The sequence below is a fragment of the Komagataeibacter sp. FXV3 genome, assembly GCF_015155755.1.
GTDB lineage: Bacteria > Pseudomonadota > Alphaproteobacteria > Acetobacterales > Acetobacteraceae > Komagataeibacter.
On sequence record NZ_VWPI01000039.1, the window covers coordinates 1 to 52,247 of the forward strand.

General features: G+C 64.3%; 60 protein-coding genes. 46 read left to right on the forward strand and 14 right to left on the reverse strand.

The window, feature by feature from the left end; all coding sequences use genetic code 11:
- The first annotated feature begins 256 nt into the window (after positions 1–256).
- The 9 genes from F1542_RS03415 (at position 257) to F1542_RS03455 (ending at position 9,139) form a co-directional block, all read left to right on the forward strand.
- A complete protein-coding gene (locus F1542_RS03415) occupies positions 257–1,669 on the forward strand; it encodes a portal protein (protein ID WP_193731821.1) in 1,413 nt (470 codons plus the stop codon).
- Positions 1,670–1,696: 27 nt separating this feature from the next.
- On the forward strand, positions 1,697–2,197 hold the full coding sequence (locus F1542_RS03420) for a phage scaffolding protein (RefSeq protein ID WP_227672447.1): 501 nt from the start codon (positions 1,697–1,699) through the stop codon (positions 2,195–2,197).
- Between the two features lie 195 nt (positions 2,198–2,392).
- Entirely contained in the window at positions 2,393–3,088 is a 696-nt protein-coding gene (locus F1542_RS03425) for a cupin domain-containing protein (protein ID WP_193731822.1), read from the forward strand.
- 485 nt (positions 3,089–3,573) lie between these two features.
- Positions 3,574–4,926: a DUF4043 domain-containing protein gene (locus tag F1542_RS03430; RefSeq protein ID WP_193731874.1), complete on the forward strand. Its 1,353-nt coding sequence runs from the start codon at positions 3,574–3,576 to the stop codon at positions 4,924–4,926.
- 194 nt (positions 4,927–5,120) lie between these two features.
- A complete protein-coding gene (locus F1542_RS03435) occupies positions 5,121–5,552 on the forward strand; it encodes a hypothetical protein (RefSeq protein WP_193731823.1) in 432 nt (143 codons plus the stop codon).
- The gene (locus F1542_RS03440) at positions 5,552–6,202 is read left to right on the forward strand and encodes a hypothetical protein (RefSeq protein ID WP_193731824.1); all 651 of its coding nucleotides are present in this window, start codon (positions 5,552–5,554) and stop codon (positions 6,200–6,202) included. The genes F1542_RS03435 and F1542_RS03440 overlap by 1 nt, the downstream gene beginning before the upstream one ends.
- A 213-nt stretch (positions 6,203–6,415) precedes the next feature.
- Positions 6,416–7,285: a hypothetical protein gene (locus F1542_RS03445; RefSeq protein WP_193731825.1), complete on the forward strand. Its 870-nt coding sequence runs from the start codon at positions 6,416–6,418 to the stop codon at positions 7,283–7,285.
- The gene (locus tag F1542_RS03450; RefSeq protein ID WP_193731826.1) at positions 7,242–7,655 is read left to right on the forward strand and encodes a hypothetical protein; all 414 of its coding nucleotides are present in this window, start codon (positions 7,242–7,244) and stop codon (positions 7,653–7,655) included. The genes F1542_RS03445 and F1542_RS03450 overlap by 44 nt, the downstream gene beginning before the upstream one ends.
- Positions 7,652–9,139 carry a phage tail protein gene (locus tag F1542_RS03455; RefSeq protein ID WP_193731827.1) on the forward strand — a complete coding sequence of 496 codons (1,488 nt, stop codon included), beginning with the start codon at positions 7,652–7,654 and terminating at the stop codon, positions 9,137–9,139. The genes F1542_RS03450 and F1542_RS03455 overlap by 4 nt, the downstream gene beginning before the upstream one ends.
- Here the strand turns inward: F1542_RS03455 and F1542_RS03460 are convergent, their stop codons facing one another.
- Positions 9,140–9,292: a hypothetical protein gene (locus F1542_RS03460; protein WP_193731828.1), complete on the reverse strand. Its 153-nt coding sequence runs from the start codon at positions 9,290–9,292 to the stop codon at positions 9,140–9,142.
- Between the two features lie 135 nt (positions 9,293–9,427).
- Here F1542_RS03460 and F1542_RS03465 point away from each other — a divergent pair, with 135 nt between their 5' ends.
- The 18 genes from F1542_RS03465 (at position 9,428) to F1542_RS03545 (ending at position 21,624) form a co-directional block, all read left to right on the forward strand.
- On the forward strand, positions 9,428–9,859 hold the full coding sequence (locus tag F1542_RS03465) for a hypothetical protein (protein ID WP_193731829.1): 432 nt from the start codon (positions 9,428–9,430) through the stop codon (positions 9,857–9,859).
- Between the two features lie 110 nt (positions 9,860–9,969).
- Positions 9,970–10,281, forward strand: coding sequence for a hypothetical protein (locus tag F1542_RS03470; protein WP_193731830.1), 312 nt, complete (start codon positions 9,970–9,972; stop codon positions 10,279–10,281).
- Positions 10,282–10,328: 47 nt separating this feature from the next.
- The gene (locus F1542_RS17335; RefSeq protein WP_256431413.1) at positions 10,329–10,454 is read left to right on the forward strand and encodes a hypothetical protein; all 126 of its coding nucleotides are present in this window, start codon (positions 10,329–10,331) and stop codon (positions 10,452–10,454) included.
- Entirely contained in the window at positions 10,447–11,586 is a 1,140-nt protein-coding gene (locus F1542_RS03475) for a hypothetical protein (protein WP_193731831.1), read from the forward strand. Before F1542_RS17335 ends, F1542_RS03475 begins: the two co-directional genes overlap by 8 nt.
- Positions 11,587–11,771: 185 nt before the next feature.
- Complete coding sequence (locus F1542_RS03480; RefSeq protein ID WP_227672448.1) at positions 11,772–12,674, forward strand: hypothetical protein; 903 nt, start codon at positions 11,772–11,774, stop codon at positions 12,672–12,674.
- A gap of 13 nt (positions 12,675–12,687) precedes the next feature.
- Positions 12,688–12,897: a hypothetical protein gene (locus F1542_RS03485; protein WP_193731833.1), complete on the forward strand. Its 210-nt coding sequence runs from the start codon at positions 12,688–12,690 to the stop codon at positions 12,895–12,897.
- Positions 12,894–14,045 carry a hypothetical protein gene (locus F1542_RS03490; RefSeq protein WP_193731834.1) on the forward strand — a complete coding sequence of 384 codons (1,152 nt, stop codon included), beginning with the start codon at positions 12,894–12,896 and terminating at the stop codon, positions 14,043–14,045. Before F1542_RS03485 ends, F1542_RS03490 begins: the two co-directional genes overlap by 4 nt.
- A complete protein-coding gene (locus F1542_RS03495) occupies positions 14,038–14,718 on the forward strand; it encodes a phage baseplate assembly protein V (protein ID WP_193731835.1) in 681 nt (226 codons plus the stop codon). Before F1542_RS03490 ends, F1542_RS03495 begins: the two co-directional genes overlap by 8 nt.
- Positions 14,715–15,077: a phage tail protein gene (locus F1542_RS03500; protein WP_193731836.1), complete on the forward strand. Its 363-nt coding sequence runs from the start codon at positions 14,715–14,717 to the stop codon at positions 15,075–15,077. The genes F1542_RS03495 and F1542_RS03500 overlap by 4 nt, the downstream gene beginning before the upstream one ends.
- A gap of 42 nt (positions 15,078–15,119) precedes the next feature.
- Complete coding sequence (locus F1542_RS03505) at positions 15,120–16,244, forward strand: baseplate J/gp47 family protein (protein WP_193731837.1); 1,125 nt, start codon at positions 15,120–15,122, stop codon at positions 16,242–16,244.
- Positions 16,237–16,863 carry a hypothetical protein gene (locus F1542_RS03510; RefSeq protein WP_193731838.1) on the forward strand — a complete coding sequence of 209 codons (627 nt, stop codon included), beginning with the start codon at positions 16,237–16,239 and terminating at the stop codon, positions 16,861–16,863. The genes F1542_RS03505 and F1542_RS03510 overlap by 8 nt, the downstream gene beginning before the upstream one ends.
- The gene (locus F1542_RS03515; protein WP_193731839.1) at positions 16,863–18,539 is read left to right on the forward strand and encodes a hypothetical protein; all 1,677 of its coding nucleotides are present in this window, start codon (positions 16,863–16,865) and stop codon (positions 18,537–18,539) included. The genes F1542_RS03510 and F1542_RS03515 overlap by 1 nt, the downstream gene beginning before the upstream one ends.
- 21 nt (positions 18,540–18,560) lie before the next feature.
- Entirely contained in the window at positions 18,561–19,133 is a 573-nt protein-coding gene (locus F1542_RS03520) for a hypothetical protein (RefSeq protein WP_193731840.1), read from the forward strand.
- Positions 19,134–19,208: 75 nt separating this feature from the next.
- The gene (locus tag F1542_RS03525; protein WP_227672449.1) at positions 19,209–19,628 is read left to right on the forward strand and encodes a hypothetical protein; all 420 of its coding nucleotides are present in this window, start codon (positions 19,209–19,211) and stop codon (positions 19,626–19,628) included.
- A complete protein-coding gene (locus tag F1542_RS03530; protein WP_193731842.1) occupies positions 19,625–20,050 on the forward strand; it encodes a structural protein in 426 nt (141 codons plus the stop codon). Before F1542_RS03525 ends, F1542_RS03530 begins: the two co-directional genes overlap by 4 nt.
- A 153-nt stretch (positions 20,051–20,203) precedes the next feature.
- Positions 20,204–20,599, forward strand: coding sequence for a hypothetical protein (locus tag F1542_RS03535; RefSeq protein WP_227672450.1), 396 nt, complete (start codon positions 20,204–20,206; stop codon positions 20,597–20,599).
- A 273-nt stretch (positions 20,600–20,872) separates the two neighbouring features.
- Positions 20,873–21,451, forward strand: coding sequence for a hypothetical protein (locus tag F1542_RS03540; RefSeq protein WP_193731843.1), 579 nt, complete (start codon positions 20,873–20,875; stop codon positions 21,449–21,451).
- Positions 21,448–21,624 carry a hypothetical protein gene (locus F1542_RS03545; RefSeq protein ID WP_193731844.1) on the forward strand — a complete coding sequence of 59 codons (177 nt, stop codon included), beginning with the start codon at positions 21,448–21,450 and terminating at the stop codon, positions 21,622–21,624. The genes F1542_RS03540 and F1542_RS03545 overlap by 4 nt, the downstream gene beginning before the upstream one ends.
- Positions 21,625–21,719: 95 nt before the next feature.
- On the opposite strand, the gene F1542_RS03550 is transcribed toward F1542_RS03545, so the two are convergent.
- Entirely contained in the window at positions 21,720–22,610 is an 891-nt protein-coding gene (locus F1542_RS03550; RefSeq protein ID WP_193731845.1) for a DMT family transporter, read from the reverse strand.
- Positions 22,611–22,670: 60 nt separating this feature from the next.
- Between F1542_RS03550 and F1542_RS03555 the strand changes: the two genes are divergently transcribed.
- Positions 22,671–23,633: an MgtC/SapB family protein gene (locus F1542_RS03555; protein ID WP_193731876.1), complete on the forward strand. Its 963-nt coding sequence runs from the start codon at positions 22,671–22,673 to the stop codon at positions 23,631–23,633.
- A 24-nt stretch (positions 23,634–23,657) separates the two neighbouring features.
- Here the strand turns inward: F1542_RS03555 and F1542_RS03560 are convergent, their stop codons facing one another.
- Together F1542_RS03560 and F1542_RS03565 are read right to left on the reverse strand one after the other, a co-directional pair.
- Entirely contained in the window at positions 23,658–24,002 is a 345-nt protein-coding gene (locus F1542_RS03560) for a DUF952 domain-containing protein (RefSeq protein WP_193731846.1), read from the reverse strand.
- Positions 24,003–24,062: 60 nt separating this feature from the next.
- A complete protein-coding gene (locus F1542_RS03565) occupies positions 24,063–25,199 on the reverse strand; it encodes an MFS transporter (RefSeq protein ID WP_227672451.1) in 1,137 nt (378 codons plus the stop codon).
- 235 nt (positions 25,200–25,434) lie between these two features.
- Between F1542_RS03565 and F1542_RS03570 the strand changes: the two genes are divergently transcribed.
- Both F1542_RS03570 and F1542_RS03575 read left to right on the forward strand, forming a co-directional pair.
- Complete coding sequence (locus F1542_RS03570) at positions 25,435–25,866, forward strand: hypothetical protein (RefSeq protein ID WP_193731877.1); 432 nt, start codon at positions 25,435–25,437, stop codon at positions 25,864–25,866.
- Positions 25,867–25,932: 66 nt separating this feature from the next.
- Positions 25,933–26,265 carry a hypothetical protein gene (locus tag F1542_RS03575; RefSeq protein WP_227672452.1) on the forward strand — a complete coding sequence of 111 codons (333 nt, stop codon included), beginning with the start codon at positions 25,933–25,935 and terminating at the stop codon, positions 26,263–26,265.
- A gap of 132 nt (positions 26,266–26,397) precedes the next feature.
- Here F1542_RS03575 and F1542_RS03580 read toward each other — a convergent pair whose 3' ends face one another.
- A complete protein-coding gene (locus tag F1542_RS03580; protein WP_193731848.1) occupies positions 26,398–26,559 on the reverse strand; it encodes a hypothetical protein in 162 nt (53 codons plus the stop codon).
- Between the two features lie 348 nt (positions 26,560–26,907).
- On the opposite strand from F1542_RS03580, the gene F1542_RS03585 reads away from it, so the two are divergent.
- Genes F1542_RS03585 through F1542_RS03595 form a run of 3 tightly spaced genes read left to right on the forward strand, consistent with a single transcriptional unit; the run spans position 26,908 to position 27,824 of the window.
- Entirely contained in the window at positions 26,908–27,162 is a 255-nt protein-coding gene (locus F1542_RS03585; protein WP_193731849.1) for a hypothetical protein, read from the forward strand.
- A gap of 41 nt (positions 27,163–27,203) precedes the next feature.
- Positions 27,204–27,467 (forward strand): hypothetical protein, encoded by a 264-nt coding sequence (locus F1542_RS03590; RefSeq protein ID WP_193731850.1) that lies wholly within the window; start codon positions 27,204–27,206, stop codon positions 27,465–27,467.
- Between the two features lie 39 nt (positions 27,468–27,506).
- Positions 27,507–27,824, forward strand: a complete 318-nt coding sequence (locus F1542_RS03595) for a multidrug efflux SMR transporter (RefSeq protein ID WP_193731851.1) — start codon at positions 27,507–27,509, stop codon at positions 27,822–27,824.
- A gap of 2 nt (positions 27,825–27,826) precedes the next feature.
- Here F1542_RS03595 and F1542_RS03600 read toward each other — a convergent pair whose 3' ends face one another.
- On the reverse strand, positions 27,827–28,138 hold the full coding sequence (locus F1542_RS03600) for a hypothetical protein (RefSeq protein ID WP_193731852.1): 312 nt from the start codon (positions 28,136–28,138) through the stop codon (positions 27,827–27,829).
- 185 nt (positions 28,139–28,323) lie between these two features.
- Here F1542_RS03600 and F1542_RS03605 point away from each other — a divergent pair, with 185 nt between their 5' ends.
- On the forward strand, positions 28,324–29,445 hold the full coding sequence (locus F1542_RS03605; protein ID WP_193731853.1) for a Gfo/Idh/MocA family protein: 1,122 nt from the start codon (positions 28,324–28,326) through the stop codon (positions 29,443–29,445).
- A gap of 124 nt (positions 29,446–29,569) precedes the next feature.
- Here the strand turns inward: F1542_RS03605 and F1542_RS03610 are convergent, their stop codons facing one another.
- Together F1542_RS03610 and F1542_RS03615 are read right to left on the reverse strand one after the other, a co-directional pair.
- Positions 29,570–29,974, reverse strand: a complete 405-nt coding sequence (locus F1542_RS03610; protein ID WP_193731879.1) for a PRC-barrel domain-containing protein — start codon at positions 29,972–29,974, stop codon at positions 29,570–29,572.
- Between the two features lie 141 nt (positions 29,975–30,115).
- Positions 30,116–30,514 (reverse strand): general stress protein, encoded by a 399-nt coding sequence (locus tag F1542_RS03615; protein WP_193731854.1) that lies wholly within the window; start codon positions 30,512–30,514, stop codon positions 30,116–30,118.
- Positions 30,515–30,962: 448 nt separating this feature from the next.
- On the opposite strand from F1542_RS03615, the gene F1542_RS03620 reads away from it, so the two are divergent.
- A complete protein-coding gene (locus F1542_RS03620) occupies positions 30,963–31,487 on the forward strand; it encodes an HD domain-containing protein (protein ID WP_193731855.1) in 525 nt (174 codons plus the stop codon).
- A gap of 98 nt (positions 31,488–31,585) precedes the next feature.
- On the opposite strand, the gene F1542_RS03625 is transcribed toward F1542_RS03620, so the two are convergent.
- The 3 genes from F1542_RS03625 to F1542_RS03635 all read right to left on the reverse strand — a co-directional run bounded on the left by F1542_RS03625 (position 31,586) and on the right by F1542_RS03635 (position 35,806).
- Positions 31,586–33,778, reverse strand: coding sequence for a DUF262 domain-containing protein (locus F1542_RS03625; protein ID WP_193731856.1), 2,193 nt, complete (start codon positions 33,776–33,778; stop codon positions 31,586–31,588).
- A 1-nt stretch (position 33,779) separates the two neighbouring features.
- Positions 33,780–35,219: a DUF262 domain-containing protein gene (locus F1542_RS03630; protein WP_193731857.1), complete on the reverse strand. Its 1,440-nt coding sequence runs from the start codon at positions 35,217–35,219 to the stop codon at positions 33,780–33,782.
- Positions 35,220–35,473: 254 nt separating this feature from the next.
- The gene (locus tag F1542_RS03635; RefSeq protein ID WP_193731858.1) at positions 35,474–35,806 is read right to left on the reverse strand and encodes a DUF2934 domain-containing protein; all 333 of its coding nucleotides are present in this window, start codon (positions 35,804–35,806) and stop codon (positions 35,474–35,476) included.
- Positions 35,807–36,221: 415 nt separating this feature from the next.
- On the opposite strand from F1542_RS03635, the gene F1542_RS03640 reads away from it, so the two are divergent.
- The 3 genes from F1542_RS03640 to F1542_RS03650 are packed head-to-tail and all read left to right on the forward strand — an operon-like array spanning position 36,222 to position 38,814.
- Positions 36,222–37,655: a cytochrome ubiquinol oxidase subunit I gene (locus tag F1542_RS03640; protein WP_193731859.1), complete on the forward strand. Its 1,434-nt coding sequence runs from the start codon at positions 36,222–36,224 to the stop codon at positions 37,653–37,655.
- Between the two features lie 3 nt (positions 37,656–37,658).
- Positions 37,659–38,678, forward strand: a complete 1,020-nt coding sequence (gene cydB, locus F1542_RS03645) for a cytochrome d ubiquinol oxidase subunit II (protein ID WP_193731860.1) — start codon at positions 37,659–37,661, stop codon at positions 38,676–38,678.
- On the forward strand, positions 38,665–38,814 hold the full coding sequence (locus F1542_RS03650) for a DUF2474 domain-containing protein (RefSeq protein ID WP_193731861.1): 150 nt from the start codon (positions 38,665–38,667) through the stop codon (positions 38,812–38,814). Before cydB ends, F1542_RS03650 begins: the two co-directional genes overlap by 14 nt.
- Positions 38,815–38,954: 140 nt before the next feature.
- On the opposite strand, the gene F1542_RS03655 is transcribed toward F1542_RS03650, so the two are convergent.
- Entirely contained in the window at positions 38,955–39,260 is a 306-nt protein-coding gene (locus F1542_RS03655) for a hypothetical protein (RefSeq protein WP_193731862.1), read from the reverse strand.
- A gap of 332 nt (positions 39,261–39,592) precedes the next feature.
- Between F1542_RS03655 and F1542_RS03660 the strand changes: the two genes are divergently transcribed.
- A complete protein-coding gene (locus F1542_RS03660) occupies positions 39,593–40,060 on the forward strand; it encodes an Hsp20/alpha crystallin family protein (RefSeq protein WP_227672454.1) in 468 nt (155 codons plus the stop codon).
- Between the two features lie 68 nt (positions 40,061–40,128).
- Here F1542_RS03660 and F1542_RS03665 read toward each other — a convergent pair whose 3' ends face one another.
- Positions 40,129–40,737, reverse strand: a complete 609-nt coding sequence (locus tag F1542_RS03665) for a glutathione binding-like protein (RefSeq protein WP_193731864.1) — start codon at positions 40,735–40,737, stop codon at positions 40,129–40,131.
- A gap of 393 nt (positions 40,738–41,130) precedes the next feature.
- Here F1542_RS03665 and F1542_RS03670 point away from each other — a divergent pair, with 393 nt between their 5' ends.
- The 3 genes from F1542_RS03670 to F1542_RS03680 are packed head-to-tail and all read left to right on the forward strand — an operon-like array spanning position 41,131 to position 43,594.
- Entirely contained in the window at positions 41,131–42,240 is a 1,110-nt protein-coding gene (locus F1542_RS03670) for an acyl-CoA dehydrogenase family protein (RefSeq protein ID WP_193731865.1), read from the forward strand.
- A complete protein-coding gene (locus F1542_RS03675) occupies positions 42,237–42,965 on the forward strand; it encodes a PIG-L deacetylase family protein (RefSeq protein ID WP_193731866.1) in 729 nt (242 codons plus the stop codon). Before F1542_RS03670 ends, F1542_RS03675 begins: the two co-directional genes overlap by 4 nt.
- Positions 42,962–43,594, forward strand: a complete 633-nt coding sequence (locus F1542_RS03680; RefSeq protein ID WP_193731867.1) for a class I SAM-dependent methyltransferase — start codon at positions 42,962–42,964, stop codon at positions 43,592–43,594. The genes F1542_RS03675 and F1542_RS03680 overlap by 4 nt, the downstream gene beginning before the upstream one ends.
- Positions 43,595–43,711: 117 nt before the next feature.
- On the opposite strand, the gene F1542_RS03685 is transcribed toward F1542_RS03680, so the two are convergent.
- Positions 43,712–44,839, reverse strand: a complete 1,128-nt coding sequence (locus tag F1542_RS03685) for a glycosyltransferase family 2 protein (RefSeq protein ID WP_193731868.1) — start codon at positions 44,837–44,839, stop codon at positions 43,712–43,714.
- Between the two features lie 651 nt (positions 44,840–45,490).
- On the opposite strand from F1542_RS03685, the gene F1542_RS03690 reads away from it, so the two are divergent.
- The 4 genes from F1542_RS03690 to F1542_RS03705 form a co-directional block, all read left to right on the forward strand.
- Positions 45,491–48,682 carry an efflux RND transporter permease subunit gene (locus tag F1542_RS03690; RefSeq protein ID WP_193731869.1) on the forward strand — a complete coding sequence of 1,064 codons (3,192 nt, stop codon included), beginning with the start codon at positions 45,491–45,493 and terminating at the stop codon, positions 48,680–48,682.
- A complete protein-coding gene (locus tag F1542_RS03695; protein ID WP_193731870.1) occupies positions 48,682–49,869 on the forward strand; it encodes an efflux RND transporter periplasmic adaptor subunit in 1,188 nt (395 codons plus the stop codon). The genes F1542_RS03690 and F1542_RS03695 overlap by 1 nt, the downstream gene beginning before the upstream one ends.
- Positions 49,866–51,452 (forward strand): efflux transporter outer membrane subunit, encoded by a 1,587-nt coding sequence (locus tag F1542_RS03700; protein ID WP_193731871.1) that lies wholly within the window; start codon positions 49,866–49,868, stop codon positions 51,450–51,452. The genes F1542_RS03695 and F1542_RS03700 overlap by 4 nt, the downstream gene beginning before the upstream one ends.
- A 293-nt stretch (positions 51,453–51,745) precedes the next feature.
- Positions 51,746–52,247: alcohol dehydrogenase catalytic domain-containing protein (locus F1542_RS03705; RefSeq protein WP_193731872.1), on the forward strand; the 502-nt coding region annotated here is incomplete at its 3' end.

Sequence of the window (52,247 nt, forward strand, 5' to 3'; positions counted from 1 at the left end):
AGAGACAGGCAACGGGTGTGCCGCGGGCGGGTGGCCATGCCGCCTGCGCCACGCGCCCGCCACCACCGCGATCGCAACACCCACAACGCCAATTTCCACCGCCAGGCGGACCGGGGTCAGCAACAGGTGACTGATATCCATTTTCTTTTCTACTCCTCCACGCGGCCAGGTGCCCCACGGTGGCCTGTCTATCGCGGTTTTGCCGCCGCATCACCACCAAATCCACCCCCATCGCCCACCATACCGGAGAGACAGCATGGACTGGCAGGAACTGAGGAAAACATACCCCCGCGACCCGGACCTGCCCGCGCGCGCCCACAGGCTTGCAGCCCTGGGCCGCGTGCTGGGGGGCACGCAGTACGACGCCATCCCCAACCCGTTTGGCACCGAATATAACGGGGCGGGGGAATATATCCCCCTGTCGCAGCGCCGGCCATCGGTGCGCACCAATATGTGCCGCGCGGTGGTGGATGATGCGGTGTCGCTGCTGTTCGGTGCCTCGCACTGGCCCACCACGGCAGCCACCGACCCCGCATTGCCGGGCATACTGGCACAGGTCGCGGCAGGCACGGCGCTGCCCGCGCTGATGATGGACGCAGCCACCCGCGGGTCGGTCGGATCGGTCGCGGTGCTGGTGGAAGCGGTGGACCGCCGCCTGCGCCTTGCGGTGCATGACACGCTGTACCTGACCCCGCAATGGGACGGCACGGGCGAGCTGTCGGGCATGACCGAATGCTACAAGGTCACGGGCGCGACACTGGCGGGGCAGGGGTGGCCGGTCGGGCCTGATGACGCGACGACCGTGTTCTGGTGGCGGCGGGTATGGGACCGCGCGGACTGCCACGTCTATGTGCCACAGCGGGTCGATGCGGGCCTGCCCGCGCGGGTGGACCCCACGCGCAGCACGCATCACGGCCTGGGCTTCGTGCCATGGGTATGGATGGCCAACCTGGCCGCCCCCGGCGTGGTGGACGGGCCATGCACGTTCGAAGCCGCCATCGATACGGTGATCGAGTGCGATTACCTGCTGTCCCAGTCCGGGCGTGGCCTGAAATACAGCGCCGACCCGCGGCTGGTGATCCGCGCGGGGCCGGACCCGTATGCCGATGGCACGCCCGCATCATCCGGGGGGGCTGCATCCGCGCTGACGCTGCCGCTGGATGGGGATGCCAAGCTGCTGGAAATCAACGGTGACGCGGCGGGGGCCATGCGCGACCATTACCGTGAACTGCGCGCCAGCGTGATGGAGCAGATCCACGGCAACCGCGCGCAGGCCGACCGGCTGAGCGCCCCCACGTCGGGCCGCGCGATGGAAATGCTGTACCAGCCCCTGCTGTGGCTGGCGGACCGGATGCGCCTGTCATACGGCGAATACGGGCTGCTGGCGCTGTATCGCATGGTCTGCGCGTTTTCCCACGCCATTGCCGGTGGCCTGCGCATTGGCGGGCGCGATTACGCGGGGCTGGATGCGGATGGCCTGGCGTTGCAGTGGCCGCCCTATTTCGCGGGGACGGAAGCCGACCTGGCGCAACTGGCGCAGGGGCTGGATACGGCGGTGCGCGGCGGTTTCCTGTCGCGGCAGACGGCGTGCGTGATCCTGGCCGCGCGCGCGGGCACGCCCAGCCCCCATGGCGAATGGGCGCGTATCGGCACCGAAAGCCCGAACTGATCCTTTATTCCCGAACGGAGGCATGACATGACCCGATCAAGCGTTCCCGAAACCCCCGACATGGACACGATGCGCCGCGAACTGGCCGCCCTGCGCGCCGAACGTGACGAAGCCATGCAGGCCCGCACCACGCTGGAAGCCGACCTGACCCGCGCCACCGAACAGGCCGCAAGCGCCCGCACCCGCGCCAGCCGCGCCGTGATCCGCGCCGAAGCCCGCGCCATGGCCGCCCGCATGGGGGCGGTCGAACCCGCCGATGTCGTGCGCCTGGTGGACCTGTCGGCCGTGACATTGGCCGAGGACGGCACGCCGCAGGGACTGGACGCGATCATGCAGGCCGCGCGTGACAGCCGCGCCTACCTGTTCACCACGCCGCAGCCCGCATCAGGGGCCGCCAGCGGCACCACCGCATCCGGCCCCGCGCCACGCGCGGGCGATCCCGCCCCGTTCGATGCCCGCACGGCAGGCGCGCGCGATGTAAAGGCCGCCGCCAGTGCCGCGGGCCTGCGCTGGCCGGTCGCGCATTAGGGCTGTTGCGGCCCGTCGCGCCCGTCCCGCATCGCCGGGGGCAGGCGCAGGGACACGATCCATGGCTACAGGTGACGTGCAGGCCGCCTGATGTTACGATATCGGTCTGAAATCCGCCCGGTGCGAACGGGCGGACATATACTGCTTGCAACAGGGTGGACGTGATATGCCACCTGCCTGAAGGACCGTGACCTGATGAACCAGACCGACGTGACCGTGCGCAGCTTTGTTGACCTGCGCGCCTTTGCCGACACCTCCATGCCCGCGCCGGGTGATTTCCTGCTCGCCCGCACGAAGCTTGCGGGGCAGGGGGACGGGCTGTCGGTCATGGCCTGCGCACCGCAGGGCGCGGGACTGGTTACGGCCATGCCGGCGGATGAATTCGTGATCGTGCTGACGGGTGAGCTGAACATCGGCGCGAATGTCCTTGGCCCGGATGCCAGCATTGTCATCCCCAGGGGCAGCGCCTTCAGCTGGGCCGCCGCGCCGGGCACGCAGGCCATCGCCATGCGCTGCGACACCAGCACGCCGGGGGCGCAGACGCCGGTGGTGATCGACCCCAACCCGGTCATGGCGCCGTCGGCGTCGCCTTCGGCGGCGGTGCTGGTTGGTCCGGCGCCCACCTGCCACAGCTTCAATGACTATAAATCCGCCAATGGCGAACTGCGCTGCGGCACATGGTCCGCCACCCCCTATGCCCGCCGCGCCGTGCGGTATGACCATGCCGAACTGATGTACCTGACCGAAGGCAGCGTGACGCTGGTGGATGGCGCGGGACGGGAAAAGACGTTTGTGAAGGGCGACATCTTCTTTGTCGAACGCGGCGCCGAATGCGCATGGGACAACCGCGAGACGGTCAGGAAAGTCTATGTGATCTTCCGCCCCGCCTGATGCATGGCGCGGCATGCGGGCCAGCGGGCGCCATGTCCCGGCCCGCATGCCATCGCATGGGACACGCAACAGTGGCCAGCGGGTCAGGGCCGCGCTGGTCCTGAATACTATTTCAAAAGTAAAGGTATCACAGCCCTTAAGGTTAAAATAAGTTTTTTTGGTAAAGCGTTATGAAAAAGCGCCACCGGAAACGTCCCCGTAATTGCAGGGTATTTATTTCCTGCCCTTACGATTTCTGGAACTGAAACCCACCCGTAATGTGAAAGAGATGCGTGGGGCCACCATGCCCCGGTATCACCCCTTGCCCGTTCCGCGCCCCATCATGCCGCGCGGAACCGGCAAGGGGCCTGCAACCGGCCAGACGCGCCGCACCCCTGATCCATCCACCCGGCCCATCCATGGCGCAGCCCGTCATGGCCACCCCTGCCGCCGCCAGTGCATCCCTGCATGGCGGCTTTTTTCGTTTTTTCAAGGAAATGAAATTCATGGCCATTGCCAATTTCCCCGCCGCCCTGCAGCCGGTCATCCAGCAGGGTTTCCTGTCGCGTGCGTTCCAGGATGCGCTGCAGTCACGGCTGGGCTTCCGTTCGATCGCGGACCAGATGGAATTCCCCGCCCGCATCGGCCAGACCATTACCGACACCCGCGCGGGCCTGCTGCCACCGGCGACAACCCCGCTCAACCCCACCGCCAACACCAGCTTTGACAACGGCATGACCCCCGCCGAATGGTCGGTCGAGCAGTACACGCTGACCATCAACCAGTACGGCAACACCATGGACCTGAACCAGGTGACCGAAGGTGTCGGCATCGCCAACCAGTTCCTGGCCAATGCATCGCGCCTTGGCATCAATGCACGGCAGACGCTTGACCGCCTGGCGCGCAACGCGCTGTTTGGCGGGGCGCAGAACGGGGTGGGCGGCTATCTGGGTGGCAATACCCGCGTCACCACCACGCTGGGGGCGGCTGGCGGCACGGTGGCGGTGGATGACATCCGCGGGTTCCAGACCATCCTGTCCGACGAGGGGCAGGTGATATCCGTTGGCGCGTCGGCTGGCATGACCGTCACCATCGGGGCCGGGTCGTACACGCTGGTGGGGACAACGGCGGACGCCACCAATACCTCCACGGCACCCGACGGGGTTTCGGGCACGCTGACGCTTTCGGCATCCGTCAAGGTTGCGGACGGCACGGCGGGCAACGCGGTCATTGCCGCAACCGCACCGCTGGTGCTGCGGCCCAATGCACGCGCCACCACGGCGGCGCTGGCGGCGGGCGACCTGCTGGGCGTGCAGTCCATCCTTGGCGCGCTGGCCACCCTGCGTGACAACAACGTGCCGACGCCCGATGGCGGGGTGTACCACTGCTATCTGGACAATGCGCAGCTTCTGGGCCTGTTCCGGGACGAGGATTTCAAGCTGCTGTATCGCGGGCAGTACGGGTCCGATACGTACCAGAACGGCCAGATCTTTGACCTGCTGGGCGTGCGCTTCATTCCCACGACCGAGGCCCCGCAGCAGGCATCGCTTGGCGCGGGCAACATCCACCGCGCCATCATCTGCGGGCAGGGCGCGCTGGTCGAAGGCGACTATGCCAATATCGGCACCCATTACGCGCCCCTGCTGGATGGTGGCGAACTGACGGATGTGGAGGGCGTGTGCATGATTACCCGCCCCGCGCTGGACCGTCTGGCGCAGATCATCGCGCAGTCATGGTCGTGGATTGGCGGCTTTGCCCTGCCGACCGACCTTACGGCCGATACATCGGTCATTCCCACCGCGACCAACAGCTATCTCAAGCGCGGGGTGGTGATCGAAAGCCTGGGTGCCGGGGCGTAATTCCCAATGCGGGTGGCGGGATCGTGCCGTCACCCGCATCGTACAGGACATAAGGAAGTTTTTGGTGAAGCTTTTTCCAAAAAGCTTCGGAAGACGCCGCCTTTTTGAAAAAAGGCGGCACCCGGAAACTTTTATTTTTCCAACGGCCTGTTTCCGGGACGGCCGCATTATGCACGGAGGCGACAGCAACAGGCATGACCGACACGGATACGACCACGGCAGCCAGCGGGTCCGCCACGGATACCGGGGATACGCCGCTGGCGGATAGCGAACTGGCGCAGGCGCGGCGTTACATGGGCTATCCCGCCATGGGCAGCCAGGACAGCGGCATGCAGTCATGGCGGTTTTTCCGGGTTTACGGCTTCAACGAATGGCGGCTGCGCAACCTTGCCCCCGCCGAATGCGCGCAGGCGCGGGCCTTCATCATGCAGTGCCAGGTGCTGGAGGGCGCGATCATGGCGGCCACCGCCAACCTGGACACCGACCGCGCGGCGGTGTGGACCCGCAACCGCACCGAGGTCACGGACCGCTTTACCCTGTACACGCGCTGGCGGGTGCAGCTGTGCAATTTCCTGGGCATTCCGCCGGGGCCGGGCCTGCGCGGGGTGGGGGAGATCGTGATCTGATGGACCAGACAGCCCTGTGCCGCCTTGCCGCGCGCGGGTTTGCCCTGGCGGCGGGCCACGTGGGGGCGGCCACCGTGCAGTACCGCCCCGCAACCGCTGCCAGCCCGTGCGCCACGCCGTATGCCCGGACCATGGCGGCGTTCAGCAATGACCGGGCCTTCGGCTTTGCCGGGCCGGCGCTGTGGGACGTGCCCTTTGTCTATGCGCTGATGGATACGACGGATGTGCGGACAGGGGATATCCTGACCTGTGGGCATGATACGTATTTCATCGCCCGCGTCGAACCCTTCCGTCCACCCCTGTGCGTGCTGTGCAACGCAGTGGTGGACATTACCGCAACCATGGCGCAGGCGGCGGACGTGGCGGATCCCGGCGGCTACGCCACATCAGGCGACGTGACAACACAGGTCCCGTGCGCCACCGGCTGGCCCGCCATGATCCGTCCCGGCAGCGGGGCGGGCATTCCCGGCCCGGCACAGCCCGGCGCAATCCATTCGGGCGGGTTCGAGATGTTCCTGCCCGCCATTCCCGGCGTCACCATCCAGCCCGCCATGTGGGCACGGGACGGGGGCGGCACGCGCTACACCATCGGCGGCGCCCGCGCCGGGCCGTGGGGCACGCGCTGCCAGCTGGGCCAGCAGCAGGTCTGATCCCCCACGACGGCCCGTTGCCCCATGCGGACACGCAACACGCACCGCCCGGACGATACGACACCGGCATCACCCCGCGCGGCCACCGCCATGACAGGCCCGCCAGCCATCCGGTCCCGCGCCACGGGCGCGCGCCCCGCATGCAGGGCAGGGGCCGGACGCCAATCCATGACATCATTCCCCCGGCACGGGGGGAGCAGGAGCCGATATGACATGGCCGACATCTCCACCATCTCCACCACGATCGCGGCGGCCCTTGCCGCGGCCCTGTGCCCCGATGGCACGGCGTCGGGGGCCGTTACCGGGCGGCCGCTCGTCATCCGCCGGGGCGCGCTGACGCAGGCCGATCTGGGGGATGCGGCCCGTACGCTGCAGCAGGGCTGTGACTTCATCACCATTGCCGACCTGGCCGAAAGCTGGGCGCGGGTGGATGAACCGCTGGGCCGCCCATGGCGCATGGATGCAACAGCGCCCGCCACCGTACACATGGCGGTCAGCGGCACCACGGCCACCGTAACGGTGGATGCCGGGGCCACGCCGTCAGGCACGGTGGGGCTGCGCGCCCGTGGCCTGCCGGGGGTTCCGGGCAATGCATGCAGCCTGCATGTGGCGACCGCGACGGACACGGCGGCCACCATTGCCGCCACCATCGCAACCGCCATGCCCGGTGCCGCCGCCAGCGGGGCCAGCATCACGCTGCCCGCCACGGCCGTGGCGCAGGCCATCAACGCGGGCACGCTGTCGGCGCGCTGTGTCGCGCGCAGGCAGCAGCAGGTCTTTGTCATCACCGCATGGTCGGCTACCCCCGCCGGGCGGGACGCGCTGGGCCGCGCCATGGCCGATGCGCTGGCGCTGACCGACTGGCTGACGGATGCAGGCGGCTCCACCTTCCGTATCGAAGCGCGCGCCACCACCAACGACGACACCGCCATGAACCGGGGCATCTTTGCCCGACCCGCGCGCTTCCTTGTCACCTATGACACCGACCTGACCCGCGTGGTCCCGGCCATGCTGGCCGGTGGCACGGGCATCGGCCCCGATGTCACGCGCGGGGACGTGCTGCTGGACACCGGCGGCGGCTGAACCGCTGTCCACCACCATTCAGGCAGCCCGCCGGATGCCCACCCGCCTGACCATGCCCCCGGCCATGCCGGCCCGTGGGAACACCGGCCCGACGCATCATCGCGCAGGGAACCGGACATGGCACGCGGGCACCACGGGCCGGGCGGTGATGGCTGGCTGCCGCATCGTGTCCGGGGGATGCGCCATTATGTGCGTCCCCGTTCATGACACGCGCCCGACCTGCATGACGGGGCCATGCGGCCCGGCGTCATGGGGATACGGCGTGACAGGCGCGGGCGGCCCGGCATCCGGCCCGGCGGTCCTGCGCGCCACACCACACCCGACTTTTCACGCGGCCATGCCGCGCAACAGGGAAATACAGATACAATGACCATTTACCAGTCCGGGCAGCTCAACACCAACAGCCTGAACGTGCCTGACCTGTATGTGCAGGTCCTGCGCCCGCAGACGCTGGCGCTGAACGGCGTGCCGTCGGGGCGGATCGGCCTGGTCGGCACCGCTGCGTGGGGGCCGGTGGGCACGCCGGTCATCGTCGGTGCGATGGGGGACTGCCTGTCCGCCTTTGGCCCCAAGCAGGCGCTGTCCAGCGATATCGGCACGGCGGTCAACATCGCGCTGTTGCAGGGGGCGGCGGATTTCCGCTGCGTGCGCGTGACCGATGGCACGGACGCAGCCGCCACCGGCACGCTGGATGGCGTGACCCTGACCGCCCTTCATACCGGCAGCGCGGGCAACGCCATTGCCGCCACCGTGACGCAGGACGGCATCATCACCACCAATTACACCCTGACCATTGCCCATGCGGTGCTGGGCAGCCGGACCTATCGCGGTACCACGTGGGCCATGCTGGCGGCGGCGGTGGCGGCTGACGGCACGGCGCTGGTGCGCATAACGGTGCCCGGCACGGTCCCGGCGCTGGCGGCGGGCACGGTCACGCTGGCGGGGGGCGCGGATGGCGGCGCGCCGGGCACGGCGGCGTTCGTGGGCACGGATGGCGTGGCGCGGACCGGCCTGTATGCCCTGCGCGGGCAGGGTTGCGCGCTGGGGCTGCTGCACGGCGTCAGCGACAGCACGTCATGGACCACGCAGGCCGCCTTTGGCCTGTCCGAGGGGATGTACATGATCGCCTGCGGCCCGGCGGGCGACACCATTGCCAACGCGGCGGCCATGAAGGCGGCGGCAGGCGTGGACAGCTACGCCATCAAGCTGATGCTTGGCGACTGGCTGTGGTGGGATGATGACACCAATGGCGACATGCTGGTGCCGCCACAGGCCTTTGTCGCCGGGATGCTGGGTGGCCTGTCGCCCGAGCAGTCCAGCCTGAATAAAGAACTGTCGGGCGTGATCGGCAGCCAGAAGGCGGGGCTGGTATCCAGCGGGCAGGCCGCGACCTATTCCACGGCCGAGCTTTCGGCGCTGTTCGGCGCGGGTATCGACGTGATCTGCAACCCTGCCCCCGGTGGCAGCTACTGGGCGGTGCGCGGCGGGATCAACACCAGTTCCGATGCGGATACGGATGATGACAGCTATACCCGCCTGACCAACTACATTGCCGAAACCATCAATTCCGGCATGGGCGCGTTTGTCGGTGCCGTCATCGGCACCACGCTGCTTGGCGATATCCGCGCCGTGCTGCTGGGCACGCTGTCCAACATGGTGGGCAGCGGCATACTGGGGGCAACCACGGATTACGCGGTGGTGTGCGACACGTCCAACAATCCGCAATCGGCCACGGCGCTGGGTTACGTGCGGGCCGATGTGCAGGTGCGTTACCAGGGCATCAACCGCTTCTTTGTCGTCAACCTGCAGGGCGGGGCGAGTGTCACGGTCAGCACCGCCACACCCGCCACCTGATCAGCCTGCTTTCGCGCGGCGGTTTTCTTCCGACAGAACGCGGCCGCACAGTTCCTTTATTTCCTCATGCGTCAGCTTTTCCGGGTGGCTCAGCCCCCGTGCGGCAATGGCGGCGAGGTCTTTCGTGGGTGGTTTTTCGGGTGTGGTGCCCATCGGGGTGCTCCATGCGGGGTAAGGCCCCATGTTCACGCCCGCGTGACCCGCGCCGCCACATAAAAATACGCATGACATCCATGCGCAACAATGATGGGCCACCCGCGCTGTGGCCCTTTTTTCATGGAGCGACGAATGTCCGCCAAACCCTTCAATATCGGACGCGACTGCCGCGTGGTGCTGGTTTATGACGGCAGCCGCGTGGACCTGCCCACCGTCACCGGCTTTACCGCGCAGCAGCGCACGCACCAGCTGACATCCAACCCGCTGAACGACATGCCCCTGTTCTATGACGTGCCGGGCGGCTGGGGTGGTCAGTTCACCTTCCAGCGTGACGGGGCGGGGGCAGATGACCTGTTTGCCGCCATCGAAAGCGGCTTCTGGTCAGCGGGCACGGTGGTGCTGGGCAGCATTTACCAGTACGTGACGGAATGCAACGGCTCGCTCAGCACGTATGAATTCGTCGGCGCGTCGCTGCAGCTGTCCGATGCGGGGCGGTACCAGTCCGAAACGCTGGTCAGCCAGACCATCACGTTTGCCGCCCGCGCGCGCAACCGTATTTCCTGAACGTTTCGGGGGTGCCGTCTTTTTTCAACAGGACGGCACCCAGAAACTTTTACTGTCTTTTATCAACAGGTTGTTTTCAAACACGCCCTGACAGCCAGAAGGCCCGCAGCATGAGCGAACACACCGTAAAAACCAGCGATGGCCGCACCATAACCTACCGCGAGCGCGGGCCGGGGGATGTGCTGGCGCTGCTGGAATTCGGCCCGGACAGCCCGTCGCCCGCATGGGTGGAATACGCGCTGATGGTGGCATCGGTCGAGGCAATCGACGGCGTGCCCGCCATTCGCCCCGCCAGCCGCGTGCAGCTGGAACAGCTGGCCAACCAGATTGGCAATACCGGCATTACCGCCCTGTCGGATGCGCTGTATGGCGCGGATGGGGACGACGTGGCGGCAGCGGAAAGCCTTGCCGCAAAAAACTGAGCCGGCACCCCGCCCTGATCGAGGTCGCGGCCCTGGTCAGGAACGGGGTGCCGTGGGACGTGGCCATGACCATGCCGCGCGTGCGGCGCATGGCCTTTCTTGTAGCGTTTGGCGAGCTGGCGGGCGGACGATATGACTGGACTGCGCAAAGATGGGACGACCCCGATGGCTGAAATCTCCCGCGTCATCGCGCGCCTGCCACGTGACGGGCAACCGGGCATGCCGGGACGGCTGGCGATGGTTGTCGGGCGCATTACCCGTCATGCCCGCGCGGGACAGCGCAGCGTGGTGTTTGTTCCCCATCCCGGCGCACCGGGGGCAAAGGCGGCTTCCATCCCCACGCCCGCCATGCCCGCGCGCAGGCCCATATCCAGGCCTGTATCCGCGCCCGGCTGGCCTGTCCGCATCCCGGCGCGGCATGGTCCGCCCGCATCCGCTCCCGGCGGCCGGAACGGGGGCGGATACGCCATGCCCCGCCCCATGCCATGCCGGAACGACGGGCAGGGGACGACACGCGCCCCGGCCATGACCCGTCCCGTGATCCCGGCACTGCCATCATTGCCTGATCCCGCGCGGGGGAAGGCGGCCGTGCCATGCCCGCCCGCGCGCGCTGCCGCCATGCCATGGGCCGGGCGGGTTGCATCCCGCGCCCGGCCTGTCGGGGCGGCAGTCCCGGCATCATGGAAGCGGGCGGACGCCGTGGCGGCAGCCATCATGCCACAGCGGCGCACCGCATCTGCGGCCGTCACGTCCCTCATGCCCCGGGATCATGCCCCCATTGCCGCTGCGCCGTACCGGATGCGCGGTACCACGGTGGCCCCTGTCATGCCGTCCGGTCGGGCCATATCCGTCGCAGCACCCCCATTGCCCCGCCAGCAGACGGGCAGGGCGCGCGCTGGCGTGGCGTCCCCCGCCATCCGCGCCATGGCGGCAACACGAACCCGCGCCAGTGCGGGGCCAGCCATGCCACGCACCGTGGCCATGTTTCCCACGCCACCACGCGGCATGGCCCCGTTCCCGGCATTCGTCCCCCCGCAGGACAGGGCGCGGGGCAGACCGCCCTTCATCAGCCCCGGTCCCGTTGAACGGACAGGTGCCCGCGCGTCATCCCCGCACACTGGCCAGCCCGGCGACCGCCCGCCGGTCCTGCAGGTCACCATTCCCGTCACCCTGGACCATCAGGCGGTGGGACAGGCCATGGCCCGGATCGACACCGCCGCCGCCCGGCACGAACTGCGCGCCACCGGCACCGCGCCCGACGTCATCCGCTATCCACAGATGCCGGGACGCGCGGTGGGGATATAGGCATCCGGCAATCATCCTTCCAGCCTGCACGGTCTGGCGTTAGACAGGGGCAATGATGGCATGGCTGCGTCATACCGTACGCGCCGTGGCCTTTCCCCCCATTTTCCTGTTTTTCATCCCGCCCACGCGCCGCCTGTGGGCGGCGGCGGGCCAGCGTGGGGAGCGCGCCTTTGTCCCTGACCCTCATGAACGCACAGACGGCGATCGGATCGATCGGGCGGCTGTGGGCGTCGGCCCCCGTGACCATTGGCGGGCTGACCCTGACCGGCATGGAGGTGCCGCACCTGATCCGCGATGGCGGCACCCAGCAGGTTGCCGTCCACCGCCTGCCCGGTGGTAACAAAATCATCGACGCGGTGGGCAACGACCCCGACCGGCTGGAACTGGCGGGCACGTTTGTCGGCCCCACCGCCATTGAACGGGCGTGGATGCTCAAGCAGATGCGTATTGCGGGACAGCCCGTGGCCTTCAGCGGGGCGGGGCTGTCGCTACTGGTGCGCATCGTGCAGTATTCATACGATTACACGCACAAAGGTATCGTCATTCCCTACCGGCTGGTGCTGGAACAGCCGCCGCAGGTGGCGGCCACGGCGGGCGTTGCCTCCGGCCTGTCGGCGCTGGTGGGGGATGACGCGGGGGCCGCCCTGTCGGGCATGGCCAGCGCCGTGGATGATGTCGCAACCATTGCAGGCAACATTACCGGCCAGCTTGGAACCGTCATGGCGCAGGTTACCCCCATTGCCGACATGACCGGCGCGGGCGGGGTGTTTGCGGGCGTGCAGGACCAGCTTGGCATGGTGGGTGGCCTGTCGGGGGCGGGGGTCAACCTGGCATCCGCCCCCGACAGCGCCGCCAGCGTGGTGTCGGGGCTGGAGGCATCGGGTGCGGGCCTGACCACCGCCATCGGCCAGACGGGGGCGAACCTGGACGCGATGTCCCCCGCCAGTGCCGCCAGCCTGTCCACCCTGACCCAGAACGCGCAGCTGCACAGTGCCGCCGTCACGTCCGGCGCGCTGGTCAACCGTGCCTATGCCAACACGCTGTCGGCCACCGGCGCCACGCAGAATGGCCCGCTGGTCACCGCGTAACAGGAGCGCAGACATGCCAACCACGATCAGGGTCACGGGCAGTGACACCTCGCTTTACCACGTCGCGGCCCGGCAGCTGGGGGACGCCACGCAGTGGTGGCGCATCGCGCGGCTGAACGGCATGGCCGATCCCGACCTGTCGGGTTTCACCACGCCGGTCACCCTGTTGCTGCCCGCCCCCGATACCTCACAGGACAGTGGCGTGCCGGGGGTGACATCATGACCGCCGCCACGACATCCACACCGTCCATGTGGCGCATGCCGCGTGCGCGGGTGCTGGTGGGCGGGGTGGAACGCGCGGAAACCGGGCTGGAACAGTTCACCCTGTCGCGCACGCGCTACAGCCGCGCCGATACGCTGGACATGACGCTGGCGGTGGACCGGGCGCGCATCCCGTCGGGCGGGGCGTGGTTCGACCTGCAACCGGCGGGACAGGGCGAAACACTGCCCGATATCGACATTACGGTGCAGATGCGCGACGCGGCACAGGGGGGCGCGCAGTGGGTGACGATGTTCCGTGGCATCGTGGACCATGTGGGCCTGAACCCCGCCGCGACAACGGTGCGGGTACAGTGCCGTGACTATCTGGCGAAACTGCTGGACATGCGGGTGCGTGACGGGTGGATGAACATGACGGGGGCCGACGTGGTCCGCGCCATGATTACAGCGGCCGGACTGACGCCCGATGTCACCCTGACCGACGCCATGGTGGGGCAGTTCTGGCAACTGGAGCACAAGCGCGCATCCGCCGCCACCCACAGCCGGTTCCAGACCGCGTTCGACCTGGCGCGCGGCATCGCCACCATGGCCGGGTGCGACCTGTATGCCAGTGGCGCCACCATTGTCTGCGCGCCATGTCCCACGGCCACGACCGCCAATACCCATGTGCTGGATTATGCCGATACCGGGTCGGACAGTCCCATTGCCATGGGGGCGTACGGCCTGCATTTCGCACGCGATTACCAGGTGGGGCGCGGCGTGGTCGTGCATGTCATGAGCTGGGACAGCCGCCAGCGCAGCCGGGTCGATTATTACTGGTCCGCGGCAGGCGGCGCCACCACGCAGGGCGAGGGCACGGGCACGCTGCACAGCTTTGCCATGCCCGGCGCGCGGCTGGATGACCTGAAACGGATCGCGCAACAGAAATACAACCAGATCACGGCGCATGCGCGCACCATAACCGGCACCATTCCCGGCTGCGTGACGCTGGCGCCACGCGATTTCATGCGCCTGACCGGCACGGGCACGACATGGGACGGCACGCTGGATGTGGACGCCGTGACCAGCAGCTTTTCATGGCAGGGCGGCTTTTCCCAGCACGTCACCCTGCGCGCGCGCAACGCCACACAGGACGGAGGAACGGATGACTGACACGCGCATGATCGCGGCCAACATGGCCGGTGCGCAGGCGCAGCCCGGTTTCGGGCTGGTCAGCGCCGTGGACCCGGTCAACCACGCCGTCAAGGTCATGGCCCAGCCAGCAGGCGTCGAAAGCGGATGGCTGCCCTATGCCGCGATACAGGTCGGCAGCCTGCGCATTGCCTGCCCGCCCGATATCGGCACGCATGTGCTGGTCGTGCATGTTGAAGGCGATGCGGAACACGGCGTGGCCGCCATGCCGGTTTATGACGCGGTGGTCATGCCACCCCCATCGCCTGCCACCGGCAAACCGGCGCAGCCGGGCGAGATGCTGGTCGTGGCCGGATGCGGCGCGCCACCGGCAAATGGCGGCACCGCACCGGGGAACGCCACGCAGGACGCCCCGTGGTGGCACATCACGAAAGACACGATCTACAGCGGGGCCGGGAACGCCACGGAAACCCTGACCAATGGCGCCAAGGCGTGGAAGGTGGGGGACGTGGGCATGACGCTGGATGCGGGCGGCCTTGCCGTCACCGGCGGTCCGATCACGACCGACAAAGACATGACCGCGCAAGGCACGGTCACCGGCAAGACGGACGTGCTTGCCGCAGGCATATCCGGCAAGGGCCACACCCACAATGGCGTGCAGCCGGGCAGCGGATCAACGGGGGCACCGCAATGAGCGCCCTGTCCCACACCATGGGCGGTGACCTTGACCTGTCGGGCACCGGCGGCGTGGCCGTGGTCACGGGCGCGGAACAGACCCGGCAGGCGCTGCTGCGCAGGCTATGCACCAACGCGGGCGGCTATATCTGGCAGCCCGACTATGGCGCGGGGCTGCCCGCCCGGGTCGGCAGCGTGATGGATGACGCGGGCATCCGCGCCCTTGTGCTGCAGCAGATGCAGGACGAAGCAGGCGTGGACCAGACCCAGCCCGTCACCGTGACCATCACCAGCCCGAAAACCGGGGCCTGCCTGCTGGCCATATCCTACACCGACGCGCCGACCGGCACGGTGCAGGAACTGACATTGAGCACCTGACAGGCGGTTCCCCGGAGCCGCCTTTTTTAATGGGAGGCCCGCTTGGCCATAACCTTCCAGTCATTCAAGACAACGCTGGGCAACATGGTGGCGGCGGCGCAGGGCGCATGCCCATCGCTGCTGGACCTGAATGTCGGGTCCGCCGGCCGCGCCATGCTTGAAGCCGTCGCGGGGCTGGGGCTTTGGTTCCAGTTCATTGCGCTCCAGATCCTCTCGCGCACGCGCCTTGCGACCTCCATCGGGTCGGACGTGGACAGCTTCGTCGAGGATTTCGGCCTGACGCGTGAGCCGGGCACGGCAGCCACCGGCACGGTCACGTTCACATCCTTCACCCCCGCCAGCCAGTCCGCCACCATTGCCGTGGGCGCCACGGTCAAGACGGCATCGAACCTGATCTATGACGTGGTGGAGGACAGCACCAACCCGGCCTGGTCGGCTGCCGACAGCGCCTATGTCCGGCCTGCGGGCACGGCGTCCGTCACCGTGCCGGTGCAGTGCGAGACAACCGGCAGCACCGGCAACGTCACGGCGGGCGCGATCTGCCTGCTGGGCACCGCGGTTGCGGGCATTGACACCGTCACCAACGCCGCAGCCCTGACCAATGGCAGCGATGGGGAGACGGACGCCGCCCTGCGCACGCGCTTCGTGGCCTATATCAACAGCCGGTCCAAGGCGACGGTGGCGGCGATCGAGAACGCGGTGACGGATGTCTCCGCCGACCTGATCTACCAGGTGGTGGAGAACGTGGACACGTCCGGCGCGACACTGCCCGGCAACGTGGTGGTGTTTGTCGATGACGGGTCGGGCGACGTGGCCGACAGCGTGATTGACGCGGTCTATACGGCCGTCGACGCCGTGCGCCCGGCGGCCGTGTCCATCATGGTGGTGCGGCCCAATGTGGTGAGGCCGCCTGTCACCATGACCATCAGCGTGAACAGCACCGGCAACCTCGCCACGATCGAGGCCACCATCAGCACCAACATCGCAACCTATCTGAACGGCCTCGCCATCGGGGATGCGGCCAGCTATTCGCGCCTGATCCAGATTGCCTATGCCGCCAGCACGTCGGTCACCAACGTGACCGGCGTGACGCTGGCGGGCGGCACGGTGGACCTGCCCGCAATCACCGGCACGGCCTACCGTGCGGGGACGGTGTCCTTTGGCTGATGTAACGCAGAACGGCTTTGCCCTGCGCATCCGCAGGCTGCTGCCGACCGGGTGGTTCCCCGCAGCCCCCGCAGCGGGCGAGGCGGAACAGGCCCCGGTGCTGAACGCCCTGTTGCAGGGTTTCGGCTGCGTGTTTGCATGGATATGGGCCATGCTGGCGGGAACGGCGGACCAGACCCGTCTGGCCACCATGGGTGGCGCGTTCCTGGACATGTTCGCGGCTGACTTCTTCGGCACGCTGCTGACCCGCAACCCCGGCGAAAGTGACGATGCCTTCCGCGCCCGGATCGAGGAAGCACTGTTCCCCTCATTGGGCACGCGGCCCGACGTGGTCAACACCATTGCCGATGAAGTGGGCACCGCAGGCCGCGTGATCGAGCCGCGCAATGCGACCGATTGCAAGGGCATCGCCAGCATGGCCAGTCCGGCCACTGGCGGCGGCTACGGCTATGGCGTGTCCGCCCTGCGCTACGGATCACGCGGCGCACCCTTCCAGCTATTTGCCCAGTTGCCCACCGGCGACACCAGCCCGCCCGCAACACAGACACTGGACCGCATGGCCGATGTGATGCCCGCAGGCACCATCGCGTGGGTTCAGGACGTGGAGACCCTTGGATAATGGACAGACAGATCGTCTACCCCGCGCAGATCCCGCTGGACAGTGACCAGCTGAACGCGCAGCGCAATGCGTATGTGGGGCTAGGCCAGCTTGCGGCCATGGCCTATGGCTGGGCCACGGTGGCCGCCAGTGGCTTTGCCTGCACGCCGGGCAGCGGGCTGGCACTGGTAATCGCCCCCGGTTCGCTGCTGGCCCCCGGCGTGGTGGATGCATCCGCCTATGGCACGCTGGCCGCCGTCGCCAGCCAGCTTGTGCGCCAGTATGCCAGCCGTGATCCCGTCACGCTGACGGTGCCGGGGGCAGGGGCGACCTACAGCGTCTATGTCACGCCCGCCACGGTGGATACGGATGATACCGTGCTGCCGTTCTATAACGCCGCCGACCCGGCCGTGACCTATGCTGGTGCTGACAACAGCGGCAGGACCGCGCCGACCGTGCGGCAGGACGTGGCGCAGCTAAGCATTGGCACGACGGTGCCCGCTGGCGCGTATGCATTGTGGACCGTGACCGTGCCCGCCGGTGCGACAGCCATCACGGCGGACATGATCGCACAGGCCGATGGCGCGCCCTTTTATGAAACCATTCCCCAGCTGCAGGCCAGTGACGCCGCGGAAACCGCACGGGCAGAGGCGGCGGAAGCCGGAAAGGTCTCCGGCACCTTCGGCATGTCGGGCGAGGATGCGCAGGTGCAGTCCCTGTTGTGGGGGCAGGCAACAGACGGTTCGTGGCGTCCATTGATCGGGTACGGGGATGTCATCGCTGAGACACAGTGGGACGCCGTAGCGCTGTATTCCGACATAGTGACCGTAACCGCAAGCATCAACACGGTACAGAGCAACCTTACTGCAGCCGTAACCAGCCTGTCGGACACCATTTCCACCGAAACATCGCGTGCGGAGACCGCAGAGGCAACCAAGGTCTCCGGCACCTTCGGCATGACGGGAACAAATGCGCAGGTGCAGTCCCTGTTGTGGGGGCAGGCGACAGACGGTTCGTGGCGGCCGCTGATCGGGTATGGCGATGTCATCACCAACACGCAGTGGAATTCTCTGGCGGTTTACTCCGACATCACTACGCTACGCACGGCGCATGGGGTCGTTACCCTCACCCCCGGCACGACATCATGGACTGTGCCAGCCAACGTTTACTCCATTGATGTCGAAGCACGCGGCGGCGGTGGCGGCGGTGGTGGCGCTACAGGAAAAGGCGCAGGAGCAGGCGGCGGTGGGGGCGGTTACTGCCGTGGGCGGTTTTCTGTCACTCCCGGTCAGGAAATAAGCCTGTCAGTTGGCGCAGGTGGCACGGCCTCATCTGGTGGCGACGGCACGCTCGGCGGAGCCACGACCATTCTGGGAATGACCGCAGGCGGTGGCGGCGCAGGCGGAGCCGGGGCGAACGCGATTGACAGCGTGTATGGTGGGGCCGGCGGTTCTGCTGCCGGTGGCGCCGTGAACCAGCCCGGTTGTGCCGGGCAGGGCGCGACAGGAAACAGCAGCCTGTATGTCAGTGGTATGGGCGGGGCATGTTTTGGCGGCGCTGGCACCATGTTCGTTTCACAGAATACTGGCGGTTATTCCGGTGCCTTTCCGGGATGCGGTGGCGGCGGTGGCAGTTCACTGTCAGGCTCCTATCCCGGCGGTTCCGGTTCCGACGGCCACATCATCATCCACTGGTAACGGCATAAAAGGGACATCCAGATGACCGACACGACCACGACCACGACCACGAATACGGCCACGGCGGCACAGAACTACATCCTCTACCGGACCGTGGACCTGATGTACCAGCCGGGTTACAGCTACCCCGAGGGCACGACCCCAACTCCCCCGGCTGCGCAGGTTTCCGCCGCCAGGGGGCTGGTTGTCTCCACCCAGTCGCTGACCGGCCTTACTGGCATTGTTGTGCCTGACGGTTTTGCCTATGCGCTGGATGCGGTGGGGAAATACCCGACTGGCAGCCTCTACACACCCTCCACGGCCTACACGCTGGCCGGTGCGTCCGTGGCGACGGCCGGGGCGGCGCTGGCACTGACCCTGACGCCAGACAATGACGGACCGGGCACGGATACGACCGTCACACTGTCCGATGGCGGCGCAGGCGGCACATTCTCGCCCGCGACCGTGACGTTCGATGGATGCACGAATACGGCGCAGACAGTGACCTACACTCCAAAAGACGCCGGGGCCGTCACCATCAGCGCCACGAATGATGGCGCCCTGACCAACCCGGCCAGCCTGAATGTCACGGTTGCGACTGCCGCCACGTCCTGACCGATCGGCTGAAACCTGCGCCTGCCCGACCGCCCGTGAGGCGGTTTTTTTATGAGAAGATGAATGAGCGAATACATGACACCGACCGTGCCCGGCGGGCAGGCCGCATCCATACGCTGCGCCACGGCCGAGGAAATGGCGCAGGTGCGCGAACGGCTGGCGAAGGTCGAAGGCGGCCACGACAACCTGCGTGACGGCCTGAACACGCTGTCACGGCAGTTTTCCGACCTCAGGCGCGACCTGACCCGCACCGTGTCCGAAAATGCCGCGCAGACGCGCCGGGAAATCATGGAACGCGTGGACGACATGACCGACACGGCCACCGCCCGCGATACCGAAATATCCGGCAGGCTGGCGCGGATCGAGGGCGGCCTGAAACTGACATCATGGGTGACCATGACCTTCATCGTGCTGGCGACCGGCCTGCTGGGCTGGGGGCAGATTGGCGATGCGGCGTGGTCGTTGTGCAAGCGCGCGTTCGGATACGGACCATGACCGGGCAGCTTCCCCGCGGCATCCGCAATAACAATCCCGGCAACCTGGATTATGTCGGCCAGCCTGGCGCGCATCTGGAAACCGGCGTGGCGGAACCGCGCTTTGCCGCTTTCCCTACCATGGCGGATGGTATCCGCGCCCTGCGTGACCAGTTGCTGCGCTATGCCGAGCGCGGACTGACCACGGTCGCAAGCATCATATCGGTCTATGCGCCACCCACCGAGAACGCGACCAGCGCCTACATCGCCAGCCTGTGCCGCCATATGGGCGTGCAACCCCAGACCGTTCTGGACCTGCGCGATGCCGCCACCATGCGGGGGCTGATTGAAGGCATCGCCACCATGGAGAACGGGCCGGGACATATCGGCCCGGCGCAGATTGCCAGCGCGCTGAATGCCGCGCCCGGCACGGCGGCCGGGTGAGCGGCCATGTTTCCCCCGCATCATGACACGGCACGGGCAACCACCGCTCGCACCATGCCCGACGCACGGACGGGCTGATATTTCCAACCCCGGGGACAGGCGACATGGGCCGGTGGCCGGTCGCCGGGTTCCCGCAAGGCAGTGGGACATGACATGACCATCAACCGCAAATTGTGCGCCGTGCTGGCGACACGCAACCATGTCCTGTCGGGCAATACGGCCAGGCTGGGCGGTCTTGGGGCCTTTGTCCTGTTCGTGCTGGACGCGGTGCCGGAACAGTACACGCTTTATGCCGCGGTCTTCGTACTGGCCTGTTCGGCCGTGTCCGCACTGGTTCCACCGCCCCATGCCGGCAGCCACTGGGCGGTGGCGTATCAGGTCATCACCACCATCGACCTGAACATCGGCTGGGCTGAAAACCACTTCAAGCCGGGGCAGTCGGGCGTGCGCGTGCCGCTGACGGACAAGCCCGCGGCCAAGCAGGCCGTGGCCTCGGCTGGTATCCCGGTCCTGAATTACAGGGGCCAGCCCGAAATGCCGACAAAATAGGGGAAGACAGCCCCGGCGCTAGGTGGATGGCCGATGCAATCCGGGGCTGCCTTGACGATCATACGCAACTTCAAGGCAGAAATATGTCGCGAAGTGCAATAAACGCCAGCCGCATCCCGCCACGCCCGACATCCGGGGCGCTGGCCCGACGCGGGCAGGACACAGTCCCGGCCATGGATGGATGACGGGATCAGCCGGGACTGCCCGCACAGGCTGCACATTTCCGCCGCATGCGTCACTGACGCCGCGCAATTGCCCGAACGGAGCCTTTTCATGCATATCAGTTTTTCCCGCCGGTCCCTGCTGCGCGCCGGGGCCGGAACGCTGGCGACTGGCTGGCTTGCGGCCTGCACGGCCACGAAATCCGGCAAGGTCACGACCATCACCCTGAACGTGGCCGAGGTCGTGGATTACGGCAATGCGATCCTGTCCTTCGCCAGCACGGCCATCAACGTGTCATTCGTAGCCAGCGCCATGGGCACGGCCAATCTTGCGCTGGCCAGTACTGTCATCTCGTCGTTGAGATCCGCGCTGGCTGCGTTCCAGTCCGCCGCCGGGTCCAGCACATCCGTCAGCTATGACAGCACCAGCGTCAGGGCGGCCTTCGACAGCATTCTTGCCGATGTGGAGAAGATCGACACGCTGATCATCGCGGTCATCACCGGCACGGCGGCCAACCTGTCCAGCAGCGTGGTGTCCGAAGCCAGGACGGCGGCCGGGGCGGCGGAAACGCTGATCGACCTGCTCAAGGCCATGGCTGACCTGTCCGGCACGCGCCTGCGTGGCGCATCACCGCAGGGCGGACAGGCCGCAATCGGGCGGATCGCCATTTTCGTGGCGGCACAGCCATGACCACCCACGCGCTGGCCGGTACGGGGCTGTTCGTCAGCGGGGCTGTGTTTTCGCAGGTGCTGGCGTTCGGTATCGCGGCATGGCGGGCCATGCGGCGCAGGCGGCAGATTGCCGAGATACTTGGCCCGCCCGTGCCGGACCCATCTGCCATCAGGCCATCGCGCAGACCATAAGCAGGTTTTTGGTGACGCTTTGAAAGAGTGCCGCCTTTTTGAAACAAGGCGGCACCCGAAACCCTTCATTCATTCACAATTTATTTTCAGCTGCGTCAGGATGTGGCGTCAGGGCTGCGTTTGCGCGCGGGCAGCCGCAATTCGCTGGCTAGCACCCCCGCCACGATACACGCGGCCCCCGCCACCGATGTCGCGGGCAGCACATCACCCGCGATCCAGCCGACAATGCCACCCCATACCGGCTCACCCGCGTAAATGATGGTGGCGCGGGTGGGGGAAACCGCTTTCTGCGCCCAGTTCATGGTCAGCTGGATCATCACGCTGGCCGCACCCAGCCCCACGCCACCCGCAATCCATGCCCATGAAAAGGCGGGCAGACCTTCACCCATGACCGGCATGGCCGCCAGCGCCAGCACGCCCGTCACCACCAGCTGCACCACCGTAATGCGCCGGCTGTCGCCACGACCGGCAAACCGGCCGATCAGGATGATTTCCCCCGTCGTGGCCACCGCCGCCAGCAGGGTCGCGCATTCACCGGGGCCAAAGCCGCCCGACGCGGCCCCGGTACCCGACAGCAGCATGAGACCACAGAAGGCCAGCCCGATGCCCACCCAGCTCATCAAATGGGGGCGGCGGCGCAGCACCACCCATTGCGCCAGCGGCACCATGGGCACGTACAACGCGGTCAGGAACGCGGAACGGCTGCTGCTGATGGTCCGCAGCCCGTATGTCTGGCTGGCATAGGCCACGCACATGCACAGCCCGATGGCCATGCCTGCGCGGATTTCCGTCGCCGTCACCCCCCGCAGCGCGCGGTGGAACACGGCAATCCCCATAAGCGAGGCGGTGCCAAAACGCACGCCCACGAAAAACAGCGGCCCGCAATACTGCTGCACCAGATGCACCGCCAGGAACGTGCCCCCCCAGCAGAAGGTCACGGCCATAAGCGCCACCTCCTGCCGGGACACGCGGATCAGCGATGACATGGCCCGCGTCCCTTCCTGCTGGTGACCGGGGCGTGCGCCCGATGCGTCATGAACATCTCCATGGGGTTTTTCCCGCGCCGGGCAGCGACCTGCCCGGCAATGCCTTGCTTTTGTTTCCATACTGTTGTGACCCGTGCGGCGCGCGCAGGCAACCCCGCCCGCGCCTGCCGTGTTGATGGCATGACACACCGCCATGACAGACAGGGACCATGGGCACGCATGACCATACAGCCATCATTCACACCGGCGACCGTGGGGGAGGGATGGCTGCAGCTGGGGGAACTGGCGCTGGCGTTCGTGCTGTCGGCGCTGGTGGGGCTGGAGCGGGAGTTCCGGCAGAAAAGCGCGGGACTGCGCACCTATACGCTGGTTGGGGTGGCGTCGGCGCTGTTCATGCTGGTATCGAAATACGGGTTCAATAACATTCTCGACAGCGGGCGGGTGGTGCTGGACCCGTCACGTATCGCAGCACAGGTGGTGTCGGGCATCGGGTTCATTGGCGGCGGCGTGATCTTCATGCGCCGCGACGTGGTGCGCGGGCTGACCACGGCGGCATCCGTGTGGCTGACGGCGGCGCTGGGCATGGCGTGCGGGGCGGGCCTGATCGCGCTGGCGGTCGCGACGGTCGTGGGCCACTTCATCATCATGCTGGGGTTTCCACGGCTGTCGCACCTGGTCCCGCGTGACCATGCGGCGCGGTCGGCGGGGCTGTTCATATCCTATCCCGACGGGCGGGGGCTGCTGCGCGCCATCCTGATCCGCTGCACGCAGCTGCGCTTCACCATCCACCGCGTGCGCATCGAACCACCGGCCGGCGCAACCGCTGATCCCGAGGCATTGCAGGACCTGCGCGACCGCCAGCATAACACCACGGCACCCCCGGACCATGACGCCCACGCCACGGTCACGCTGTTCATAAAGGTGCGGGGAAGGCGGCCGCTGTCGCACCTGGTGGCGGCATTGTCGGATATTGACGGCGTGATGGGCGTGGAAACCGAGGAAGCCGACAACGACCCCGACTGAATCCCTGGCCTGCAGCCGACGGGATCAGACCGGCAGGTCCACCCCGCCATCAGCCGTGCGCGCCACCGGGGCGGTGGCCACCACCGCGCCCACGGGCAGGGGCGCATACAGGTGCGGGAAAAGCTGCCCCCCGCGTGAGGGTTCCCAGCGCACCACCGCCGGGTCCAGCAGGGACAGGTCCACCGCCACCAGCACAAGCCCGGACTGACCGCTGAAATGCCTGTCCAGCGTGCCCGCCACCTGTGCTGCGGCCGACAGGTGGATGAACCCGTCCGCGATATCGGCCGGCGAACCTGAAAAACTGCCCGCGCGGGTCAGGGCGTCATGTTCACCGGATGTCAGGATTTTATATACAATGCGATCGGTCATGGGGTCTTTCCTGTCTGCACGGCGCGACCATAGGCCATGGGCGTGGCCCCGCCAACCGGGTCAGCGCGTGGCCTGCCGTGCGTAATGCCGCCCCGCGCGCAGCACCCACAGCGCCACCAGCGCGATGCCGACACTCCACCCCAGTATGGCGTATGACCCGGCGGTGGACAGCGCCACGCCGCCACACAGCGCGCCCGCGCCAATGCCGGTATTGAACCCGGTCACGCAGAAGGAGCATGCGGCCTCACGCTCATCCGGGGCCAGTTCGATGGCGTAGCTCTGCGGTGTCAGGTTCAGCAGGGCCGCGACCACGCCCCAGATCACCATGTCCACCCAGACCAGCCCCGGCAGCCACCCCGACGCCACCAGCAGCCCATGGCAGAATACCATGGCGATGATGGACAGCCCCATGGTCCTGCCAGCCGACCACGGCAGCCGCCCGCCGGCCCAGTTGCCGCCAATGCCCGCCACGCCATAGACCAGCAGCAGTACCGGCACCAGCTTTTCCGGGCTGCGCGGAATGTCGTGCAGCAGCGGGATGATGTAGGTATAGGCCGTGAAATGCGCCATGATGACCAGCATGGTCAGCACTGCGATATAACGCAGCAATGGCTGGCGCAGCAGCACCATGATGTTAAGGTGCCTGCGTTGGGAGGGCAGCGGCGGCAGCAGCGCCAGCAGCCCCGCCATGACCACCAGGGCCGCCACCCCGCATATGATGAACGCCGCCCACCAGCCCAGCCACTGCCCGATGGCCGACGCCATGGGAATGCCACAGGCAAACCCCATCGCCACCCCGGTAAACGCCAGCGCCGTGGCGCGGGTGACCGGCAGTTCGGGCGCCAGCCTGACCGCGACCCCCGATATGATCGACCAGAAAATGCCATGCCCCAGCGCCAGCATCACGCGCAGCACCGCCATGACCGCGTAACTGCTGACGAACGCGCACGCAATGTCCACCACGCCCGCCAGCGCCAGCAGGCCCGCCACCAGCACGCGCCGGTCCATGCCCGATGTCAGCAGCGTCAGCGGAATCGCGGTCAGCGCCACCAGCCACGCATACCCCGTGACCAGCATGCCGACCGAGCCGTCGGACACATTCAGCCCATGGGCGATATCCGTCAGCAGCCCGATGGGCAGCACTTCGGTCACCAGCCAGATGAATGCCCCGATCGAGAGCATGCCGATACGCATCATGAGCACGGACACCACAGTGGATTGACAACAGGCGCGACACCGTGCGCGCAGGCAGCGGCGTGTCCGGCCGCTTTAGCCCCATCGAAGCGTTACGAAAAGGGGATGATCATGAAATCGTACCGGAAAAGGACGAAAGGGGCTGGCTTTTGGCGTCACGACACGGCACCCTGTCGCCATGCAACCGCAGTAAGCCGCGTCGTACGCGGATATTCAGAACAGAGGTCCAAGCGTCGTGATGCGCCCCCAGAATGACAATTCCAGTCCGGCCGTTCTGCATTTCCCGCGCCGCAACATTCTTTCCCCGCGTGAGGCCTCGCATTACCTTGGTATCCGCCCGTCCCACCTGTGCATCATGAAATGGCTGCGCTGCGGGCCGAAACCCATCTCCATCAACCGCCAGACACTCTATACCGAAGCGGAACTGCGCGCTTTCCGCCTCGGGCTGCTCCAGGCGGTGGGGGTGGGGGAACAGGACGGCCCCTACCGCGAAATGCACGGCCACGCCCCGTCACTGACGGCGGGCGAGGAAGGCGGGACGGGGGAAAAACCCGCGACCGACCCGCTGCTGGTGCTGCTGTCAGCCAACCTGATCCGGCGGCGGGCGCTGGGGGTTTCCCTGTGGGGCATGCTGCTGCTGGGCATTGGCATCGACCTGATCCTGTTCTGACCCGCCCGGCCGCCTGACGCGGCGCAAAGGGCAGGGGACAGGGCACAAAAAAAGGGGCGTCCCGGCATGGGACGCCCCCCCTTTTTGCGCTACGATGGCTGCAGATTACTGCTGCTGGCCTTCGTGGTCATGATCGTGGTCGTGCTCGCCGTGCTCACCACCGTGCTCGCCGTGTTCGCGATCACCATGTTCGCCGTGCTCACGGTCACCGTTTTCGCCGTTCTGGCCGTTTTCTTCATGGTGCTTGCCATGATGCTTGCCGTGGTGTTCACCGTGGTGCTCGCCGTGGCGGCCCTGTTCGTTGTTGTCTTCAGCGTGGGCGACAACCGGCAGGGACAGACCAAGGACTGCAGCCAGGAGAAGGGACTTTTTCATGTATTTAATTTCCTACTTTACTAATCGGGTTTTAAAAACCTGCCATTGCCTTATAAAATAACAACCAGCGACAAGAAAGCCTGTACCAGTAAATTATTTGTAACAGAATGCATCATACCCGCGGTTACTACGGGATATTATTGCGGATACGATACATCATGCCTCCTCATGCACGTAACCGTCATCGGGATGCACATGGGATGCATCCTGCGTGCGGACATAGCCGCGACGGTTTTTCCATGCATGGATCAGGGCTTCGCGCCATTCTTCATGTGGCTCTTTACGGGGTCTGGGGGTGGAGACGGCTTGCGTATTCATGATCCGGAAACCTCCTGATAAGGAGCCAGCACAGGCGCGGGCAGGAACAACCTAACAAAAACAATGGGCCATGAATGTGATGATTGTATGAATCTCCGATCACCGCTACGCGATCATCATGCTGGTTGAACGGGTGGCATACGCGCAATGATTACTGATAAATTAATCCCCCCGATTAAAAAAATCCGTGCATACCTGAATTGCACACGGAAATAATTCCTGTTCCATAAACGATTACCAATGAATTCCTGATAACAGGCACTGGTGGTATCTTTTTGTAACAATGCACGCCCTTTCATCTTCCGGGCAATTCTACAATGTTACCACTTTGTAACCCGGAGAAACATCATGAAACGTACACTCATGTTCGTGCTGGCGCTTGGCGCATCGCTGCCGGTCGCCGCACAGGCCCAGTCCTTTTTTGGCAACCATGAAGAACACCGCGAAGGCCGTGAAGGCGGCTTTGGCGGTGAGCATCGTGAAGGCCGCGAAGGTGGCTTTGGTAATGAACGCCGTGAAGGTGGTTTTGGCGGCGAACACCGTGAAGGCCGCGAAGGCGGTTTTGGCGGTGAACACCACGAAGACCACCACGGTCGTCGCTAAAACAGCCGTTTCCGTTTGACGGACTGTTCAGGGGAAGGGCCATGCCGGTCCTTCCCGTCCTGCCGCCCGGCATGTATCCGTGCCGGGCGGCAGGCATGAAAGGCGTATCCGACCCGGCCGCCCCGCCATACGGGGATCCGGTGGGACCGGATGCGCCTTTCGCGCCCACGCAGATGCCGCCAGCACGGCGGACATCGGTAACAACAGGCATGATCGGGACCGCGCCACCGGCGGCCCGTCATTTAATCGTCGTGGTCCAACACCGGCGTAATCCCGCTGTCCATGGCGGCGACCATCTGCCATGATGGGGAAATTCCGGCCATCGTGGCCTGGTGGAGATCATAATGGCGTGGATTGCCCTGATCGTGGCGGGCGTGTTCGAGATAATATGGGCAACCGCCATGAAACAGTCGGAGGGTTTTACCCGCCTGTGGCCTACGGTTGTCACACTGGTGGCGGTGGCGGTCAGCTTCTGCCTGCTGCTGTGGTCCATGCGCACCCTGCCACTGGGCACGGCCTATGCCGTATGGACGGGCATCGGGGCGGTCGGGGCCTTCCTTGCCGGTATCGCGATTTTTGGTGAGGCGGCAAGCCCGGCCCGCATCATCGCGGCCCTGCTGATCCTTGCCGGGCTGGTCATCATGAAATCCGCCACGCCGTGATGTCATTCATCCATGTTGCCCGTAGGTGGCGTGGAGGAAGATGAGGGCGCCGCGCCCCCGCCAGGCTGCGTTCCGGGTATGCTCGGGTTGCTCGGGTCCTTGCGCGGGCAGGGGCGGGAATGGCCATGTGCCGTATCCTGTGTCCGGCACTGGCTGTCCGGTGTCCGGGATGTGGAGGTAGAGGGCGCGCCATGTTCGGGCATGGTCTCGACCGGCATCCGCGGCGGCGTGTTGCCGCCCTGTGCGTGGGCTGCGGTATCAAGACACAGCGCAAACGCCACAAGCGACGCGATACGAAGGGGGCGTACGATCATTGTCGTTTATCCTTTGACGGTAACGTCGCGACAGGCGGCGTTGTAATGTAACGCCCGTCATTATTGCCGGTTTTATTTTATATCGACCCGCGACCGCATGAAAATCAGGTGGCCAGATCGATCGCAACCCATGCCCTGGGCCCACGTTCACCCGCCAGCACGACAACCAGACGTGGAGGCATGCGATGACACCCGATACACACACCCGGAAAATCCGTTACGCCGTCATCGGGGGCGGCCAGATTTCCCAGCAGGCCTTCATGCCGGGCATGGCGCGGGCAAGGAATTCCGTGCTGGCGGCCCTGGTGACCGGCGACCCGGAAAAGGCGCGCAGGCTGGCGGCGCGCTACGACATCCCGGCCTGCCATTATGATGACCTGCCCACGCTGCTGCGTTCGGGGCAGATCGACGCGGTCTATCTGGCGACACCCAACGCGCTGCACCGGCAGTACGCGGTACCCGTGCTGGAGGCGGGGCTGCACCTGCTGCTGGAAAAGCCCATGGCGACCAGCGTTGCGGACTGCGAGGCCATGCTGGATGCGCAGAAGCGGGGCGGCGGGAAGCTCATGATCGCCTATCGCCTGCATTGCGAACCGGGGACGGTGGAACTGATCTCACGCTGCCGAAATGGGGATTTCGGGCACCTGATGGCCTTCAGTTCCATGTTCGGGCAGAATTTTGCCGAAGCCAACCATCGCGGCCATTCCGGCTACTGGTCCGGCCCGGTGCCCGACATGGGCACCTATCCGCTGAATGCGGTACGCAACCTGTTTGCGCGTGAACCGGTGGAAGTCCACGCCGTGGGCACGAAAACGCCGGGGCGGGGGTTCAATTTCGATGACACGGTATCCGTCACCCTGCGCTTTGCCGAAGGGCGGATCGCGCATTTCCTGGTCAGCTATGCCTGCGCGCCGGTCGAGAATTTCTCGCTGGTGGGGGACAGGGGCAGCGTGACCGCAGGCCCGTGTTACATGTTCGGCCCTGATGTCGGCATTACCTATACCACCAGCATAGACGGCCGGAAGCAGACATGCCGCCATGACCCGGTGGAGCAGTTTGGCGGGGAAATCGCCTATTTTTCCGACTGCATCCTGCATGACCGCGATCCCGAACCGGATGGGGAGGAAGGATTGCGCGACGTGCGCGTCCTTGCGGCGGTGGAACGCGCGCTGCAGACCGGCCAGCCACAGAAGCTGGACCCCATGCCGCCCGCGCGCGTCGCACTGCCTGATCAGGTCATGACCCTGCCGCCGGTTCCTGAACCGGGCGAGGAAGAGATGATCGGCATTATCCCGCAATCCGCCTGACGGCCGGTTCTGTGCACAAGGCGGCAGGTCATGACACCGCATTCATGGCCTGCCCAAAAAAAACCGCAGGCCATGGCATGACGCCGTGACCTGCGGTTGCATGTCCTGCCGGATCCGGCCCGGCTTACATTTTCGGCAGGTCGCCGTAATAGGTATCGACCTGGCTGCCGTACTGGCTGTTGGTCCAGTCGGGGGACGTATCCTCGGCATAGGCGGGGGCAGCTTCAAGCTGCTCGCGCGTCAGGGCGACAATGTAGCCGCCGCGTTCCTTATCATAATGCAGAGCTTTCCACGGCAGGGGATGGTAGCTGTTGCCCATGCCCAGAAATCCGCCAAAACTCATGATGACATAGGCAACGTCGCCATTGACCTTGTCCACCATGAAATACCTGACCGTGCCAAGTTTTTCGCCCGACGGGGAGTACACGGACGTGCCCTCGACCTTGTCGGAAGAAATCAGGTCATGCCGGCCGGCGATGTCGCCGGTCATTTTGCTGGTCATGGACCCGTCTGTCGTATTGTTTGTCATTGAAGCGGACATGATGCTTCTCCTTGCGTGTCATGAAGGCCGCGCCGCCACCGGGGCGTGATCGCACCCCGCGTGGGGGACATTCATGGATAACGGGCAGGTTGGGCGGGCCCCGGTCAAAGGTCCCGCCCACCCGGTTGCTTACGACTTGCCGCCGTGGCTGTGCTGGCCACCCTTGCGCCCGGCTTCCGCCGCGCGTTCGGGATCATCGGCAAAGTTGCCCGACCCGTGCTGCGTCGCCTTGTGCGTGCCGGTGGCATGGGTGCCGCCGGTACGGGTGCTGGCGGATGTCGATTTTTCCGCCGTCTGGCCGCCATGGCTGTGCTGGCCGCCCTTGCGGCCGGCTTCCGCCGCGCGTTCCGGGTTGTTCGCGAAATTGCCGGAACTGTGCTGCCCACCCTTGTGCCCGGCTTCGGACGCGCGGGCGGGATCATTGGCAAAGTTGCCGGGATTGTGCGCGGCCCCCCCACCACCACGGCTGTCGGCCGGTGCAAATGCGGGCTGGCTGGTACGTGTGTGCAGGGAGATATGATAACTCATGATCTTCACCTTTCCATATCACAGCGGCTACAGAAGGTCCTTGTTTTTCCCCGGCCCCTGCCGGGCCATTGGGGAAGCAACCCCGAAAATACGCGCTGTGGGAGGTTCAACGGCATATCATCCCGGCGGTTCCGTATTCCATATATAAAATAAATAAGGCGCGGTTTCGCTTCGTTCAGACACAAAACAGGTCAGTTTCATAATATAATTAAGACCATGCACTTTATAATTTCCTGTCACACATCACATACGAAGCCACGGACGGGCAGGCAAGCCGCCGTGTTCACGCAGCCGCTTCGCTGCATGATGTAAAATACAGTAAATACATTTGTTATATCGCATCGTTACTTACATTGCACATGCGCAACATCATGGACGGCGCGCGATGCCATCCGTGCTACACGCCCCGGACCAGACCGGCCCGGCCCCTGCACCCAAGGACCCTTTCATGACCAGCGACCTGATTGCCCGCGCGGATGCATTTGCCGAAGCTGCCCATGCCAGCATCGGGCAGACGCGCAAATACAGCGGTGATCCGTATATCATCCATCCCCGCCGTGTCGCGCGCATGGTGGCGCAGACTGGCGCGCGCGATGCAGTCATCGCCGCCTCCCTGCTGCATGACGTGGTGGAGGACACGCCCGTCACACTGGCGGACATACAGGCCACGTTTGGCGATGACGTGGCGGCGCTGGTTGAAATGGTGACGGATGTCAGCCGCCCAGGCGATAGCAACCGCAGGCGGCGCAAGGCCATGGACCGTGACCATCTGGCCATGGCATCGGCCGGGGGCCAGACGATCAAGCTGGCCGACCTGATCGACAATACGGCGTCCATCACGCAGCATGATCCGGGTTTTGCACGGGTCTATATGCGCGAAATGCAGGAACTGCTGGATGTGCTGACGCGCGGGGAGCGGAACCTGCACCGGCAGGCGGCAACACTGGCCACGCAGTATTTCCAGCGGGGATAGAAGGACAGAAGTTGTTGGTGAAGCTTTTTTTCACAAAGGCGACACCCCAGAACTTCTGTTTTCAGACAGCCTTCATAAATGCCATGCGGGCAGACCGGTCATGGGCGCTCTGCTTCGTAATATTCAATAAAAAACACCCGCATCTGTTCGTGGTGTTCCTGTATCATGGCTTCCATTCGTTCGTTGATGCCGACGCTATTATCGATTTCCATATTTTTTGTAATAGCAAATAGCCAGGCCAGTTTCAGTGAATCATATCTGCCCGTTTTTCTGCCTTTTTCAAAAAACTCGTTTCTCTTGTCGGTAAAATTCTGGTTGCCGTACGCACTGTTCTCACCCGGATTCAGCAGGGCAAGATTACCGAAACAATGCAGGAGCTTCGGATTCAGGCGAGGCAGATTGCGCGGCGTCTGCGGATAGACGTGTTCAACCGAATTCCTGGACACGATCCGGTAGCGTCTGAACCTGTCTTTCATATCCCTGTCCGACAGGTTGGGAACCATTCCGTCGCGCGCCTTTTTCCACAATATATATTCCAGCTTCTGGAACCAGTAATGCGTGATATCGGGATATTTATTCTGCATCAGTGCAGCAATGACGTTCTCCGCCGCTTCATAAATGGGCGTGCCGGAACCGGACAGGTCAGCGGATAGCAGGTCGAAACTGGCAGCCTTCTGGGTATGGATGCCATTTTCCTGCTTGTCGGACGCAACGCATGACAGCCGGTTATCCAGCCTTTCCAGCAGGCCCAGCACATGCGTATCTGTCGGGAACCAGTCTGCCACCCACCGATCATCTTTCCACTGGCCCTTTGCCAGTCGGCCCAGAAACGGCGTCAGCCAGTACTGCGCGCTGTGGTCACCCGTAAAATACCGCACGGTCTGCAACTGCTCCAGCGCGCCAGCCCAGCCATCTGCCGTGGGGGTGGTGCGGGACAGGCGTTTTTTACCGGTTTTTGTATCCCTGATCTGCGCACGGAACATGATGGACTGGCCCGATTGCGGGTCCGTAACCCGTTTCATGACCCACTGGTCAAACTGGTGGCGCACGGTCCACAGGCATTCGATAAACTGGCGTGCCTTTTCAGCGCCCATCTCCGCCGAGGTCGTAGTACATTCCTTCAGAAAACCAGCGAAACATTCATTCAGACGATCCGGGGTGATGCTGGGAATATCACCATTATCCTCATCCTTATCTTTATCCGGTTTCTGCCCCTGCTGATGGCGGTAAATACGCAGCGTATGCAGCAGCAGTTGGGGAAAGGTCAGGATGGAGGTGGCATGCGTCAGGGCATTCTCATCTTCGCCATCGTCCTTTTCAGGCTCCCGGTCCTGCGTGCCCGATAAGCCTCCCCGCGCCACGATGTCCGACAGGGTCATGGCGGCTGTCTGGTCGGGGCTGCATCCCTCAAGATAGAATTTTTTATGATCAAATGTTTTCAGCTCGTCATAAGAACAGTTTTCCCACTTGGCGTGGGGGAACACAGCGCGCAGGTTGCGTTCAAAAAAGCCGTTCATGTTTTCACAGGCCTGCCAGATGGCGTCATAATCCATCCGACGGCGGGCCGGAATCAGTTCCAGCAGGCGGGCCTTGATGATATCGGATGCTTCCAACTGCACGCCGCTGGTATTCAGCGCAGTAAACAGGCGATTGAAATCGGTGCCCTGTGGCACGATGTTATTGACCCAGCTTACCTTGCTGAACAGATAGTTTCCGAATTCGCACAGTTCAGGACCTTTTTTGCCAGCCAGAAAGTCCTTCGCGGTCTTCAGGCCACCCGACAGGTCCTTTACGTACGCATCCCCTGAACCGGCTTCGACCTCCCCGGCCAGCCAGGCACGAAACAGGTCGCGTACCTGTTCACGAATGGCGAAATGCAGGCGGGGTTCATCATGCATTGTTGGATCGTAAAGAAATTTCTTCAATGCGCCATGCAGCAGCGTCAACCCCTTGTCTGGTTTTTGTGACTCAAGCACGCGGACAAATTCTTTTGACTCAATTACGCGGACAAACGCCAGGAAAATCAGCATCAGCGTTGTCAGGCGCTGCTGCCCGTCAATCAGTTCGTAACAGGGTGGTTCGGCATCCGTTGCAGCCGTATTTGTTGTAATCAGCGTGCCGATGAAATAATGCGGCCGGGCCGCCTTCATGGCATTTTCTATGTCCTGCAGGAATTTTTCCACATCTTCGGGCTGCCAGACATACGGACGCTGATAGCTGGGTATGGCCAGACGCGCCTTGCATATCCACAGTCTCCGCGCCGTCAGTACTTCGGTCTTTACCATTTCCATGTCAGGCGGCCCGTCCGGAAGCTGTCAATTTCCCAAAATGCTCTATCAGGTCAGTATCAAACTCGTTTTTTAACTGGTCTTTCTTAGTACATGACTGGTCCATCACGCCATACACGCTGCGGACATACCGCGCCCGGATGCCACCCCCGTCCAACCCGTCCGGATCAATGTCATAGGTATAGGCACGCAGGTATTGCATAAGCTGCGCATGGTTGAAGCTGCACGCGATATAGTCCAGAAGCTGGTGATCCAGACAGAACTTCTGCACGCCCTGTTCAAATACACGCAGCTTCGTCAGGCGCAGGCTGAAGACAAAGCGCAGCAGCCACAGCCGCGCTTCCGCCAGGTTGCTTTGCCCGAACCGGCTGGCGTAAAGCAGGATTGCAGTTTCGTACAGCGCACGCAGATACCGGCTTTCCGCGGCATCCATGATCGTCGCCTCAAGCTGTTCATGGCCATTTTTCACCATGGCGCCGCCATCGGGGTTTTCGCGCGGAAACAGGTCATTATGCAGTGTGCAGAAATACAGCAGGTAATTAATGGTATTGACCCCGCTGTTCAGGGGCTGGCGCATGGCATAGCCACATTCCGGCATAAGCTGTTGCCACAACCCGAAGGGCTGGTTCTGCCATACGCTCAGCCGGTACGCCGGGTCCTGTTCCGATGGCTGCGTATCATCCCCGAATTCGGCAATGATTTCATTGCGCAGTTCCGACCAGTAGAACTTTCGGACATGCAGATGGGTCCAGAACCGCCCGGCAATCAGCAGCCTGACCACATCATCCAGCGACGTGCCCGTCTTTTCCCATAACCGCGCGTAATCATCCCGCTGCCCCGACGCAATGGCGCGCAGGTGATAGGCCTTGATGATATCCGTCCCCGACAGCCGCCGCCCGCCGGTGTTTATCGTCTGGAAAAAACGCCATGCGTCATCTTCCGACCGGGTCACGATCAGGGTGACGTTGATACTGCGCAGATCAAGTTTCGGGCGACTGGCCTGCTTTATCGCTTGCACAATGCCAAAATTGCGCCGGATCCGTTCATGGCTGGCCGGTGCGCGATAGGTCAGGTCCAGTATGGGTTGCAGACCCCACGCCTGGCACAGGATCGCCATGGTGGTCAGGCGCTGCTGGCCATCAATGATATCCAGCACCACTTCGCCCTGATCATTTTCATGCTGGTGCAGGACAATACTGCCAAGATAGAAGGCAACGGGCGGGGCCAGCCTGAAATAGGCCTCCAGATCCCCCACCAGTTGCCTGACCTGCTTTTCCCCCCAGCAATAGGGGCGCTGATAGACGGGCAGGTTCAGTTTTCCCTGCAGTTTTTTCACCCGTCCCTTGAAAAGCTCATCAAGGGTGGCCGATATGGGGTCAATACCAAAAATCAGCCTGCTACTTTCCACACCATTATCAGGTGCGGACTCCGTATTATTTAACATATATAAAATATATCCGGTAAAATCATGAATTCATTCTATCATGATAAAAAAAGCATGACCTGAATGACAAGCCATACCCTGACACGCAACGCCCGCTGGCTCATGGTCCCGTCAGGAAACCGCAAAATGGGCAGGGCAGGGACTGCACCGGGGCATCGTGCAGATTATAGAAAAGCTTCAAAAAAAAGACGGCACCAGCAGGACAGCAGACGGGCAACCCGCATGAAGGGCCGCCCGCCTGCCGGTTTTGGGGGTTACTGATTTTTCAGCGCGTCCGCTTCTTCCTGCCGCGTGGCAAAGGGGACTTCCTGCCTGTCATCCAGCTCATCCATGCTGCCGCCGGAATTGCCGAGGTTTTCTTCCAGGAACGCCTCCTCGACCGGCTGGCCGTTCGCGTCCAGCGGCACGGGGGAGTCCACGGGGATCTGTCCCGCATCGGGGTTGCTTTCCATCCCGATCAGTTCCGACGCATTTTCCCTGTAGGCATCCGGCCCGCAGCCCGGCCTGCCATCGGCTTCCCACAGTTCCTTTGCCTTCGCGGTGATGCGGGCCTCGGTCTGCGGGGTGGTTTCCAGTGGGTTGACCATGTTCATATCCTTATAAATGGACCAGAGGCGGGGCGCGTGGCCCGACTGTCGTGAACCAGACATAGCGTAATCCCGTGCCCCCCGTCACCCGCAACAGGGGGCATGGCAGTCGCGTTCCCATGCTGCAGCTACCATGCGCATCGGGAATACCCCTGTAACATACATGGCAAAATCCGGCCCGATATCAATGGTGGCAGGCCTGTTCCATACATGTGCCTTCTGACAGTCCACTGTTTGATAAGCCATGGTTATCATGACATGCGCAGAAGGTCTTGGACGCGCAACTTTTTACTGATCTAGCACTGTGCCCGACGCGTTGTGGTTCATACCGCGACATTCCGTGTGACCGACAGGCCCGACCCGGGCCTGCCCTTGCACGGGCGTATCCCTGTTTTCAGGTTTGGGAAAGTTATCGATGCACACCGTCCATGATCCCGCGCTATTGCTGGCGCGCTTCCAGTTCGCCTTTACCGTAGGCGTGCATATCATCTTCCCGGCGTTTTCAATCGGTCTGGCAGCGTACCTTGCCGTGCTGGAAGGGCTGTGGCTGCGAACGGGAAGGCCGGTCTTCCTTGATCTGTACCGATACTGGATCAAGGTGTTTTCGATCGTATTTGGCATGGGCGTGGTGTCGGGACTGGTCATGTCGTACGAATTCGGCACCAACTGGTCGGTCTTTTCACGCAAGGCCGGGCCGATTACCGGCGTGCTGCTGTCCTATGAGGTCATGACCGCGTTTTTCCTGGAGGCAGGCTTTCTTGGCGTCATGCTGTTCGGCATGAACCGGGTCGGGCGCGGCCTGCATTTCGCCGCGACGTGCTGTGTCTCTGTCGGCACCCTGATTTCCATGACATGGATCCTGTCATCCAATTCATGGATGCAGACCCCGCGCGGCTACACCATCGACCCCGCCACGGGGCGGTTCATGCCTGCTGACTGGCTGGCGATCATCTTCAATCCGTCCTTTCCCTTCCGGCTGGTGCATATGGGGCTGGCGGCCTTCCTGTCGGTGGCGTTCATCGTGGGGGCCACGGGGGCATGGCATATGCTCAAGGCCCGCAGGCGGGGGCAGGTGGCCAGTGAACCCGTGCGGGTCATGTTTTCCATGGCGATGTGGATGGCCGCCATCGTCGCCCCCATCCAGATCATGGCGGGCGACGCGCACGGGCTGAACACGCTGAAATACCAGCCCGCCAAGATTGCGGCGATGGAAGGAGACTGGGTATCGGAAGACCACGCGCCCGAACTGCTGTTCGGCATTCCCAACATGAAGACCGAACATACGGATTATGCCGTCAGGCTGCCGCTGGCCGGGTCGCTGATCCTGACCCACAGCGTAAACGGCAGGGTACCGGGAATGAAGGACTTCCCCCGTGACCAGCGGCCGCCGTCCTATGTCATTTTCTTCACTTTCCGCATCATGGTCGCCCTTGGCATGCTGATGGTGGCAGTGGGCATGTGGTCGCTGTGGCTGCGGCACCGGGGCAGGCTGTATGATACGCCGCTTTTCCACCGCGTCGCCCTGTGCATGGCGCCTGCGGGTTTCCTGGCGCTGCTGTGCGGCTGGATCACGACGGAGGTCGGCCGCCAGCCCTGGACGGTCTATGGCCTGCTGCGCACATCCGACAGCGTGGCGCCCAATGCCCTGTCGTCCATGGCGGTGTCCATGACGGCGTTCGTGGTGGTGTACGTGCTGGTGTTCGGGTCCGGGATCGGGATGCTGGTGCGCCTGCTGGGCCACACGCCGCATACGGGTGAACACGGCACCAGCCCCGACCATGCCCCCGACATACTGGCCGCGCGCAGCCACCCGGCGGTCGTTGACCCCACCCATGGCGAAGGAGCCTGAGACATGATGGACGTTTCCTACTGGCTGCCGGTCATATGGGCGGTGATCCTTGTGGCCGCGATTTCGATATACGTCATCCTTGACGGGTTCGACCTTGGCATCGGCATGCTGTTCGCGCTGGAACGCGACCGGGGGTGCCGCGATGTGATGATCAACACCATCGCCCCCGTATGGGACGGGAACGAGACGTGGATGGTACTAGGGGGCGCGGTGCTGTACGGCGTGTTCCCCGGGGCCTATGCCACGTTGCTGCCGGCGTTCTACATGCCGATCGTGGTGATGCTGCTGGCGCTGATCTTTCGCGGCGTGGCGTTTGAATTCCGTATCCTGACCCGCGATACCCCGCGTGAACGGCTGTGGGAGGGCGGGTTCATGGCCGGTTCCGCCATTGCCGCATTCTGCCAGGGGGTGATCCTGGGCGGCGTGGTGCAGGGGGTCCGGGTTGTTGACGGCGCGTTTGCCGGCGGCCCGCTGGACTGGCTGACGCCGTTCAGCATCCTGTGCGGGGTGGCGGTCATGTGCGGCTATGCCCTGCTGGGGGCGACGTGGCTGGTATGGCGCACAACGGGCAGGCTGGAAGCGGCGTGCCGCCGGTGGGCGGGGTGGCTGGCCATCGGGCTGTTCATGGGCATTGTCGCGGTCAGCGCATGGACGCCGCTGCTGCATGCGCCCTACCTGCGGCGCTGGACCGACTGGCCCAACATCGCGCTTGTGGCCCCGGTGCCGGTGCTGGTGGTCATGCTGGGGATTGTGCTGGCGCGCTCACTGCGCCGTGGGCAGACGCGCGTGCCGTTTGCCTGCGCGCTGGGCTGGTTCGGGCTGTGCCTGTCGGGACTGGGGATTACGATCTGGCCCTATGCCGTGCCGCCGGGGCTGACATTGTGGGACGTGTCATCACCGCCCTCCAGCCAGTTTTTCCAGTTGGTCGGCACGGCAATCATGATTCCCATCATCCTGACCTACACCATCCATTCGTATCGCGTATTTCGCGGAAAGGTGACCGAGAGCGATGGCTATCACTGATATTGTCGCGGGAAACGGGGACAGGGCGCCCCGCCGCGTGGGCGTGCGGATCGCATGGTTCATCGCCATATGGTCGGTCAGCACGACGGTGTTCTTCGGTGTGGCCAGCCTGCTGCACCTGATCGTGCCGCATTAAGCACTGTTTCAAAAAGACAAAAGTTTCTGGGCGCTGCCTTTTTTCAAAAAGGCAGCGGTCTCCTGAAGCTTCCTGAAACAGGCCTTGCCAGAAACTGTTATCCGATGCCCCGCCATGAACGGGCGGGGCACCTGACCGGTTCAGCCAACGCTGACGCTGACCTTGTGCAGTTCCGCCTTCACCTTCGCATCGGGGTGGCCGACGTGAAAGGGTTCAGCGGACAGCAGGCGGATGCCGGTCATGTCGGACAGCGGCAGCACGCTCCATTCGCCCGTGGGGGGCACGCGCTTTTCATGGGCGTCCTCGCCACGATAGATCAGGACATGTGGCGTGCCATCGCGCTCACCCAGCGCGTGGGGGGAACCGGTGTAGTTCTTGCCATCGAAGGTGAAGCCGACCACGGACTTCTTCTGGATGGCGTCACGAAGCGTGTTTTCAACTGACATGCATGTTTTCCATTCTGGTTGAACCCGATACGGGTTGCCGCATGTTATAACGGGCCAGTCAGGATATAGCCTTTCTGGCGGCATGCAGAAGCGGCGGAGGTAATATATTGCTGCAATACTGCCCTGCATCGCGCCAGTTCTGGCGCGCCATGGCATAAATCCCGCCCGATGTCGTTGCGATAAAGTAAAGGACAGCCCTGCATGGAATGGACCGCATGGCATGCTTGATCTGTATCACGGTCGGGGCCGGATATTGCCCGCAGCATTCAGGGTGCAGGGCGGAAATGACCCAAAACAGACCGCTCAATGGTATGTATTGAGGAGCAATGACCATGATTGCACGACCGACATTTGTCGCAACCCCGGTCCGTACGGCCACGGCGCGCACGGCCGATCCGTTCGCGGTGCTGCAACGCCAGGTGGGGCGACTGATCGATGACTACCGCGCACCCGACACGTTCGGTTCCGGCCGGATCGGGTCCACGGACATTACCGAGGACGCAACCGGCTACCATATCTATATCGAAGTGCCCGGCTGTTCGGAAAAAGACATTACCCTGAACGCCAGCAACGGCGTGCTGAGCATCTCGGGCGAGAAGAAAAGCCCCGTGACGGCCGAGCAGAAACAGCATGTCGCCACCCGCAGCTTCGGCGCGTTTTCCGAGCATTTCAGCCTGCCCGAAGGCGTGGATGAGGACAGGATCAGCGCCCGCATCCGGGATGGGGTGCTGCAGGTGACCCTGCCGCGCCGCGAACCGGCCAAACCGACCGAACGCCGGATCGAAATCCAGCCCGGCTGACCGGGGCATCCGTCTTACGGTCACGTGGCCCGGGTACCGCTGGTATCCGGGCCATGCGTATGTACGCTTCAGTCCAGTCCTTCCTCACGCCGGGCCTGCTGTGCCGCGGGACGGGCAAACACCGCATCGCGCAGGGCGCAGGCGCGCGGATAGGCCGAAAGATCGATCCCCAGCGGGCCGGCCCAGCTCAGGATCACGGCCATCAGCGCATCCGCCTGCGTGAAACCCGCGGGCAGCATGTGCCCGTTGCCACCGGCCTCCAGCCACGCCTCGACCTGCTTCAGGCGGCGCGTGACATTCGCCAGCAGCCGTTCGCGCATCACATCGGGCAGGTCGGGGGCGAACAGCGCGCCGAATGCGCCATGTACGTCCTCACAAAAACCAATCGCTTCCAGCAGGTGGAAGAATTTGACCGTATCAGGGGCGGGGTGAAGGGCGACATTGCCCGACTGCTGCCCGATATAGGTCAGCACCGCCACGTTCTGCGTCAGTACCGTGCCCGGTTCGATTTCCAGCGCGGGCACGGCCCCGCGCTGGTTGATTTTCAGGTAGTCGTCGCCGCTGGCGGTCTGTTTGGTCTTCAGGTCCACCCGTCCGAGGCTGTGCGGCAGCCCGGTTTCATTCAGGATGATATGCGCGGCAAGCGAGCACGCGCCCGGCGTGTAATACAGCTTCATTGCAACGGCCTTCCGTCTGGGTCTGGCTGGGGCACGACGACAGCGTCCCGCCCCCTGTCGCCAGAACACTGGCACATGCGCCACACCATGAAAAGCACGGGCCCATGACCGGCACGCAGGCCACGGGCGGGGACCTGCCCGATTGTAACACCGTGCAGGGAACCAATAGCCCACCAGCACTGTTTGTGACTGCAGGCGGGCAGCACGAGGGTTCTGCCCGGCCTGTTCCCTTTCCGCCAGGAGACTGTTTGAAAAGTCGCCCCAGGACCGCACCAGAAAACTGAAGGACGTTTTTGGTGAAGCTTTTTTTCAAAAAGGCGGCACCCAACAACTTTTGTTTTTCATCAGTCGGTTATCACCAGACAGTTTCCTGAAATATAAAGGCATTTCCGCATGACCTTTCCCTTCGACGCCCTGGCCACCTGTCGCGCGGAACTGGAGGAGGAAGCAACGGTCAACGACGCACGGGCCGCATTCCCCACCGGCGGGCTGGACCGCCTGCGTCACCTGGGCGTCCTGACCGCCGCCCTGCCACAGACGCTGGGGGGATCGGGCTTTGGCACCGAAACCCACGGGGCGGCGGGACTTTTGCACATGCTGCGGCTGGTGGGACAGGGCAGCCTTGCCCTTGGCCGCGTGGTGGAAGGCCACATCAACGCCATCCGCCTGGTCGCGCTGTACGGCACGCCCGAACAGCTGGACCACGTCGCGGCGGAGGTGCATGACGGCGCGCTGTATGGCCTGTGGGTCACGGATGGCGCGACACCACTGCGCATGGACCAGACGGCGCGCGGCATCATGCTGCATGGGGGCAAGGCCTTTGCATCCGGCGCGCGGCATGTCACCCGCGCCCTTGTCACGGCGCGAACGGGGCAGGACGTCACGCGCATGCTGCTGGTGGCAATGGGGGCAGGGCGCGCCGTCCATGATGCCCATGGCGGGCTGACCGGCATGCGCGGGGCGGGCACGGGACAATGTGACCTGACCGGCATGACCGTGCTGCCCGCGGCCCTGGTGGGGCAGGCGGGGGATTACCTGCGCCAGCCCGAATTTTCGGCCGGGGCGTGGCGCGGCATGGCCGTGGCGCTGGGCGGCATCGAACGGCTGACCACCCTGCTGCGCGGCCAGCTTGCGGCCCGCGGCCGCGCGGGCAGCCCGGCACAGCAGGCGCGGATTGGCATGGCGCTGATCGCGGCGGAAACCGCCCTGTTATGGACCCGCCGCGCGGCCCTGCTGGCCAGCAGTCCCGACCGGTTCGCGGCAGGCGACATTTCCGCCACCGTCAACCTGGCCCGGCTTGCGGTGGAACGCGCGGGGCTGGAGGTGATCGAACTGGTCCAACGCGGGCTGGGGCTGTCAGCCTTCGTGCGCGATAACGTGGTGGAACGGATCATCCGCGACCTTGCCACCTACCTGCGCCAGCCCGCCCCGGATGAGACGCTGTGCGAGGCCGCCGCATGGTTCACGCCGCGCGACATGCCCCAGCCGGACATCCGTGCATGAAGGCGGCCCGCCTGCATGCGGCCCTGCGTAGCCAGCCCATAGCCCCCCTTGCCGCCATTGCGCCCGGCACCGCGCTGGTCCTGGCCCCGCACGCGGATGATGAAAGCCTGGGCTGTGGCGGGCTGATCGCCGCGTGCTGTGCGGCCGGGCGGCCGCCGCTTGTGGTCATCATGACCGATGGCGCGGCGTCGCACCCGCATTCGCGCCAGTGGCCCGCCCCGCGCCTGCGGATAAAACGCCAGCACGAAGCACGCGACGCGGTGGCGTGCCTGGGCCTTGCGCCCGACCGGCTTGCCTTCCTTGGCCTGCCCGACGCCGCCGCCCCGCATGACGGGCCGGTCTTTACCGACATCGCGGCACGGCTGGCGCACCTGGCCATCAGTCATGGCTGCACCACGGTTTTCGCCCCATGGCGGGCGGACCCGCATTGCGATCATGAAGCGACGTGGAAAATGGGGGTGGCCGTGCGGGACCTGTGCGGGCTGCGGCTTCTGGCCTATCCCGTATGGGGCTGGCTGCTGCCACCCGAGAGCGAACTGGACCACCCGCCACCGCGCGGCATGCGGCTGGACATTACCGCCCACCGCGCCGCCAAGGCGCGGGCGGTCAGCATGCATGAAAGCCAGTACGGCGGCCTGATTACCGACGATCCCGATGGTTTCCACCTGCCCGACAGCCTGCTTGCGGCGCTGGTGACGGATTTTGAGGTTTTTATCCATCCATGAACGCCACAAGCTGGTCCCGGACCGTATTCGAACGCCTGCACCGACAGCGCACCGACCCATGGGGCGTGGCGACGCGAACCTATGAACATGACAAGTACCGCCGGACGCTGGCGGTCCTGTCAGGACAGCATTTCAGTCAGGCGCTGGAACTGGGGTGTTCGATTGGCATGATGACGGCGCGTCTGGCGCGGCAATGTGACCGGGTGCTGGCGGTGGACGTGGCCGAAGCCGCATTGAACCGCGCGCGCCACCGCTGTGCCGGGCTGCCGGGGGTGTCGTTTCATCGCGGGCAGCTGCCCGGCGCGTTCCCGCCGCTGCCCGCGCGGTCATGCGACCTGATCGTGATTTCGGAAATGCTGTATTTCCTGTCCCGTCGCGATATCCGCACCCTTGCCGCGCACTGCCTGCGTGTGCGGCAGGCGGGCGCGCCGGTCGTGCTGGCCAACTGGACCGGTCCGACCGATACGCCATGCACGGGCAACGAAGCCGCCCGCCTGTTCATAAATACCTGCCGCGCCGCCGGCCTGCACGTGACCCGCGCCCGGCGGTACGCGCAGTACCGCATCGACGTGCTCAACGGGCCGCAAATGCCGGCGGCGGAGCCATCCATCCCTGAAACAGCCGTCTGATCCGATCGAAGTTTTTGGTGAAGCTTTTTCCAAACAGCTTTGAAGAACGCCGCCTTTCGGAAAAAAAAAGCCGGCACCCGAAAACCTTTATCCGCTCTATCTCGCGATATGCCCCGTTCAGCGCACCGTGGATTCCGCTGCCGCGGCAGGCAAGACGTGGGGCATGGCCCGGGCCACTAGTAGACTGTTCACGATCCGCCGTGCCGCATCCATATGCATGGGCAGGTCGGCACGGCGGATGGGCACGCGCCGCAATACCGGACTCAATGCCGCCAGCCGGTCCCATGCCATGCCGCCAAACCGGGCACGCGACATATGGGCCACGCAGCCTGCGGGCAGGCGCAGCAGGGCGGCCAGATCCGCAACCGCATCATGCCACGGGCCGGTGGCGGGCAGCAGGGCGCGCAGCCGGCGCAACGTCGCGCGCGCCTGCGCGCGGCGCAGGCTGGCCCGTGGCGGTTCAAGGCTGTCATCCAGCATTTCATCCTGCCGCACCATGCGCCGCGCCATGGTGTCCGCCATGCCACCACAGGCCCGCCCCGCCGTACGGCCCGACACCCACACCGTGACATCCGGCGCGTGGCGGATGGCGGCATCCACGTGCCGCAGGGCGCGCACGAAACCCCGGTCCTCGCCTAACGGCACGGCGGGAACGCCACCCGCGCGCCGCCAGGCGGCCACCGTTACCGCAATGCTGGCGCCGGAATGTTCCGTATGGCGCGGCCACGGATCATGCAGGTCGGGATCAACCAGGTCATGGATACGGTCCAGCAGCGTGGCATAGGCGGTTTCCATGCGGTCATCTTCATGCAGGTGGGCGGGGATCAGCCGCGCTTCCTCCGGGTCGATCAGGGCGCGGCCACAGACCACCTCGGCCCCCGCGTCAAGGGCGGCCAGGGTATGGACCAGCCAGTCGGGCGCAACACGGCCATCGGCATCGGTTGTCAGCACGATGCCATCCGGCCCTGCAAGGGCCGCCGCAACCTGCATGGCCGCCCGCCGGGCCGTGCCCGCATGGGCGATGGGCGGGGGATAGGTCCGCGGCACCACCACCACGCCAAAGGGCAGGGACGGGGCCAGCGCACGCACCACGCCGCACGTGTCATCCGTGCAGTTGTTGAGCAGCAGGACAACATGGGACAGGCAGGCCCCGTGCTGTGCGGCAAGGGCGCGCAGGCAGGGGTCGATCCGCTGTGCCTCGTTACGTACCGGGATCGCCACGACAGGGGGGCGGGCAGGCGGCATGGGTCACCTGTTGGAAGGGGAAATGGTAAACGCGGCGTGGACCGGACGGGTTGCACAAAGCGGACGAACCAGCAGGAGGGCATCTGGAACACTGCATTGATAAATAGATATAAAAGTTTTTGGGTCCCGCTTTTTTTCAGGAAGCTTCACCAAAAACTTCTTGATGGGTTTCAGGACGTTTTCTTTCCTGTGCCCGCCGTTACATGACGCAGGCATGAACCGGATAATTTTTATTTTAAAATCCCCGTAGGGCAGGAACCCACCCGTATCGGGCGATAGTTCCCCGATGCCGAATTTTTTATTTATGAAATTACAAAATCAATAAATTATACTTCATAAATTATCGGAAATAATTACGAACATTTCCGGTAATGAAGATTATTTTAAATCTTATCTGTTCATACTTTGTAAAAAAAACCTGTATCTGTCGATTCAGGCAGATGCCGCATGACCCCATGCCGGCCCGCCCGTTACCGATCATGACGGAGCATCGTCCCATGTCCACCACCATGACCCGTAAACCCTAGGGGCCTGTCCGCCGCCGCGCGGGGCGCGGCCAATCCATCCATACAGTAAAGACCGCATGCCAATACTGTGGCGCGTGCCCACGGTGCTGCGCGGTTCTTCGTGCTACAGGGAATTATCCATCCCATGAATGCCATCGTAGTGACCGCACTGCGTCGGCCCTATACCTTTGTGGTGCTGTCGATCCTTATCGTGGTCTTTGGCATCATGTCGGTATTGCGCACGCCGACAGACGTGTTCCCCAATATCAGGATACCGGTCGTATCCGTTGTCTGGACCTATGGCGGCATGCTGCCAGAGGAATTCGCCGGCCGTATCATCTACAATTACGAACTGATGGTGACCTCGACCGTCGAGGGCATCGAACATATGGAAAGCAGTTCGTATTACGGGCGCGGTATCGTCAACATATACTTCCAGCCCGGCACCGATATCGGCAAGGCGGAAGCGGAAGTCACCGCCATATCGCAGACGGTCATAAAACAGCTGCCCGAAAACATCCCGTCGCCCATGGTGATGAGCCTTGATGCATCATCCGTGCCGGTACTCACGCTACAGGTCACGTCTGACAAACAGACACCATCCGACCTGTTCAAGCTGGCGATGATCCGCGTGCGCCCGCTGCTGGTCACCGTGCCGGGTGCGGTGGTGCCGCAGGCCTATGGCGGGATGGACAGCTTTGTCATGGTCGCGCTCAACCAGCAGCAGCTTCAGGCGCACCACCTGTCGGCCATGGACGTGCAGAACGCCCTGCGCGGGCAGAATATCGTGCTGCCGGCGGGGGACCAGAAAATCTCGGCCACGGACTGGATGGTGCAGACCAACGCAACGCCCCGATCCATGAAGGAACTGGGCGATATCCCGGTCAAGCGCGTAGGCAACGCCGTGATCTATGTCCATGACGTGGCCGAGGTCTATCGCGGCGGCCACCCGCAGACCAACCTTGTGCTGGTGAAGGGCCAGCAGGGGGTGGAAATCGTCGTGATGAAAAGCGGCGATGCCTCGACGCTGGATGTCGTGGCGGGGGCCAAGGCGCTGCTGCCACGTATCCAGAAACTGCTGCCGCCAGATGTGAAGGTCAGCATACTGGGCGATGCCTCGATATTCGTGAAGGATTCCATTTTCGACGTCGTGCGCGAAATGCTGACGGCCGCCGCCCTGACCGGCATGGTGGTGCTTCTGTTCCTGGGGTCGTGGCGGCCTACGGTCATCATCGCGACATCCATCCCGCTGGCCATCCTGTGCGCCATCATCGGCCTGCACTGGGCGGGGCAGACCATCAATGTCATGACGCTGGGCGGTCTTGCGCTGGCGGTGGGCATTCTGGTGGATGACGCCACGGTGATGATCGAGAACATCGACGCGCATCTGGAAATGGGCAAGGCGCTGGAACCCGCGATCATTGACGCGGCCAACCAGATTGTCATTCCCACCTTTGTCGCCACCACCTGCATCTGCATTGTCTGGCTGCCGCTGTTTGGCCTGAGCGGGGTCGCGGGCTGGCTGTTCATGCCCATGGCCGAAGCCATCATCTTCGCCATGATCGCGTCCTTCATCCTGTCGCGCACGCTGGTGCCGACCATGGCCAAATACCTGCTGGCCGGTCACAGCGTGGCGGGACACGGGGATTCCCACCATTGCGAGCCGCAGGTGCATAACCTGCAATACCCCAAACGGCTGCCCGAACGCTTCCAGCAGGCGTTTGAACGCGGGTTCAACGCCTTCCGCGAAAACTATGCGGGCGTGCTGGAACGCGCGATTGCGGGGCGCAGGCGGTTCGTGGGTGTGTTCCTTGGCGTCTCGGTCTGTTCGCTGGGGCTGTACCTGATCGCGGGGCGGGATTTCTTCCCCGAAACCAAATCGGGCACGATCCAGATGCACATGCGCGCGCCGCTGGGCACCCGGATCGAGGTGGCAGGGCGCGAGGCATCGCTGGTGGAAGACCGGATCAACCAGTTGTTCCCCGGCAGGGTGGACAGCATGATCGAAAACTGCGGCCTGCCCGAAGGTGCCCATAACCAGGCCTTCATTCCCACGCCGACCATCGGCACGCAGGACTGTGACATCACCATTGCGCTGAAGGATGAGGAAACGCCGGTATGGGATGACCGCACCATCCTGCGCCACGACCTGTCGGCACGGTTTCCCGGCACGGTGTTCACCTTCCAGCCTGCGGACCTGACCGCCAAGATCCTGAACTTCGGCTCCCCCGCGCCCATCGACATCCAGATTTCGGGGCCGGACCTGCGCGACAATTACGACTATGCTCGCCTGCTGGTGAACCGCCTGCGCGCAGTGCCCGGCGCGGCTGATGTCGTAATCCAGCAGACCATGAAAACGCCGACCCTGTTCGTGCAGGGCAACCGCACCTTCGGTCAGGCCACCGGCATGACGGAAGCCGACCTGGCCAATAACGAACTCATGACCCTGTCGGGCAGCCAGACGGTGGACCCGCAATACTGGCTGGACCCGGCCACGGGCATCACATTCCCGCTGAATGTGTATGTGTCACAGGACCAGCTGACGCATTTCAACAACCTCATGACCATTCCGGTGGACAAGGGTGATGGCGACCCGCAGGGGCGGCACATGCAGCTGCTGGGCGGTATCAGCAATGTCAACGCCACGGGCACGCCGGGGCAGGTCTCGCACTTCAATTCCATGCCGGAAGTCGACATCTATGTCTCCGCCGAGGGCGCGGACCTTGGGCAGGTGACAACCGGCGTGCAGCACGTGCTGGACCAGACGCGGGGCAACGTGCCGTCCACCGCCGCCGTGGTGGTGCGCGGACAGACCGAAACCATGCGCCATGCCTATGTCGAACTGGTGTTCGGGCTGGTGGTGTCGGTGCTGCTGATCTACCTGCTGATCGTGGTCAATTTCCAGTCATGGCTGGACCCGTTCATCATCATTACCGCATTGCCCGGCGCATTGGCGGGCATCGCATGGGCGCTGTTCCTGACGCACACCCGCCTGTCGGTCCCGGCACTTACGGGGGCGATCATGTGCATGGGCACGGCGACCGCCAATTCCATCCTTGTGGTGTCGTTTGCGCGTGAACGGATCGAGGAACATGGCGATGCGCTGCGCGCGGCGCTGGAGGCAGGCTACGGCCGTATCCGCCCGGTGCTGATGACCGCACTGGCCATGGTGATCGGCATGGTGCCCATGGCCATGAGCAATTCCCAGAACGCGCCGCTCGGCCGCGCCGTCATTGGCGGGCTGCTGGTGGCCACTGTCTCCACGCTTTTGTTCGTGCCCTGTGTTTACGCAATTTTGCACAACCGTCCGTCCCGTTTCCGGGGGGAAATGAAGTGATGTCCACCCAGAACAACAGAAAAATCATCATGCTGGCCGGTGCCGCCGTCGTCGCGGGGTGGTGCGGGTACCTGCTGGTCGGGCGGGTGCAGCATGCAGCCGCCCTGCGGCGGGAGGCCGCCATTGCCTCCGTGCCCGATGTCATGGTCATCGCGCCGCGCCGGGAAGCCCGCCACGTCAGCCTGGACCTGCCCGGCACCATCGAGGCCTGGTACCAGGCCCCGATCTACCCGCAGGCATCGGGCTATGTGCGCATGTGGTACAAGGATTACGGCGCCCGCGTTGCGGCTGGCGACGTGCTGGCGGAAATCAACACCCCCGGCCTTGATGCCCAGTTTGCGCAGGCGCAGGCCGACCTGCAGTCATCACAGGCCAAATACGACCTGGCGGTGGTGACAGCCCAGCGCTGGCGGCTGATGGGCAGGTCACAGGCGGTATCGGGCCAGTCGGTATCGGTTCAGGACGCGAACGAGAAATCGGCCGCTGCCGACCTGGAGGCCGCGCGCCACAACCTTGACCGCTACGCCGCCCTTGAACGCTTCAAGGTCATTGTCGCCCCGTTTGACGGCGTGGTGACGGAACGCGACATCAACGTGGGCGACTACGTGCATGAAGGCGGCGGCAACCTGAATGCGTCGGGTGCGGCCAGTGAACTGTTCAGCGTGGCGGATACGCACCAGATGCGGCTGTTCGTATCGATCCCCGAAAACATGTCCTACATCCTGCAGCCCGGCCTGCAGGCCAGCGTGCAGGTGCCACAGTTCCCCGACCGGCGGTTCGAGGCGAAGTTCCTGACCGTATCGGGCGGCTATGACCCCGACACCCGTACCAGCGTGAGCGAGTTCGTGATCGACAATACCGACCACGCCCTGTGGCCCGGAACCTTTGCCGCCGTCACCCTGAGCGCCCCCGAACAGGCTACCCACCTGACCATACCCACCGGCGCGCTGGTGTTTCAGGAACACGGCATGCAGGTGGCCGTGGTGGATGCACGGGACCACGCGCATTTCCACACCATAACCGTGGGCCGCATGGGCGACGGGGCGACACAGGTGCTGTCGGGCATCGCGCCCGATGACCGGATCATCGACAACCCGCCCGCCGACCTGCTGGAAGGCGAACACGTGCGCGTGACCCAACCCGTGGCCGGATACAGCAACGACACCGACGAAAAGGACGATGAATGATGGCCCGTACCCTCCGCCGCGCCATGGGCATGGGCGGCGTGTGCACCCTGTCGCTGCTGTCGCTGGCGGGGTGCGACCTGGCCCCCGCCTATCACGCACCCAGTTACGTCATTCCCGCGACATGGCAGGGGCAGGCCCCGTTTGGCGTGGCCCATCCCATGGACGACACCATTCCCGCGCAGTGGTGGGAAAGCTTTGCCGACCCGCAGCTGGATGATCTGGAAACCGCCGCCATGGCCCATAACGGCGACCTGCAGGCCGCCAGCGAGCGCTTTTTGCAGGCGCGCGCGATCGTAAGCGAGGCACGGGCCGACCTGCTGCCGCATTTTGGCGTGGCCTTTGGCGGCAGCAACAACAAAAGCTCGGCCGAGCGTCTGTTCCGCTACAAGGGACCGATTACGGATTCAGATGAATTCTATGGCGGCATGGCGTCGTGGGAACCGGATTTCTGGTCTTCCATCCGCAACCGGGTGCGCCTGCAGAAGGATTATGCGCAGGAACAGGCGGCACAATATGCCGCGGCAAGGCTGAGTTTGCAGGCCGAACTGGCCAGCGACTATTTCACCCTGCGCGGGCTGGATGCGCAGGCGGCGATCTATAGCCAGTCGATCCGGTATTATCAGGAATCCCTGCGCGTGACCCAGACACGGCTGGTGGATCAGGCGGCGTCACAGCTGGATGTGGCGCGCGCGCAGAACCAGCTGTACACCACGCAGGCCCGCCTGCTGGACATCCAGGCCCAGCGCGAGGTGATGGAACATGCGGTGGCCGTGCTGGTCAACGTCGCCCCGTCATCCTTCCATATCGCGGCGGATGCCCACCTCAACACCACCCGCTTCGGGCTGCGTGCCCCCATGCCGTCGGACCTGCTGCAGCGCAGGCCCGACATTGCCATGGCCGAACGCCAGATGGCGCAGGCCAACCGGGCCATCGGCATCGCGCGCGCCGCGTTCTACCCGCATGTATCCTTCCAGATGAACGGGGGGTTTGATGATAACGGCTTCAACCTGGCCAACCTTGCCAACTCCATGTGGTCCTATGGCGCGACCGTAACCATGCCGGTGTTCGAAGGCGGCCTGCGCCGCGCGCAGCTGCAGCAGAGCTGGTCCGCCTACCGTGAAACCCGCGACCATTACCGTGTCACCATCCTCAACGCCTTCCGCGATGTGGAGGACGGGCTGTCGCGCACCAGCCGGCTGGATGGGGAAAACGGCCGCCTGCGCGCCGCAGTCGGCGCCGCCAGCCAGACACAGGACATTACCATGAACCTGTACAAGGGCGGTCTTGCCACCTACCTTGACGTCCTGATCGCACAGGTCAGCACGCTGGATGCACGCATACAGCAGGCCGAAATCCAGACCCGTTACCTGCAGGCGCAGGTCGGCATGATCCGTGCGTGTGGCGGGGGATGGGATGCGGCCAGCCTGCCCGCGTCCAACAAACTGTTCGGGGTTGACCCGCTACAGTATTCCGGCCTGCACAACGCGCCGCCCGTGGGCGACGTGCCCGCGCCACACAGCCACGGCCCCGACCCGGATGACAACCTGACCCGGCCCATGCTGTCGCCCGGCATGGGGCAGTAAGCAAAAACAGATAAAAGTATCCGGGCGCCGCCTTTTTCTAAAAAAGGCGGCGGTCCCTGAAGCTTTTTGCAAAAAGCTTCACCAGAAACTGCTTTATTCATGACTGACCGTCATGCTGCAGCCAACGGGTTATCCCAATGCGTAAATATGGAACCTGCAAAAACACAAAACCCGCAGGCAGGACCGGCGTTACCTGAACCCGGACATATATGGCGGCGGGACATGCGATTATTTGCGCGCCCGTAAATAATGGCGACATGCCGCTTCGCATCTCACGGACAGGGAACAGGACAATGGGCACAAATCGTGGTGTGGTCTATCTTGGGCCAGAACATGTGGAAGTGCAGGATATCGCCGACCCGAAAATGGAAACGCCAGCGGGCCGCCGTATCACGCATGGCGTCATCCTGAAGGTGGTTTCGACCAACATATGCGGATCGGACCAGCACATGGTGCGCGGCAGGACGACCGCACCGAAAGGCATGGTGCTGGGCCATGAAATTACCGGCGAAGTCATTGAATGCGGCAGCGATGTCGAAATGGTGCGCAAGGGGGATCTGGTCTCGGTCCCCTTCAACGTGGCCTGCGGGCGGTGCCGGTGCTGCCGCGAGGGGGATACGGGCGTCTGCCTGACGGTCAATCCCGGCCGGGCGGGCGGCGCGTACGGGTATGTTGACATGGGTGGCTGGATCGGGGGGCAGGCGAAATACGTCATGGTGCCCTATGCCGATTTCAACCTGCTGCGCTTTGCCGACAGATCCATGGCGATGGAGCGTATCCGCGACCTGACCATGC

Bases quoted from the DNA above. Each gene is read 5' to 3' on its own strand.
- F1542_RS03415 (WP_193731821.1), top strand. From the start codon at position 257: ATGGACTGGCAGGAACTGAGGAAAACATACCCCCGCGACCCGGACCTG.
- F1542_RS03420 (WP_227672447.1), top strand. From the start codon at position 1,697: ATGACCCGATCAAGCGTTCCCGAAACCCCCGACATGGACACGATGCGC.
- F1542_RS03425 (WP_193731822.1), top strand. From the start codon at position 2,393: ATGAACCAGACCGACGTGACCGTGCGCAGCTTTGTTGACCTGCGCGCC.
- F1542_RS03430 (WP_193731874.1), top strand. From the start codon at position 3,574: ATGGCCATTGCCAATTTCCCCGCCGCCCTGCAGCCGGTCATCCAGCAG.
- F1542_RS03435 (WP_193731823.1), top strand. From the start codon at position 5,121: ATGACCGACACGGATACGACCACGGCAGCCAGCGGGTCCGCCACGGAT.
- F1542_RS03440 (WP_193731824.1), top strand. From the start codon at position 5,552: ATGGACCAGACAGCCCTGTGCCGCCTTGCCGCGCGCGGGTTTGCCCTG.
- F1542_RS03445 (WP_193731825.1), top strand. From the start codon at position 6,416: ATGGCCGACATCTCCACCATCTCCACCACGATCGCGGCGGCCCTTGCC.
- F1542_RS03450 (WP_193731826.1), top strand. From the start codon at position 7,242: ATGTCACGCGCGGGGACGTGCTGCTGGACACCGGCGGCGGCTGAACCG.
- F1542_RS03455 (WP_193731827.1), top strand. From the start codon at position 7,652: ATGACCATTTACCAGTCCGGGCAGCTCAACACCAACAGCCTGAACGTG.
- F1542_RS03460 (WP_193731828.1), bottom strand. From the start codon at position 9,292: ATGGGCACCACACCCGAAAAACCACCCACGAAAGACCTCGCCGCCATT.
- F1542_RS03465 (WP_193731829.1), top strand. From the start codon at position 9,428: ATGTCCGCCAAACCCTTCAATATCGGACGCGACTGCCGCGTGGTGCTG.
- F1542_RS03470 (WP_193731830.1), top strand. From the start codon at position 9,970: ATGAGCGAACACACCGTAAAAACCAGCGATGGCCGCACCATAACCTAC.
- F1542_RS03475 (WP_193731831.1), top strand. From the start codon at position 10,447: ATGGCTGAAATCTCCCGCGTCATCGCGCGCCTGCCACGTGACGGGCAA.
- F1542_RS03480 (WP_227672448.1), top strand. From the start codon at position 11,772: ATGAACGCACAGACGGCGATCGGATCGATCGGGCGGCTGTGGGCGTCG.
- F1542_RS03485 (WP_193731833.1), top strand. From the start codon at position 12,688: ATGCCAACCACGATCAGGGTCACGGGCAGTGACACCTCGCTTTACCAC.
- F1542_RS03490 (WP_193731834.1), top strand. From the start codon at position 12,894: ATGACCGCCGCCACGACATCCACACCGTCCATGTGGCGCATGCCGCGT.
- F1542_RS03495 (WP_193731835.1), top strand. From the start codon at position 14,038: ATGACTGACACGCGCATGATCGCGGCCAACATGGCCGGTGCGCAGGCG.
- F1542_RS03500 (WP_193731836.1), top strand. From the start codon at position 14,715: ATGAGCGCCCTGTCCCACACCATGGGCGGTGACCTTGACCTGTCGGGC.
- F1542_RS03515 (WP_193731839.1), top strand. From the start codon at position 16,863: ATGGACAGACAGATCGTCTACCCCGCGCAGATCCCGCTGGACAGTGAC.
- F1542_RS03520 (WP_193731840.1), top strand. From the start codon at position 18,561: ATGACCGACACGACCACGACCACGACCACGAATACGGCCACGGCGGCA.
- F1542_RS03525 (WP_227672449.1), top strand. From the start codon at position 19,209: ATGACACCGACCGTGCCCGGCGGGCAGGCCGCATCCATACGCTGCGCC.
- F1542_RS03530 (WP_193731842.1), top strand. From the start codon at position 19,625: ATGACCGGGCAGCTTCCCCGCGGCATCCGCAATAACAATCCCGGCAAC.
- F1542_RS03535 (WP_227672450.1), top strand. From the start codon at position 20,204: ATGACCATCAACCGCAAATTGTGCGCCGTGCTGGCGACACGCAACCAT.
- F1542_RS03540 (WP_193731843.1), top strand. From the start codon at position 20,873: ATGCATATCAGTTTTTCCCGCCGGTCCCTGCTGCGCGCCGGGGCCGGA.
- F1542_RS03545 (WP_193731844.1), top strand. From the start codon at position 21,448: ATGACCACCCACGCGCTGGCCGGTACGGGGCTGTTCGTCAGCGGGGCT.
- F1542_RS03550 (WP_193731845.1), bottom strand. From the start codon at position 22,610: ATGTCATCGCTGATCCGCGTGTCCCGGCAGGAGGTGGCGCTTATGGCC.
- F1542_RS03555 (WP_193731876.1), top strand. From the start codon at position 22,671: ATGGGGTTTTTCCCGCGCCGGGCAGCGACCTGCCCGGCAATGCCTTGC.
- F1542_RS03560 (WP_193731846.1), bottom strand. From the start codon at position 24,002: ATGACCGATCGCATTGTATATAAAATCCTGACATCCGGTGAACATGAC.
- F1542_RS03565 (WP_227672451.1), bottom strand. From the start codon at position 25,199: ATGATGCGTATCGGCATGCTCTCGATCGGGGCATTCATCTGGCTGGTG.
- F1542_RS03570 (WP_193731877.1), top strand. From the start codon at position 25,435: ATGCGCCCCCAGAATGACAATTCCAGTCCGGCCGTTCTGCATTTCCCG.
- F1542_RS03575 (WP_227672452.1), top strand. From the start codon at position 25,933: ATGGGACGCCCCCCCTTTTTGCGCTACGATGGCTGCAGATTACTGCTG.
- F1542_RS03580 (WP_193731848.1), bottom strand. From the start codon at position 26,559: ATGAATACGCAAGCCGTCTCCACCCCCAGACCCCGTAAAGAGCCACAT.
- F1542_RS03585 (WP_193731849.1), top strand. From the start codon at position 26,908: ATGAAACGTACACTCATGTTCGTGCTGGCGCTTGGCGCATCGCTGCCG.
- F1542_RS03590 (WP_193731850.1), top strand. From the start codon at position 27,204: ATGCCGGTCCTTCCCGTCCTGCCGCCCGGCATGTATCCGTGCCGGGCG.
- F1542_RS03595 (WP_193731851.1), top strand. From the start codon at position 27,507: ATGGCGTGGATTGCCCTGATCGTGGCGGGCGTGTTCGAGATAATATGG.
- F1542_RS03600 (WP_193731852.1), bottom strand. From the start codon at position 28,138: ATGATCGTACGCCCCCTTCGTATCGCGTCGCTTGTGGCGTTTGCGCTG.
- F1542_RS03605 (WP_193731853.1), top strand. From the start codon at position 28,324: ATGACACCCGATACACACACCCGGAAAATCCGTTACGCCGTCATCGGG.
- F1542_RS03610 (WP_193731879.1), bottom strand. From the start codon at position 29,974: ATGACAAACAATACGACAGACGGGTCCATGACCAGCAAAATGACCGGC.
- F1542_RS03615 (WP_193731854.1), bottom strand. From the start codon at position 30,514: ATGAGTTATCATATCTCCCTGCACACACGTACCAGCCAGCCCGCATTT.
- F1542_RS03620 (WP_193731855.1), top strand. From the start codon at position 30,963: ATGACCAGCGACCTGATTGCCCGCGCGGATGCATTTGCCGAAGCTGCC.
- F1542_RS03625 (WP_193731856.1), bottom strand. From the start codon at position 33,778: ATGGAAATGGTAAAGACCGAAGTACTGACGGCGCGGAGACTGTGGATA.
- F1542_RS03630 (WP_193731857.1), bottom strand. From the start codon at position 35,219: ATGTTAAATAATACGGAGTCCGCACCTGATAATGGTGTGGAAAGTAGC.
- F1542_RS03635 (WP_193731858.1), bottom strand. From the start codon at position 35,806: ATGGTCAACCCACTGGAAACCACCCCGCAGACCGAGGCCCGCATCACC.
- F1542_RS03640 (WP_193731859.1), top strand. From the start codon at position 36,222: ATGCACACCGTCCATGATCCCGCGCTATTGCTGGCGCGCTTCCAGTTC.
- cydB (WP_193731860.1), top strand. From the start codon at position 37,659: ATGATGGACGTTTCCTACTGGCTGCCGGTCATATGGGCGGTGATCCTT.
- F1542_RS03650 (WP_193731861.1), top strand. From the start codon at position 38,665: ATGGCTATCACTGATATTGTCGCGGGAAACGGGGACAGGGCGCCCCGC.
- F1542_RS03655 (WP_193731862.1), bottom strand. From the start codon at position 39,260: ATGTCAGTTGAAAACACGCTTCGTGACGCCATCCAGAAGAAGTCCGTG.
- F1542_RS03660 (WP_227672454.1), top strand. From the start codon at position 39,593: ATGATTGCACGACCGACATTTGTCGCAACCCCGGTCCGTACGGCCACG.
- F1542_RS03665 (WP_193731864.1), bottom strand. From the start codon at position 40,737: ATGAAGCTGTATTACACGCCGGGCGCGTGCTCGCTTGCCGCGCATATC.
- F1542_RS03670 (WP_193731865.1), top strand. From the start codon at position 41,131: ATGACCTTTCCCTTCGACGCCCTGGCCACCTGTCGCGCGGAACTGGAG.
- F1542_RS03675 (WP_193731866.1), top strand. From the start codon at position 42,237: ATGAAGGCGGCCCGCCTGCATGCGGCCCTGCGTAGCCAGCCCATAGCC.
- F1542_RS03680 (WP_193731867.1), top strand. From the start codon at position 42,962: ATGAACGCCACAAGCTGGTCCCGGACCGTATTCGAACGCCTGCACCGA.
- F1542_RS03685 (WP_193731868.1), bottom strand. From the start codon at position 44,839: ATGCCGCCTGCCCGCCCCCCTGTCGTGGCGATCCCGGTACGTAACGAG.
- F1542_RS03690 (WP_193731869.1), top strand. From the start codon at position 45,491: ATGAATGCCATCGTAGTGACCGCACTGCGTCGGCCCTATACCTTTGTG.
- F1542_RS03695 (WP_193731870.1), top strand. From the start codon at position 48,682: ATGTCCACCCAGAACAACAGAAAAATCATCATGCTGGCCGGTGCCGCC.
- F1542_RS03700 (WP_193731871.1), top strand. From the start codon at position 49,866: ATGATGGCCCGTACCCTCCGCCGCGCCATGGGCATGGGCGGCGTGTGC.